The following is a 57,671-nucleotide window of genomic DNA, read 5'->3' as shown; positions in this document are numbered from 1 at the left end:
GTCAGGCAGGGGTTACATGTGACCATTAATAAACAATAAAACTAAACACATGAAAAAATTGCTTTTTCTGTTATTACTGTCTGCCCCCTTTGTCCGTGCTTCCGGCCAGGACGTTGTAAAACCCTATCGGGAAATAATTGTGTCAAAGGGCGGAACTTCGGAGTTTAAAACCATTCAGGAAGCGATAAATGCTACCAGGGACCTCGGGCCCGGTTTTGTTCTGATTACAATTAAAAAAGGAGTCTATAATGAAAAATTAGTTGTTCCGAGCTGGAAGACCAGAATTATCCTGAAAGGCGAGGACAGGGACGAAACCATCATTGTAAACAATGACTTTTCGGGTAAAATCAATCCCGCTACCGGGGCTGAATTTTCCACCTTTAATTCCTATACGTTGCTGGTTGCGGGTAACGATTTTATTGCAGAGAACCTGACCATTAAAAACGCATCCTGCGGAGAAGGGCAGGCCGTGGCATTGCATGTGGAAGGGGACAGGGCTGTTTTCAGGAATTGTAATATACTCGGTTGCCAGGATACCATTTACGCAGCTACGGAAGGAAGCAAACAATATTATGACGGATGTTACATAGAAGGGACCACCGATTTTATCTTCGGAGAGGCCACAGCGGTTTTCAATAACTGCACCATAAAAAGCATACGCGATTCGTATATTACCGCAGCGGCGACACCCGAAAACCGGGATTTCGGATTTGTATTTATAAAATGCCATCTCATTGCCGGTAAAGATGTAACCAAAGTCTTCCTGGGAAGGCCCTGGCGCCCATACGCACAAACAGTATTTATTTCCTGCAACCTGGGCCCGCACATAGTTGCCGAAGGGTGGAACCCCTGGAAAGGAGACAAAATGTTCCCGGAAAAGGAAAAAACGACCTTTTATGCGGAATATGAAAATACAGGTGAAGGAGCAGAAGTATCCGGCAGGGTTTCATGGAGCCATCAGCTAAGCAAACAGGACGTCAAAAGATACACGTTGCAAAATATGCTGAAAAGCAACGGGAAAGAACAGCTATGGTATAACAGAGGCCTGAACTGATTTTTTTCGTAAGTAGTTTTTAGTACAATACCGTTTTGCATAAATATAACGGCAGGAATTAATTTCATTATTTACACATATTCTGTTAGAAATGAAAAAGGATATCCGACATTTTTCCGGAATGAACTATATTGACCGCATGAAAAAGATATGGATTGCGGCACTGCTTATTGCCGGTTTACAAAACGGAAATTCTCAACAGACCGGTAATCTCCCCGGAATAGAAATATTGGAACAAGACTTTATTTACGAAGAAGCACCTTTTCCGCAATGCCATTCCTCTACATTGGTATCATTGGACAATGGTGATATAATGGCCGCGTGGTTTGGAGGTACGCACGAACGCCATCCAGATGTTTGTATCTATTCGGCGGTATATGATGGTAAGACCTGGTCGGTACCCGAAAGAATCGCAGACGGGATTATCCGTGACTCTGTGCGGTATCCTGCGTGGAATCCGGTATTATTTAAAAACAAAGGCGGGACCCTGTTTTTATATTATAAAGCCGGACCTTCCCCGAGTGAATGGTGGGGAATGTACAAAACATCGGAAGATAACGGCAAAACCTGGTCGGACGGGAAACAATTTCCGGAGACCATATTAGGTCCCATAAAAAACAAACCCCTTATGCTGGCCGACGGAAAAATAATCAGTCCCTCCAGCACCGAAGACGGGGATATATGGAAGGTACACATGGAACTTTCCGAAGACGGGGGATATACCTGGAAAAAAGTAGCGGTTGATCCGGATTCGGATTATAAAGCCATCCAACCGACCCTTATCAGGCTTGCGGACGGAACGATTAAAGCGTTGATCCGTAGTGATCAGAATGTTATCCTGGCGAGTGAAAGTTTGGACGGGGGAAAAACCTGGACTTCGTTAAAAAAGACCGGTGTGGCCAATCCCAATTCCGGAATAGACGCCGTAACCCTGGATAACGGGAATCATCTTTTGGTATATAACCCTATGGTAAGCGGTAAAGATTGGTGGGAAGGGAGAAACAGATTGAACCTGGCATTTTCTGCCGACGGCGAAAACTGGAAAGACATCTATACCCTGGAAAATCAGGATAAAGGTGAATACAGCTATCCCGCTATCATACAATCTGCCGACGGTACGGTCTATGTTAGCTATACATACAACAGGGAAAAGATAAGGTTTGTGAAATTGCGATTTACAGGATCCTGAATTTTTACAGATTCCGGAACATATTTTCAATTTGGTTGTTCTGTGATCATGCTTTGCCTTGTGGCCATGGTTTTAGCAAAATGTAATTTATTATGTTTTGGCAGTGATCCTTTGTAAAAACATAGCGGAATTTGATTTAAACCTATTTTCTTTTTTATGCTTATAGTCGTTGTAACTATTAATATCTTTACGAAAAGACAGTTCCATAGATAAAGAATTATACAAAGAAACATTTATTGATATGAAATATTCGGAAGAAGAGATAACCAAGACACAGATAAGAACCTGGGGCATTTGTATGCTTGTGGTCCTTGTCTTTTTACAGGTCTGTAATTTATATGCGCAGGAGGGAGAGCACGTTTTATGGTACGATGAACCCGCGGCAAACTGGAACGAAGCATTGCCCATAGGTAATGGTCGGATCGGAGGAATGATCTTTGGAACGACGGACGATAAAATACAACTTAACGAAGAAACCGTATGGGCGGGAGAACCGGGAAATAATATACCGATGGATGTATATCCCCGGGTAGAGGATATCCGGAAATTGCTTTTTTCCGGAAAGTATAAAGAGGCCCAGGAGCTCGCCAATCAAGTATTTCCCAGACATGCGCCAGGAAACAGCAATTACGGAATGCCTTATCAAACCGTAGGAGATCTTCGGATTGATTTCGGTCATGATAACGTACAGGAGTATAAGAGAACTTTGGATATTGAAGAAGGCGTGGCCACAACAAGTTATACCCTGGACGGCGTGACCTACGAACGCGAGTATTTTGTTTCCTATCCGGACCAGGTAATGGTTGTTCACCTGAAGGCTGACAAGCCGGAAAAAATTTCCTGTAAACTTCATTTCGGGAGTGTACAGAAAAAGCATGAAGTTTCGGTAGAAGACGGTATGCTGGTCCTGAGAGGAACAAGTGGTGACGAAGCCAATAAAAAAGGAAGGGTAGATTTTGAAGCATATGCCCTTCCACAGGTAAAATCGGGGAAAGTTATAATTAGGGGAAAGGAACTCGAAATTGAAAATGCGGATGAAGTGACCGTCATTCTCAGTATAGGTACCAATTTTAAAAGTTATAAGGAACTGGCGGATAATGCCGGACAAAAGGCTATAGACCATCTGGAGGCGGTTAAAACAAAGTCGTTGTTGCAGATAAAGTCTGCACACATAAAAGATTATCAGGAATTATATCACCGGGTGTCATTGAATTTCGGGCAACAGGATACCGGCATTTCCGGATTGCCTACGGACGAACGTCTGGAAAAATTTACGGGAGATCAGGACCTTTCTCTGGTAGCCCTGTACTTTCAGTACGGACGTTACCTGTTGATCTCAAGCTCACGCCCCGGAGGACAGCCCGCTAATTTACAGGGTATATGGAATCCCCTTCTTTCTCCTCCCTGGGATAGTAAGTACACTGTAAATATCAATACCGAAATGAATTACTGGCCGGCTGAAGTTACCAATCTGTCCGAATTGCACCAGCCACTTTTTAAAATGCTGGAAGAACTTTCGGAAACCGGAAAGGAAAGTGCACGTGAGATGTACCACGCCGGGGGATGGAATATGCACCATAATACGGACATCTGGAGAGTGACCGGGGTAATTGACGGCGGATATTACGGAGTATGGCCCATGGGAGGGGCCTGGCTTACCCAGCATCTGTGGCAGCATTACCTGTTTACGGGAGATGAAGAGTTTTTAAAAAAATATTACCCGGTATTGAGGTCCGCGGCCAGGTTCTATTCGGATATATTACAGGAAGAACCGGAAAACAAATGGCTCGTCGTATCCCCTTCCATGTCTCCGGAAAATTCCTATCAAAACGGGGTAAGTTTAACCTATGGTACCACGATGGACAATCAATTGGTATTTGATGTGTTTACCAATGCCATCAGGGCTTCGGAAATCCTGGATACGGACAAAGCCTTGCGAAAAGAACTAAAAAAGAAAAGAGGACTTTTGCCCCCTATGCAGATAGGTCAATACTCCCAGTTACAGGAATGGATAAAGGATTGGGACCGAAAGGATGATAAACACCGGCACATTTCACATTTATACGGGCTGCATCCTTCGGCACAGATATCCCCTTTCAGACACCCGGAATTATTCCGGGCGGCACAAAACACGCTTACTTACCGGGGGGATAAATCCACCGGCTGGTCCATGGGATGGAAAGTGAATTTCTGGGCACGCCTGCTCAACGGAAACCGGGCCTATGATCTTATAAAAACCCAGCTTACCCTGGTAAAGGACGGTACGGAAGAAGGAGGAACTTATCCTAACCTTTTCGATGCCCACCCGCCATTCCAGATCGATGGAAATTTCGGGTGCACTGCCGGGATCTCGGAGATGCTGTTACAGTCCCATGATGAGGCCCTGCATGTATTGCCCGCCTTGCCGGATGCCTGGAAGAAAGGAGAAATAAAAGGCCTGAAAGCCAGGGGAGGTTTCGAAGTATCCCTCCGATGGGACAATAATCAACTGCAGACGGTAAAGGTGTTTTCAGGCTTGGGGGGTGTTTGCAGGATCAGGAGCGAGGTCCCTTTATTTGATGGGGATGGAAAAGAACCGGAAAAAGCTACAGGGGAAAACCCCAACAGGTTTTATCCGAATCCGGAAATTAAAACGCCGCTGGTATCCGCAAAAGCGGAGTTGACAGAACTCAATCTTCCCGGGTATTATGTGTATGATCTGGAAACGGATGCGGGAAAGACATATACGCTGGCCGCCAGGCCATAGCATATTTTAACACCTGAAGAAAGATCATCCGGGCAGAACAGCGATGTCCCTGTTCTGCCCGGATTGTTTTAACTATCTTTCTTGCGGTTTGTCCTATTCCTTATACAGGATCATTCCGGCATGATATAAAATACCGTCTTCAAATTCACCATCAGCAGTAAAACCGGTATCGTCTTTATAGTCGATGTGATTTCCCGTTACCTCATAACTTCCCCGGTACGCACTTTTCCGGTTTCCGCGTGCCTCATCATAGCGATTACCCGGTAGCAGTTCGTGACGGATGTATCCATCACCGGTAACCCACATACCGATATATTCTTTAGATTCTTCCATAGTTGTTTTCATCTGTTTATTTGTAGTGAAAAGTTGATTTAATGCCTCGTGATCCAGAAAAGCGTCGACTTTTATGATCTTTCCGTTTTCCAATTGTAGTTTCCAGGCGTATTCGTTTTTATAAATTGTCCCTTTTTTGGTCTGTGCCGTGCCTTTCCAGTGTAACCATACGGTTTTTTCTTCCGCAGTGATACCTATCAGTTCCGGGGTTATTTTACTGTCCAATTGTTTATTTATAGGAATTACGGCATTATCCATAAAATCCTGTTTACCCTTATAAGTACCCGAAAACATACCGCTTCCGGTTACGGTCCATGCTGTGTTATCGTCAAGAAGGTCAAAGAAATTTCCCGTTCCTTGCTGCCATTGTTTAAATGCATGGGATATAAGTTCCCTGTTCGTCAAACTTTCCCGGGTATCCTTCTTTTCTGCCGATGAAGCACAGGACAGAAGGAGAATTGCTATAGCGATCAGAGAGATATTTAACCTTTTCATTTTGTTGTTTTTTAAGACAAAACAAAAGTAAAAAAGGGCATAACGGAGGACTAACTATAAAGAAACCAGACCTTACGAAATTCAAACATTGTAAGAGTTCTTTGAGAAAGGAGGGGAGCGGTTTGGCGATTTCCGGATGCCTGTCAGCGGCTCCGGAGTTTGAAAAGTGTTTTCTATCGGAGCAATTCCAATGCCTGTAAAGCTTCTTTTATGTGATTCCCTGCCCGAATAAAATCGCGGAATTTATGCAGTATGATCCCTTGTTTGTCAACCACAAAAGTCTCTCTTCCCGTAAGGAACAGCATATTTTTGATCCCGAACTGTTTCAGAATTTTATTGTCCGGATCACTTAAGAGTGTAAAAGGTAAATGGTGCTTCTGTCCGAACTTTTTATGGCTTTCTACACTCCCGGAATTGATGCCGATAACACGAATGCCGGCGCTTGTAAATTCTTCAAAATGATCCCGGAAAGCACAAGCTTCTTTAGTACAAACCGGACTGTCGTCTTTCGGATAAAAATAGATTACCGCTCCTTTTTCTCCCAGTTCTTGAGGAAGATTTACCGGTTTTCCATCCTGGTCCTTCAGCGTAAATGAGGGGATTACATCCCCCTTTTTAAGAGTCTCTCCCGGTTTTCCGAATAATGTCATAGCCGTACTTATTTTGTGATTCTTTATGCCCCGGTATTATGGGCTTTTTGTAAAGATATGATATTCGTCCGATAAGGATTCTCCTGCCTGGCAAGTCCTGTCATTATGAAAATATTTTTATTGGTCTCAATTCCGGGTCCAAAACCCCAGGTGTGGTGGGTGTATACGTGGCAAAACAGGCTTCCGGACTGCTCTAAACCTATAGGATTAAAGTCCGGGAGTAGTTTAGTGACCGGAAATAAAAACGGTAAATAATCAGATTTTCTTTAATGTTTCCTTTTATCTCTTTAAATTACAGGCAAAGCGGACAGAAAACAATGAAAAACGTCGTGATTATCGGTGGTGGAGCCTGTGGCTCGGCTGCGCTTATAGAACTTGTTATCCAGAGTATTGCTAAAAAACTCGAAAAGCAGATCAGCTTTACACTCATAGAGCGTAGTGATCGGGTTGGATACGGGCTTGCCTTCGGAACCGAACAAAAATCACATTTATTAAATACCCAGGCCGATCTTATGGGAATATATGCCCACGAACCCGGTCATTTTGCAACTTGGCTCCGGGAACACGGAGGGCAGGGCAGAAGCGATGTTAAAGGAGAAAGTGATGAAGAGAATGCATATACCAGCCGTATCCTGTATGGTCATTATGTGTCCGGGGAACTTGAGAAAACAATTCAAAAGGCCCGGGAATGCAGAATCTCCGTAAAGATCATACACAGTGAAGCCATTACAATAGATCGCCTGGAAAATGAGCAACTTTCCATAGCATTGGCAAACGGCTCCGATGTAGTAGCCGATGAGGTACTTCTGGCTCCCGGAACTCCCAAGCCTAATTCTTTTAAGAAATTAAGGGAACACAGGCAATATATAGATTTTCCGTGGCCTGCGGAACAGCTTCTGGAAAGGACCGGGAAAGAAGACCATGTAGGTATACTGGGCACCAGCCTTAGTGCCATAGATACGGTTCTGGCACTGGTAGATAACGGGCATACCGGGAAGATCACCATGTTTTCACCGGATGGCATGCTGCCCAGGGTACAGCCCGATGAGAATAAAGAACTCGACAGAAGTTATCTTACCCTGGAAAACCTGCACAAATTGCAACGACAGAAAGGACACCAGCCCAAAACAAAAGAACTGTTCCGGCTTTTTATAAAAGATGCGGAAGCCGCAGAAGGGAAAAAGCTGGATTGGCGCGCAATGAATCGCTATGCCAAAGATCCCTTGCCACTGTTGGAACAAGATATAGAGATTGCAGAAAAAGAAGGGGATTCTGTTTTGAATATGGCATATGCCCTTCGCTATGACACTTCCGTTATATGGAGCTGGATGGATATGGAACAACAACTGATGTTCAACAAATGGCTCGGAAGATACTGGACGATAAACAGGCATGCCATGCCCTTGTACAATGCCAAACGGGTAGCGGAATTGTTACGGGAAGGAAAACTGGAAGTCATACCCGAAAATGAGAAGGTAGAATTTAATGAGAAAAAAAAGCAATTCCGGGTAAGTACATCAAGAAGCGGAATACACTATGCGGACAGGTTGGTGAACGCCACCGGGAGTGCGGGTAAACTGGAAGAAATGGATAATATTTTACTGGAAAACCTTTTAAATAAAAAATATCTTCAACCGCATCCGCTGGGCGGAGCCGTAATCAATCCGCATACTATGCAGTGCGTTTCGGAAAAAGGCGGGGAACATATTTACGGCGTAGGCCATTTGGTAAACGGAATACTGATCGATGTGAATGCCGTTTGGTTTAATGTAAAAACCATAGCAAGGCTGGCCACGAAGATCATTTTTAAAATTACCGGGGATGGGCGCATTTAAGTCACTTTACTTCAGTTTGCTTCCCTACCTGTGTTTTATCCCTATCGGTTATATTCTGAGTAAAAGGAATATGATACCCAAGGCCTATATCAGCAAGCCCTTGCTTTTTGTATTGTTGCCTGTCCTGGTTATTGATAAAGTTCTTGAAGCCAGCGTGTCTAATATTGCTATTCTTGCTGTTATTTCTTTTTTACTGTCCTCCCTGATGCTGATCCCCGCCATCCTGGTAAAGCGTAAACTGGAATCTTCCCTGAATATTAACATACTGAAAAGCAGTTACGCCTATTTCAATGTCGCCTTCTTCGGGATTCCGGTAGTGACAGCCCTTTTTGGTGAAGAAGGCATAACTGTTCTGATCTGTATTTATATAGGTTCTGCACTATACGGCAATATCTTCGGATATATCCAGGTAGCCAAATCCAGGTACACTACAAGGAAAGCTGTTATGGAAGTGTTCAGAGTGCCCTTTATCTATGCCATTTCCCTGGCCATAATTCTGAAGATTTTTAACGTAGAGTTACCGGAAGTCATGAACCCTGTCAGTAACGTCTTAGGAGTTGTTGTTTCGGTTGCCGGGATGACAATTATAGGTATGAACCTCACCAATATAAAATTCAGAGCGGTTTCCTGGAGCTATTATGGAAGAATATTAGGCATTCGTATCCTTTCTGCTATTCTCATTGTGATACTTTTGTTATCCCTGGAATTCTGGCTGGTAAACGGTTTAAACAGTGAAGAAAGACAGGTGATGGCTCTTATTTCCCTTTTCCCGATAGCCGTTAATCTCGCGGTTTTTGCCTCTTTTCTGAATTCCTGGGAAGAAGAGGCGGCACTGCTCATTTTGTTTTCAACGGGATTGTCGCTTATCCTTGTCCCCACCGGAGCGGCCTTGCTGCAATTCCTCATAGGGCAGGGAATTATCTGATTTTAAAAATCAGAATGCTGTTTTGCGGAAAGAACAGGTTTTCCTGCTGTCCAACGGTTACCTGATCCGGGTAAGGGTTTAAAGGGCGACACGATACGGATTTATCTAAATATTCGATCTGTTGCCTGTAAAGGGTTTTGTATTCACATTCGGGATTGTCATTTACAGGATAATTTAGGAATGCAAGTTTTTTTTACCGGTTTTCGGGTGTTATTTCAGAGAGAAATGAGAAATATTACCAGTACGTCCCCGCCAGAAAAGTCATCCTTATAAAGGTAATAGTACTGTCCTGCGAAAGTTGCAAGAGCTGATCGGTGGCGGTAATTTCCTCATCATCTACAAATACCAGGAAAAGCCCGTCTTTAAAAGCCAGCATAGCATTTTCTATAGCCTTGTCCCTATCTGCCGGTGTCGTATTGTAAATATCCCCGAAACCGACTTTCCCCTCTTCGGATTTTTCCTGGATTTCCGAAGGCGTCAGAAACGAGCTCAATAGCATTTCGGTCCGTTCATCGTTGTAACGTTTTACTTCGCTTATTACGCATTGCGTTATCAGGTCGGAAAGTGTTTCCGGGTATTTTTCCACCGGAAACACTGCCGTTTTTACCTTCTTTTTCCCTAGTCTCTTTAATTGAAGCCGGATATTCTGCATTTTAATTATTTACGGATTTGTGCGAGAATGGTGGGGTCTTTGATCTTGATGTCTTCGGCCAGTAATTTCATTTTCGAAATGATTTCTGCCGATTTCGGATCATCATCTATAAAAGGAAGAAATACCCGTCCGCGGTGCTGGCTGTGAACTGGGATGATGGACAACTGTAAACCGTCCTTAAATACAATACCACTTCCCAGGTGTATACTGTAATTCGCCAGCCCTCCTTTAATGAGTATATGGCGTTCTTTCACCTCCACATTATCCAATTTAAACAAACGGGTCGATTCCGTGGCAAGAACTGCCCGCATTTCCATGGTGCTGTGGCTGGCTTCCGGATCTACTTCTCCTACGTGTGCCACACTGACAACCAGGTCTACATCGCGCATCACCTCGCTGAAAATTACCGGGTTTATTTCTTTTAAGGGTACCTTGTGGTAATCTTTCAGATAGTGAAAACACACTTCTTCAAGTGTAGGAGATTCTGTCTCGGCCGGTGAATACCAGTCTGCCATGGCATAAAGCGTAGCCATTATACCATGCTGATGGAATACTTTCTGAAGACCTTCTTCGTAATTTACCGTCCAGCCCCTGGATCGTAATAGTGCGATCGTTTTCCCGGGCTGAACCTGGTGCCCCTGGTATCTCTCGGAACGATTGCTTAATTCCATTTCATTTTTAGTAGGCAGGTATAATTCCCGGAATACCTGTTTGAAAGGTTGTACAAGAGCGTGATCGAAAAGATATTTCTGGTACAGGTCCCACTGTACGGCATGATAGAGATGTACGGGGTGGGCAATAACCAGTTTATCCTCTTTGTCCGGCATAACGGAATTCCCGGCATGGTCTGTTAAATTACCGTTATTCCAAAAACCGGAAAGTTGTTTTTCCTTGTTAAAGAGTACGAGTTTGCCGAGCATTGCTTTTACTACCGGGTGTTCCATAATACCGGTTATTTCCTCCGCAGAAAAACTATCTTCCCGTATCATGGCATTTTCCAGGGATTCCCGGGTACGCGTATATTGCTTTTTAAGATATTCTTTATGCTCTTTGAGCTGTAGTATATCCTTATCCTTTTTGTATTTGGCGGGTATGGATTTTTGGGGTTTTCCGTTTTTGGTGACCAGTATATCGGCTTTTCCTTCTGTGGTGACTATCAGTTCTATTTCGGCATCATCTTTAACCACTCTCGAATTTTCCATGATCTTTTGCGCGGCTTTGGCCTCCATCGCCCAACTGAACCGGATCCGGTCTTCATACCCTGCATTTCGGGCAAGGTTGTCCAGTCCTATCTCCACCGCATTGGCTTCACTGGCCTGGCGCTGAGCGCCGAACTGTTTACTTTCCTTAAGGAAAATTTGTAATAAGTCATAACGCTTGAGAAGATCATTTTCCGGATTCACTTTGCTGACAGGGATCAACCCGAGAGCCATGACATAATCCTTGTCCCTTTTTTCGGTTATTTTTTTGAGAGTTTCGCGTATTTTGGTCTCTCCAAGTAGTACGGAAGAATAAATTTTAACCCTTCTGTACCCCATGCCGTCCGAGAGGTATTTGGCAGATTCATGCAGTAATTTCCAATTGGTTTTTCCAAGGCTTTCGTATACCTTTTTAAACCAGTTAATATCAATGGCGCCCCTGCTGAAATCATTCTTTGGTATACCGGAATATCTTGAAATGACAGTTTCTTTTTCGGCGGTCATATAATCGGTCGTATGTGCCAGGAACCACCATACCGCTTCTTCCAGGTTTTCTATTTTCAAATAATCGCCCAGCCAGTTTGCCCATTGTGTGGCGAAACATGCAATTTCTATGTTCCGTTTTTTGGGGAGTTTTAAGGAATCCATCATTCGGGAGAAATCGAAGAATGATTCGTCTTCCGACGGAACAGTGCGTTTCAGCAGATGACTGAAATTCCTCGACCTGGTATTTGTGTCGTAATAACCACCGCCCCGGTCAAACTTCTCGTTTTTCATACGTTGCATAATGCTGTGAAAATAACGTGTGCCTTCCACTGCATTAAAGCTTTTTACGTATGGAGATACTTCGGTTTCCAGGTCACCCCGTTCCAGTTCCACGGCCAGCATGTTGTGCTTTATGGCTTCCATGACCAGGGGGCGTTCCATATCCTTAAAACGGTTTCTCAAATAGTTGTTACCACCATCCAGGTAATAGAAAAAGGCGGTATTGGTAAGTGCGAGTAATTGTACGTCCTCTTTCGTAATATATTGGTGTTTGTAAAGGTCCAGCGTGAGTTTTAATGAGGTCTTTTCATAGTTTCTGTACCTGTTGTTCGCATTCAGTTTAGGTATGGCCGGAATTACTTCTTTGATGTCGGTTACCTTTGCCGGGTAATTCAATTCATGGGCCATAAGGTATTGTTGCATTTTCCAGAACCGCAATTGCTGTTCCGGTGCCAGTGACATTACTTCGTATTCCTGGATATTAAAGGCCAGTTCGGGAATAACATTATACCAGAACCTGCGATTATAGCTATCGCCTTCTGTCATCGAAACCTCCTTTAGTTGATGTGGCAGGCCAGCCAGCATATCCTCCATAACATCCAGTTTGAATGTAATGATTGTTGAGACATCTGCAAAAGTCTCTGTTAAAAGGGAGAGCATAACACACATTTTGCTTAGTACCGGATCTGCCTGGTAGGCATGAGGCTGTGGTTTAAGGCGCAAACCTTCAATTTCCGGGATATAGATATCCCTGAATTCCCTGGCTTCCGGAGTGAGCCTGGCTTGCCGGTATGGGTATTCCAGTTGTCTGCACCAATACAGGCATACCATTAGTTCCAGGTCGTTTAAGGTACTTTCCTCATACCATCTTTCCCATATTTCTGCCAGCGGCAGGTGCCGGAAACGTTGATTTTCGGGAAGGTTTCGGACATTTTCTTCGGAGTATACGTAGTTCAGCCTTTGAGAGAGTAAGGTAGTCACCATTTCGTCCTGGTATCCCCTGGTGCGGTACTCGTAATCTTTGTGTTCTTCAAAGAGCGAAATAAGCCGGTTTAATTGAGAAACAATTTTACCGGTATCTATAAAATTCTTAAAGAGGAAACTGTTTTTCTTTTTCAGGAAGGAGATCCCGTTTTTACGTTCGAATTTTTGTTCGGGATTAAACAAGGGGCTCAGGTTGTCATAATCGATGACACCGAATCCGTTTTCAAACGAATACTCACTGGTACGGTCCTGTAGTTTATCTATAAAAACCGACTCGTTTTTACTGAGGGTCCTGTTTTTGTATTGTGTTGCCTGCTCTTTTACAAAAGCGGGATATTGTTGTTTGTCATATAAGATCGTAAGTATTTCCAGTCCCGCCAGGCGTTGCGGTAGTTTGGCGGAGGAGAGGAGGTTATGGACGCGTTGTTTTAAGGGCTCTTCGGGTTGCTTCAGCAATACGTCTATACTCCCGGAACGGATGTGTTTGCTTTTTCGCGCCAGTAATTGTTCCAGAACATCCAGTTCCTCCGGAAACAGTTCCATCTTGCGGAACAGGTTCATCCCCGTAGCAGAAACCGATTCGTTTCTGTCCTGTATGGCCTGAAGCACTACGGTACGCTGCCACGAACCCCTGGGAGGATTAAATGCAGCCTCTGTCTTATTGTTGTTGTACCGGGCAGAATAGGTATAGAACCCGGGGAAAACGATACGCATGTAATACTCACGTGTTTCGGAAGGCAATGCAGCCAGGTCGGAGCCTAATATTTCCAGTTGTTTTTCCGAGGCTTTATGGATGAGAAACCTGTAAAAATAATCCGGGGTGATTTTGTAGTTCTTCCAGGAGAACCCGCTTCCGGAAAATGTTTTTCCGTCTTTAGGCAGGTTTTCTGCACGTTGTCTTATTTTTGCGAAAAAGGGATCGCTGAGGTTAAATTCGGGCATGTTCAGGAGCATCCAGTAATCATATTCTTCGTTTTCTCCGAAATGATTTTCGGCATAACTAACCAATTCGTTACGTGTACGCTGTGTTTCATGAACAAAAAACAGGGCCACCAGCTTTTCATTTTTACCGGCAGTATCACTGAAAACCGTATCGAATGCCATTTTATTGGCTTCATCGACATTGGTCAGTCCTTTGACACAAAATGCTATGTAGGCCTCCAGATGGTCCTGGCTTCTGGCGGTTTCGGAAACAGAGCCCGGGTTCTCCAGTAATTTCAATACGATGGTTAATATACGTTGTATTGTAGCTTTTTTAGGAGCTTCCCAGCCAAAACCGAACCAGGAATCTACTGCCCGGACAACACTGCTGAAACGACACAGATCTTCACTTAGAATAAGCTTTATCATATATTCCAATGCTCCTAAAGAGGTGAAATCCAACACTTCCAGAATGGTTTGACGCAGTCCTTCCTGCCGTTGTGCCGCCAAAAGGAGGTTACCTACGGGTTTCCAGTGTTCCGGGTTTTCGGAAAGCAGTAGCGCTTTGATGATTTCCGCGCTTACCGAGCCTGTTTCGTCTTCACCGTTAATGATACCTTCGAAAACCGGAAAATAGGTTTCCGGAGCTGTTTTCAATAACAGCGAAAACAACATAGCATGGCTTTCGTACTGGTTATGGAACAGGCTGCCATATCGTATCTGCTCTTCAAAAGGGATGAAAGCAAAACCTGCAATTCCGGAAGAATACAGGGATTGCAGTTGTTTTAATTGCACCTGGTTGTATGTAACAGAAGGCTCATTGCGAAAAGGTCTTCTGTTATATCCTGTCTGGTAGGGTAAAGAGAGAACCAAATCCCATATAGCTTCTATATAAGGAGCCCTGATATTGCCAAAAAGCAGTTCGGCCAGGCGTCTGCCCTCGGCTGATTTCCACGGATTAAAGGCAGGATCTTTACTTACATGATTTACATATATTACAATATAAGCAACATTGCCGAAGGTCTTTCGGGTCTGATTCATAATAATTTTCCCGAGTACTTCATAGGGTTCGGAAAAAGTAGCCAGATCTTTTTCGGTTACCTGTATCTTTCGTTGTGTGCCCATATATTTACGGGCCTGTTCCTGGGTAATCATTTGTATATGTGTTTATATAGAGGACAAACTTAGCGGTTTACCTTAAAAAATGGTATACCAGAAATCCGTGATTTCATTTCGTTGACCATCATTTGATACAGACCGGATTAAAGAGACTTTCATTTTAGCGGATAATATAACAATCGTGATCTTTCTCCAAATTACTTCCCGAACCCGGCTGAAATTCCAGATTCTTTCCTAATTCCGGTTTTTACTTTGCTGTATCATCTAATAAAAATGACTATGAGACTATTGCTGAGTATGCTGTTCCTCGGGGTATTATATATACCCGTATCTGCCCAGATAACACCTCCCGGCCTGGGAGAAGTAAACAGTTCCGGGTGGTTTGCGGTAGGGGTAAAGGAAGACCTGAATGCAGAAAAGCATCTTACATCCACCACTTTTATAGGGATAGGGAGTACTAATAGTCCGGAAAATGACAATCCTTTTGAAAGGGGAACTATTTACGTGATCAACCAGGAGATCGAACACCGGTTTGCCAAACACTGGAAGTATTCCGGGGCATTGAGTTATCGGTGGCAAAACCAGTTTGACGAAGAACCTTCTTATGACGGCCGGCAGGAAATACGGATTTACGGTCGTTATTCTTATCTGCACCCGGCTGAGTTCGTCAGCTTTTCGTTTACCTTCCGCCCGGAATTGAGGTTGTTCTATACTTCCGGTTTCGAACCCTATGCGAAAAAGGCGCAGTTTCGTACCAGGTTTAGCGGCAAAATGACTATAAATCTCAATCCGGATAAAACCCAAAAACTGATAACTGCCGCGGAAGTTCTTTACGCTTCCGATAAAAAGGAACACTGGGATACCTGGGAATACGGCGAGAGCAGGTTTTCTGTCTATTATTCTTTGAATATACCAAGGCATAACCTAACTTTAAATTTCGGTTATATGAACAACCTTCTCGGCAACGATTTCTCTAAGGATGCGCATTATGTTGCCTTTGATATCATGTTTAAAAACCTGTTCCATTCGTGAAAAATATAAGAAAATTCTCTTTTAACACATGTTTAGAACAAGTTCTATAATGTGGCCGAACTTGTTCTAACCCGTTTCCTGTAGAAGCTTTCCTTCCTGGTTTAGTTTAGCGGCATAATCAACTAAATCTGTTTCATATAATGAAAAAACGAATTACGATTTTAGTCGTGTTACTTGTTATGATACTGACAAGCCGTTTACGGGCACAGGATGGGTTTGAGAGTATTATTGCCGCCGGAGAGAAAGATGCTGCTACCCTCATGGGAGCCTATATTGCTCCCGCCATGGAAGGATTGGTTTATGCTTCCAACGGAGGGTGGGCCAATACAGCCAAAACTCATAAGCCTCTCGGGTTTGATATAACCATAGGGCTTAATGCGGCTATGGTACCTTCGGGTAAGGAAGTCTTCCGTATTTCCGATCTGCGATTTGAAAATGAAATAAGCAGTACACCCGGTATAACTCCTACGGTGGCAGGGGATACGGAACCTGCACAGGTAAGTGTAAGACTGAGAGACACGGGAGAATCCGCAACATTTACCATGCCGGAAGGGATAGGTAATGATGTTCCGCTTAATGCCATGCCCGCACCTGCGGTACAACTGGGAGTTGGACTTGTAAAAAATACGGACCTGGTGGTGCGTTTTGTGCCCAAGGTAGGATCTGATGATGTAAAGGGAAATTTGTTCGGTTTAGGTATAAAGCACGACCTGATGCAATATTTTGGTCCGCTGGACAAACTTCCTTTGAACGTTTCCATACTGGCTGCCTTTTCCAATATGAGTGTAGATTATAATATTGAAGAGGGGGATACCTATGCCGGAATGGACCAAAAGGCAGAATTCAAATTGGGGACATATACCATTCAGGGGCTTGCTTCGCTCGACTTTCCTTTCCTGTCCCTTTACGGAAGCCTGGGGTATTCGGGAGGGACGTCCAAACTGAATGTCCTGGGAAGCTATGATGTGGATTACGAAGTGGCAGGAGGAGTATATACGCATACCCAAACCTTTACGGATCCTATTGCCTTAAAGTACAGTGTGGGAAGTATGCGGGCAGGCCTCGGGGCCAGGATCAATCTGGCTTTTTTCAAGATTTTTGCGGAGTACACCCTACAGGAATATAATATGTTGACCGGTGGGATTTCCTTTAGTTTCCGATAAGAATACTATCTTTAACAGGGAAAAGAAAGAGAAGAAAACTCCTTTAAAAATTTTGCAGTTAAAAGCCTTTTGAGCCCCTGGTTAAATTTTTAAAGACAGCATTTTTTACACGGTATTCTTTTCCACCCAGTGGAGGAACTGCTTTTTATAGTGCCGCCCCACGGGGATATATTTGTTGTCGATCTGGATACCCGCGGGGGTGAATTTCGAAATGTGTTCAAGGGAAACGATGAAGGAACGGTGTATCCGCATAAAATGTCCCCCGGGCAGTTTTTCCTCGGCCTGGGAAAGGCTCATAAGCGTAAAATAATTACCGCATAGGGTAACCAGTTTAACGTGGTTCTTGATGCTTTCTATGTAGAGTATGTTTTTCAGATAGATTTTGACAAATTCCCTGTCCGATTTGATATAAATGAACGGCTCTGAAAAAAGGACACGGTCATCGCCAGGGGTTTCCCGGGGTATATTCAGCGGTTTTTGATGCTGTTTGTACACCTTGGCGATGGCTTTGGTAAACCTTCCGAACGAAATGGGTTTTAACAGGTAGTCCGTAATTTCCAGTTCATACCCGTCAAGTGCAAATTCCCGATGGGCAGTGGTGAGGATTACAGCCGGATGGTCGTGCAGCGAATGCAGGAACTGGATACCCGATATTTTTGGCAATTGTATGTCCAGGAACAAAATATCCACCGGGCTTTTCTGTAGACTGGTAAAGGCGTCCATAGCATTATTGTGAACATCCGTGATCTCCAGGTCACTGAAATGCCCGATATAGCTTTCCAGCACTTTTACCGCCGGCTGTTCGTCTTCTACGATCATACACTTCATAAGCTTATCTTTAAGTTTATCAAAAAAGTTTCGGTTTTGGTTACGTTGAGATGGTGTTTTTCCGGGTAAAGCAATTCCAGTCGTTTTTTTACATTGTTCAGTCCTATACCGCTCTTCACTCCGGGATTACCATTGTTGTTTTCGGGCAGGCTGTTTTCCACAATAAAAGTCAGCCCTTTTTCATCCGTCTGTAAATGGATCCGTATCCACGAGTGTTTTTCGTTTTTAAAAACGCCGTGCTTAAAGGCATTTTCCACAAAAGGAACCAGTATCAACGGGGCAATGGTCTTTCCATGGATATCACCGTCTACCTCAAAAGAGAGGTCCACCCTGTCGCCGTACCGTATTTTTTCCAGCTCAATGTAATTTTGGATAAGCGCCACTTCCTTGTCCAACCCTACCAGGTCCACATTGCATTCATATAACATATAGCTCAGCATGTCTGACAGTTTTAAAATAGCCCCAGCCCCGTTTTTGTCGCCCGACAGAACAATGCTGTAGATATTATTCAGGGTGTTGAAGAGAAAATGGGGTTGTAACTGGTTTTTCAGGATTTGGAGTTCGGCGTCCATTTTATCTTCCTTTAACTGTGCATTCATCCGTTCCTGCCGGAGATACCGCTGTATCATCTTTATAACCACAACCAGGGAGGCTACGTATACCAGGTCAATAGCTCTGAAAAAGGTTTTGACCGACCAGAATTCGGTAGGTTGACCCCAGGCAATCTGAGGGAAATTGGAGAGGAGGATCACGAGGAAGCCCACCCCCAGAAAAGCGAAGAACAGCATCAGGAAAAAAAGGGTGCCGTATTTTTTTTGAGAGAGAAATTTTGGAAACAGGTAATAAGCCACGAAATAGGCGTAGGGCACTTTTACGGTCATGAAGATCAGTTCCAGCAGAAACCATTGCAGGTAGTCCGTCTCGTAGTAGGAAGCGTTGATCACACAATAGAAAGTCAGCCAGCAACTCCAGTAAATGATGTGCCTGGCAATCCGCTCCGGTGGCCAGCCTTTATATTCTTTTTCGAAAGAGAGCATATGTTCTTTGCTTATACAAGATTACAAATTAAGCTTCAGGATCAGAATAAAATAAGTACGAAGGCTTATAAACGATATACAGACAACCGCTTTCATGGTATAAAATACCATTTTTGTACAGTATGTCTATACCTGGTTTTTCCCGATACCCGTATGCAAAATAGTGATAATTACAGGAATGGATGGAAGGAAAAGGTCAAATTTATAATTCGGACCTTACCGTACGCAATCGTGATAAGGTGTAAATCTCCCGTACAGTGATCTTATGGTTTCTCTATAAACCGGAGATATGGATATTCCCGTGGGGTAGTATTATTTACTTACCAGGTTCTTGTAGACCACGGTATTTAAAAATTCATCTTTTCTCTGCCGGGAAACAGGAAGCGCCGTATGGTTAATGTAAACGCGGTTTCCTTTTATCAGGTCAATATGTGAAAGGTGTACCAAATAGGATTTATGTATTCTGAAAAAAGAATCTTTGGGGAGAATATTTTCCATGAAAGTCATGGTTTGGTGTATGATGAGGACTTTATCCCTGAAGTGCAGCTTCAGGTAATTTTGCATGCTTTCCACATAGAGTATGTCCATCCATACGATCTTCATAAAAGAATCTCCCTGGCGGATATACATCGGGGAATCGGGATCTTCACCCTTATTCCGAAGACTGAATGTTTCCCGGGCCTTTATAGCTGCCTGGAAAAAACGCTTGAATGTAATGGGCTTCAACAGGTAATCCACCACCTGCAACCTGTAACCTTCCAGGGCATATTCCGAATGTGCTGTGGTTAAAACTGTCAGAGGAGGAGTGTCCAGGGATTCGAGGAATTCCAGTCCCGAAAGATGTGGCATTTGAATGTCGAGGAATATCAGGTCTATGGTGTTTTTTTTAAGATATTCGGCAGCTTCCAGTGCAGAAGAACACACCCCGGAAACTTCCAGGAAATCCAGTTTGTCTATATAGGAAATGATCCCTTCCCGGGCTATGGGTTCATCATCCGTTACCAGGCATTTCAATACGGCGTTGTCTGTGGACTTTGCAGGCTGTTCTCCCATGATCTATAATGTGATGTTTAACTGAACGGTATAGCAAAGATCTGTTTCCCGGATACACAATTTATGATTTCCCGGGTAGAGGATATCCAGGCGTTCTTTGATATTCTTCAGCCCCAATCCCGAGGCCGAAGCATTCTTTTTTTGTAACTGCCGTGTTGATTTTGAATTTTCGACTTCGAGATAAAAGGAATTCCTCTTCTGTTCCGCAAATACATTAATATATCCTTTTTCCGACAGGGAGCGGGAAACATGTTTAAAGGCATTTTCTATAAAGGTGATAAATAACAAAGGCTGTATTTCTTTTTCCCCGTCTTTGATCTTCCAGGTACAATGCACCTTTAACGCATCTCCCCACCTTATTTTTTCCACCTCAATGACATCCCGGAGAAACTGTACTTCCTGGTTTAAAGATACGGATTCCTTTTTGCCGTTATAAAGCTGGTAACGGAGTATGTCGGAATATTTAACGAGTAGGGCAGAGGCCAGTTCCACATCTTTCTGCATCAGAATATGAATGTGGTTCAACACATTGAACATAAAATGCGGGTTGATCTGTTCCTGCAGAATTTGGAGCTGGCTCCTTAAATGTACTTCTTCCAGCTTAGTGTATTCGTAATAAAACCGCAGTCCGCAAAAACCGAGATTAACGATGAGAGGAGTTGGTAATTCACCTATAAATTCCAATAGCAGGGAATCTTTATATATCCACTGTGAAGAGGTGAAAAAACCTTTTTCTTCCAATAGCATAAACCCCTGGAAAGTCAGTGCGTTTATAAAGGAAAGAAATATGGACAACCCTATGAACCAACCGATAAAAACATTCATTTTTTTTTGGTACATCGCCTTTTGTAAGGGGCGGTTGCTCAAAAAGTAGGAAATCAGGATGGTCGGTATAAAAATACATGCGATCAATGAAAGGGCCGGGAGAGGCGGGTAATGATCCTTGAATTGTAACCAGACCAGGAAAACAATGATCGCCCAGATGAGGATAATGACCCGGTTATAGCTTCTGAAAAAATGATTTTTCATCTATCTGAAAATATCAAGTTATTGATTTATAGTTGTGTATGTCGTGCCGGTAATTACCGGGAGATGTTGGCCTTTGCCTGTTAAATCCCTGGTAAGGATTTTACTGTTGCAAAATTAGCAGATAATACTATTGTACCATTACTATTCGTCAAAGGAGTATTACCATTCGTCAAATGTTTTTTAACAGGAGGGTGTTGCAGCTAATATTTGCAGGGTCAAATCCATATGGAGATGATTCTAACTGTTAAAAACAATGACTATGATAACAATTATGAGACTGTTTTGCATAATATTATTAACCTTGTTGTCTGCCGGATTAAATGCCCAGGTAGAGTTGAAAACAGAATACATGGGTTCTTCCGGTTTTAGGGATGCGGATAACAACAAAACAGGTGGCAAGGGGGACGCGAAAATATTTTCGGTGAATGCCAGAATCCCCTTTTCTGTAAAAACGGATGAAAACAACAAACCTACGGTATGGGGTATAGGTATAGGAGGAAGCTATACGTCTTTTACCAATCGGAATATGGACAGGGCCTTTGGTCCGGATAAAATAGCGAACGCGCAGGTATCTCTTTTTCATTTAAGACCAATCGCCGAAAGATGGTCTATACTCGCCATGTTGGGAGCAGGGATTTATACCGGCCATACCGATGTATCGAAGGTGAATCTGAGTAACGTTTTGGGTAACGGCGGGGTCATATTCATATGGCATTTAAGGGATAACCTGGATGTGGGGTTAGGACCTGTTATCAACACTTTACTAGGATATCCTATGGTCTTTCCCGGAATTTATGTCAATTGGGAATTAAAGGGGAATTATGAACTTAAGGTCTCCATGCTCAATGGACTTATGGTTTCGGCAGGAAAACAGTTACACGAGAATTTCAGGTTAAAACTAATAGCAGAACTCAACGGGGCACTGGCATTGGAAAAAATTAACGACAAAAAGATGATGTTTACACATCAGTACTTTGTAGCAGGTCTTCAACCCGAGTTAATTCTTGGTAAATCATTTTCTATCCCTGTTACCGCAGGTATTTCCGCCGGAAGGGAAGCGTATTACCAGGAAAGAAATTTAAAATCCATTTTTAAAAGTGATGATGATGAAAGAAACCCCCGTTTTTCTGCCGCCCCCTATTTTTCGATAGCCTTGAAGTACAAATTCTGATACGTTTCTTTTTTTTATTATCTTCCGTGGGAAAAATAAAATACGGCTATCGGTCTATAGCTGTTTTAACCTTAAATTTTATACTATGGACTTTAAGCGGTTGTTCCGGTTTCTAAGGGACCTGAACAAAAACAACCACAAAGAATGGATGGATGCTAACCGGAAAGAATACCATGCCGTCAGGGATGCTTACAAAAAATGGCTGGAAGCCCTTGATGCCGAACTTGCAACAATAGATACGGATTATGAACATACCCCGCCGGGAAAAGCATTAAACAGGATAAACAACAACCTGTTGTACCATCCGAACAGGCCCGTATATAAGGACAATTTCGGAGCGGTCCTGGACAAATCGCCGTATAAGAGCGAATTTTATATTCATCTCGGTATTTCGGAAAGTTTTATCGCGGGAGGTTTTTACCGTCCGGACAAAGGAATACTTACCAGTATCCGGGATGCTATAGATTATGACGGGGAAGAGTTGCAGGAAATCCTGGGCAAACCCTCCTTCCGGAAACTATTTCCGGACGGGTTATACGATGATCGTCTGAAAACTACTCCCAAGGGATATGACAAGGAACATCCGCATATAGACCTTTTGCGGAATAAGAGTTATGTTGTGACGCATGGCTTTAAGGAAACAGAGATCACTTCTCCCGGTTTTAAGGAAGAAGTGATCTCCATTTACAGGGAATTACTCCCGTTCCGTAATTATCTGAGCAGGGCCATTACGGTATAATGGTGTTATTCAGCCGGAAAGCCGGGATCTTTTTTTACTTCTTCTATTTGTAGTGTATGCCTGGCACTATGTGCCGCGATGAACAGGGTAAACTGATAGGCATCGATAGCGCCGAAGGGAGAATCGGTAACGTGGTTACGCATATCTTCCACCGAGGTGCTCTTGATGTATTTTTTGATCTTTGCCCTTTGTTTCTCTAAATCCTGGAGGGCCTGTCTGGCATTGGTGTATTTGTCGGAAGGTTGTATTTCTTCAGGAGCCTGGGCTTTCTGGCTGCGGTCGGTCATCCCTTTGATGAGGTCTTCATCGGTTATTTTTATTTCCTCTCTTCGTTCCGGATTGGCAGGCTCCTTCATCAGTGTGTTCACCATATCGAAAATATACCCTTCCGTGAGTATAATGTGTTCCAGGCACTGGGCTATTGACCATTTATCCGAGGTGGCCTTGAACTTCAATTGTTCGCTGCTTAGCCCTTTTACGTTCTGCAACAGGTTTTTGTTAGTCTCTTTGAAATAGTCCAGCAGAACTTGTTTGTCATCTTTGGCAATTACCGCGGTTTTTGCCCGATTATTCGTGCGGATGGTGTCCTTTGTACTGAAAGCGGTCAGTATGGCAAAGGCCGCAATAAGGATACTTACTTTTTTCATGGTTCCTGATTTTAGTTTTTTGGTATGAATAAAATAAAGCAATGGAATCTTAAATTCCGGGAATTAATGGTCTTGCTGGTTTTAGATCCGGTTTGCACCTGTAATATCCTTTTTCCGGAAAGGGATGAGGGTACGTAGACGTTCGTCGCAAAGATATACGCCAAGCCATACCAGTATGCCGAAAATGACAGCGAAATAAACCGGTTGCTCCACACGAAAATGTGTTGCCGTCGCCCCGCCCAGATAAGCTGTAAGTAAAATGGCCCCTAGTACGGAAGTTCGGGGAACGATGTAGAGTATAGTACAGATCAGTAAAACAATTCCCATGGGCACTACCGAATTTTCCGGATAACCCAATGCTATGGTCCCTTCTACAGAAGGTGTGGCTCTGACTATCTTCATAATAGCGTCCAGCAGCAGGAACAAGGTTAGTAAAGCACTGATGATCTTCCCTGCCCAGAACATTTTTTTTGATAATTTCTTAGGTCTTTCCATTTGTCTTTGTTTTAATTTTTTCCAGTTGATATTGTGGCTGTCCTCTTCCCATTGTCCGATTAGCCTTTTAAAAAGGACGTTCTTCGATTCTGGTATTTTCCATACCAAAGGTTTTTATTCGGAACGATTGTTTATCCGGATCACATATGAAGTGATCTCTTTAATCTTAGGGTTTTTAAATCCACTGAACATATACACATCACAAAAGGCGTGAGAAGGACCGTTTTCGGACTGTATTATCCCGTTTACGGCGGCAGTCCTGCCATGTGTGATAATATGTTCGATCTCCACTTTGGTTTTTTCTTGGTGTTTCATTTCCTTAATGGTTGCGATGAAGGCTTCTTTGCCCCGTACATAACGATCGCCGGGAATATTCCAGATTATGTTTTCGGTAATATTATCCACGAGGTAACCGGTGTCGCTTTCGACAAAGGCCTGGTTGAACTTTCGGAGGAATTTTTCTTTTTCGGTCACGGATTCTGTTTTTCGGATTAAACGTTCGGAAATATTTCCTGTCATTTCTAGACCTGTACGGTTTTCCAACGCCCTTTTTTAAAGAGCCATAAGGTATACAGCCCCACCCCGGTCTCAGAGACAAACACTGCCCAGAACACCCCGGAGTGTTCCCAGCCGAGGGTAATGGCCAGTAAATAGGACAAGGGTATCTGGATAAGCCAGAAAAACACGAGGTTTATCCTGGTCGGGGTCCTGGTGTCCCCGGCCCCGTTAAAGGCTTGTACAGACACCATCCACCATCCGTATACAAAATAGGAATAGGACAGGATGCGGAGCCACTCGCCTCCTATAGCGATGACCCGGGGATCATCTGTAAACAAACTCATCAGCGGTTGGTTAAAGAAGAAGTAAACAACAGAAACACAGACGAGAAAGATCATATTGTAAAAACCTATCTTCCATACGGCAGATTCCGCGCGTTCCGGGTTTCCGGCACCCAGGTTTTGCCCTACAAGTGTAGCTGCGGCATTAGAAAGCCCCCAGGCCGGCATCAGGGTGAACATCATGATGCGGAGCGCTATGGTAGAGCCCGCTACGGCCTGGCTGCCCACATCGGCAAGAATACGCATGAGGAAGATCCAGGAGGTCATGGCTACGATCATCTGCCCGATACCTCCGAGTGAAGTACGTAATATATTTCGTATCATTCCGGCATCCCAGTGGAGTTGGGAAAGTTTGACACGGATATGTTTTCCGCCCTTAAAAAGTAACCATAATTGACTGATTACACCTACACCCCGCCCTATATTGGTGGCGATCGCCGCTCCTTCTATGCCCATTGCAGGAACAGGGCCCCAACCGAAGATCAGCAAAGGATCCAGCACTATATTGATCCCGTTAGATATCCATAGGATACGCATGGCAATAGCTGCATCACCTGCACCGCGGAAAATGGCATTTATGACAAATAATAGCATGATTACGGCATTGCCGCCAAGCATCCATTGTGTGTACCTGTACCCGTGTTCCAGGCTCCAAGAGTCAGCCCCCATGAGTGTGAGGAGTTCCCTTGAAAAGAATATACCACCCGCAGCGAACGGAAGGGAAGCCAGCAGGCCGATAAAAATAGCCTGTATTGCAGAAGCCCCTGCGTCTTCCTTCTTCTTTTCGCCGATCCTCCTCGCAATAATGGCCGTTACGGCCATAGAAAGTCCCATAGCTATGGAGTAGAGCAGGAACAAGTAAGTTTCCGTAAGGCCTACGGTAGCGACAGCAGAAGGCCCGAGTTTGCCGACAAAATAAATATCTACTACGGCAAAGGTGGATTCCATAACCAGCTCCAGTATCATGGGAACTGCCAGGAGGAAGATGGCTTTTTTAAGGCTTACCTTCGTATAATCGGCTTCGGTGCCTACAATGGCACTTTTGAGTGCTTTGAAGACCGAAGATCGGGGACGGCCTTCTTCGGAGTGATTGTTTTGTTCCTCTATGGGATTCATTGCTTTTTACATTTAAATTTTTTGAGGAATTTTTATCTACGTCAGTCTTCCATGTTCTTTGGCATCTCGGTTTATTTTTCTTCGGCCAGTTCTTTTACCTTACCGAGTGCCTTGGGCCACAGGCTTGCGAACATGCTCTTGTGTTGCTCGTCAATATTCATTTCTACAACCAGTTCGGTTTTTCCGTCGATGGTTTTTAGGGTGTAGTTCTCTTCTCCGCTCCATTCCTTTGCTTTCGCGCTTTCCGTATCTTCCACGCCGTTTTTATAGATACCGATATGGCGGAATGACATAAATTCTCCGGGGATGTTTTTTGCTATCGTTGAAACCATACCTTCACCCGAATTCCCGTCTATAAAAAGTACTTTACTGCCTTCTTCCCACTGATCTGTTTTTACCTGCGAACTTTCACTGAAAGGAGCAGTCCACACCGGGTAGGTGTCTTCATCCCAAAGGACATCCCATACTTTTTCACGGGATGCATCGATGGTGATCTGAAATTTTTCCATGATTAAAAACCTTTATAAGTTAGTAATTAATTTGAACATGTAAGTTGAGGTTGCTGCTCAACCCGGAGACAGGCAAACAGGAAACCAAGTTACAGGTTACAGATTGAAAGTCAAATCAGTAACCTGTAACTCAACCCAGTTACTGCATCTTGTTTCCGGTGTAATTCAATTGCCAGTGTACACCGAACTTATCGATACAGGTCCCGAATTTTTCTGCCCAGAACGTTTCTGCTAACGGCATTACAGTCTGGCCACCCTCGGATAATTTACCGAAAAAGGTTTCTGTTTCTTTAATGCTATCGGTTTCCAGGGTAAGAAGCACATTGTTTCCCATCACTGTTTTATGGCCATTGCACAGGGATTCCACAACATCCGTCCCCATGAGTATGGAGTGTTCGCCCAATGGGAGGGAAACGTGCCCTACCATATTTTTCTCTGCTTCGGAAAGGGGTGGGAATTCTTCCGATGGCGGAAAATCCTTATATCGCATGATCCCGCCCATAAATTCGCCGCCGAATACGGATTTGTAAAAATTAAAGGCCGCTTCTGTCTTGCCTTCAAAGTTCAGATAAATGTTTACTGCTTTCATGATTAAAAATTTTTATAGATAAATTATTTGTTTTCAGTGTTGTAAACCTTCGGTTCGTCATAGCGCATGGCACTTTTCCCCAAACCCCTTCGCAGAATACCTATCTGACCGATATGGTACGCCTGATGATGGTTAAAAAAGGCCCATAACCCGGCTATGGTATTTTCAAAAATTGTACTTAGCGTAGTATCACCGATAATCCCATTCATAGGAGGCGGGGGAAGATGGTGGAGAATATCGTTAGGTACTTGTTCCAGTCCTCTCCGGATGTCTTTATACAGACGGTTCCATTCATAAACGATCTCACTGATGTCCGGATAGGTCATATTATCCATGGCCCTGGACCCACTTGTCGGAGAAAAAAGCGCGTTCCATTTTTCTTCCGGGTGCAGCCCTGCCAGGTAAGCAAAACCGTATTGGGCACTCATCAGGTGACCGGCGATGTACTTAATATGGTTCATTTTGGTATTGCCGTTTATCCTTGTGTTGGTCTCCTCGTCCGTAAGGTCTTCCAGGACATTGTTAAAAAGCCTGTGATGAAGATCAAACTGCATTAATAATTCGGTTTTCATGGCGATGCGCTTTAGTGATAATACAAATCTCGGAAAGAAAACGTCCACTTGTAAAGTGCATAATTGCCATATTGAGGGGGTGTTTGTGACAAAATATGTTTATTTTTGATTAAGTCCGGGCCTAAGTGCCGGAATTTTAGCGTTTTCCGGAAATGGGGATGAGTGTATGGTGGTGTTTACTGCGTATGATAACGGTGATGAGTAGCGTGAAATAAATCGTATTAAAAAATGATCTTATGAAAAAAATATCTCTTCTCGTATATGAAGACGCCGTGTTATCTGCAGTTTCCGGAGCCGTAGACATCTTTATAGGAACAAACAGGTTCGTGGAGAGTATGGGGAATACAACGCCTTTCGAACTGGAACTGGTGAGTGAAAAGGCCGGGGACATCCGCCTGTTCGCCCCGGCGAGTTTCATTTGCCGGAAAACCCTGGTTGAGGCAGAGAATACCAATCTTATCATTGTTCCTGCGTTTAATGGAGATGCCGCGGAAGTACTGGAAAAGAACAAGGCACTGGTGGAGTGGATAAGACAGATGAGTGAAAAAGGATCGGAAGTTGCCAGTCTTTGTTTTGGCAGTTACTTTCTTGCGGAAGCCGGATTGTTGTCCGGAAAACCGTGCACATCGCACTGGCTTGCCATTCCGGGTATGAAAATGCGTTACCAGGATATTGACCTGATGCCCGATATGGTGATTACGGACCGGGAAGGGATCTACACCAGTGGAGGAGCGTTTTCATCTTTAAACCTGATACTTTACCTGGTAGAGAAATTTTGCGGCAGGGAAGTAGGTATACAGATCAGCAAGATGTTCTCTATAGATATGGACAGGGTGAACCAGGCCCATTTCAGCGTTTTTCAGGGACAGCATCAGCACGAGGACAAGGAGATCCTGAGGATTCAGAAATACATAGAAGAAAATTATAATGGCCAGGTATCCGTAGAGGATATTGCGGAAAAGGCTAATATGAGCAAGAGGAATTTTGTCCGCAGGTTTAAAAATGCCACCCAAAATACTCCCCTGGAATACCTGCAGCGTGTAAAAATAGAAGCCGCCAAAAAAGCACTGGAACGAAGCGCCGAAAGTATTCATTCTGTAGTATACGATGTCGGGTATAACGACCTGAAGACCTTCCGGAAAATTTTTAAACGGGTTACCGGGCTTACGCCACAGGATTACCGCAGAAAGTATAGCAGGGCATAATTTTCTTCTCTACCCATGGTAAGATTTTAAGGGATGTTCAGGTATTTATGTGTTTGCAGGGAGACTTTCCACCGGGGATTTTTCATGACGAAATCCACGATTTCGGGGATCATCTTTTCCCGGCGGCTCCATTCCGGTTGCAGGTAGAGGATACAGTCTTTATTCACTTTTGCCGCCTGTTCTTTGGCAAATGCAAAATCGTGGTTGTTGTATATGATAACCTTCAGTTCGTCAGCCCTTTCGTAAATATCACCCACCGGGAGTTTTATTTTCTTTGGCGAAAGACAAATCCAGTCCCAGGTTCCGGTAAGGGGATAAGCACCTGAAGTTTCTATATGGATTGTAAGTCCCTTTGCCTTTAATCCGGATGTCAGGGGCTCCATGTTCCACGTAAGGGGTTCTCCTCCGGTAATCACTATAGTGTCCGAATACTTCGCCGCGTTTTCCACGATATGTTCTATCGCCGTTGGGGGATGGGTTTCCGCATTCCAACTCTCCTTTACATCACACCAGTGGCATCCTACATCACATCCGCCTACCCGTATAAAGTATGCGGCAGTACCCTTGTGATAGCCTTCTCCCTGTATGGTGTAGAATTCTTCCATCAAAGGAAGCATTTCTCCTTTCGCCACCAATCCTGAAACATCTTCTTTTATCATGGGGGCAAAGATACGATACAAAATTAGAAGTACGAAGTCAGAAGTACGGAGAGCAAACGTATCATATGTAAAAAGTTTAGGTCAGATGAAATTTGAAGTTCCTTTTTTTATTTTCCCTACCAACTCCAAAACTCTGAACTCCAAAACAAAAAACAACTAATAATCCGTAATACTAAGAAACTGTTTGAGTTTTAAAATGCGGCTACCTGTCAGAAGCCGGAAGCAGGAAGTAAAACACTTTGTCTCCCGTATTTCTAAAAATTGGTTTATTTTTATAAAAATTTATATCGTATGAGCAGGAAAGAAACCTTTTTCAAACATATAGAGGACGGGTATGCCACCAAAGGAGATGCCATTATTCTGGGGGCGGCCATGCTGGACGGCGAACCCGTAACCAATGCCTATGTAAAAGTTCCGTTGAAAACTTTTAATCGTCACGGACTTATTACCGGGGCTACGGGAACCGGAAAGACCAAAACCTTACAGATTCTGTCCGAGCACCTTTCCCAACAGGGGATCCCGGTATTACAGATGGATATTAAGGGAGATCTGAGCGGGATTGCCAGGCCCGGAGAAGAAGCGGATTTTATACGGGAGAGACACGAAAAAATAGGCCTGCCTTATGAAGCACAGGGTTCCCCGGTAGAGCTAATGACCATTTCCGACCAGGATGGTATTCGGCTCCGGGCCACGGTTTCCGAATTCGGCCCGGTTCTGCTGTCCCGGATTCTGGATATTAACGATACACAAGCTGGTGTGATGTCGGTTGTATTCAAATATTGCGATGACAATAAGCTGCCTTTGCTCGATCTTAAGGATCTGAGAAAAGCATTGCAATATATTACGGATGAAGGCAAAAAAGAGATTGAACAGGAATACGGAAGGATATCCACGGCTTCTACCGGTGCGATTCTCCGGAAGCTGGTAGAACTGGAGCAACAGGGAGCTGAATTGTTCTTCGGAGAACGTTCGTTTGAGATCAAAGACCTGATGCGGATAGATGACAAGGGTCGGGGCTATATAAATATCATTCGCCTGACGGATATACAGGACAGGCCAAAACTGTTTTCCACTTTTATGCTCAGTCTGCTGGCGGAAATGTATAACACTATGCCCGAACAGGGCGATACCGGAAGACCGGAACTGGTAGTCTTTATCGATGAGGCACATTTGATATTCGACGAAGCCAGCAAAGCGCTACTGGACCAGATAGAAAGCATTGTAAAACTAATACGTTCCAAAGGTGTCGGGCTGTATTTCTGTACACAGCTTCCCACCGATGTTCCGGATGCAGTTCTGTCACAACTGGGATTAAAGATTCAGCACGCGCTCCGCGCATTTACCGCTAAGGACAGGAGGGCTATAAAGCTAACGGCTGAGAACTATCCCATAAGTGAGTATTACGATACAGCTACCGCATTAACTTCTCTGGGCACGGGGGAAGCCCTTATAACAGTACTGAATGAAAAAGGGCGGCCAACCCCTCTGGCGGCAACAATGCTCCGTGCACCCATGAGCAGGATGGATATACTTACGGATGCGGAAATTAAGGAAATTATAAATGGCTCCCGGCTGATTGAAAAATATAATGAATCCATCGACCGGGAAAGCGCTTACGAAATACTGAACAGGAAAATAGAACATGCCGAGACCGAAGAAGCACAGGAACAGGCGAAGAAAGAACGTAAACAAGTAGAAAAAACAAGCTCAAAACGTACAAGTACCCGGATGAACCCACTGATAAAAGTGCTTACCAGTGCAACTTTTATACGCGGGGTCTTCGGGGTTTTGAATAAATTATCCAGGTGATGAACTTTTGCGGATCAGAATTATTTTTTCGACAAACGTTTTAAATACTTGTTATTTAGATAGTTGTGTTTTGATTCGTTATTTTGGCATAATAGTTGGTTTTGGTCTGTTACGATTTAAAAAAACTGGAACAGATGAAAACAAAAGGAATCTTATTATTCGCAATCGCTGTGGTGTCGTTTACAGGGGTGATGGCACAATCTTATGGGAAACAATATCATAAAGATATGGAAAAGTACCACAAAGAAATACGAAAAGAACGGGAAGAGCACTACCGTGAACAGAGAAAACGGGAAAAAGAAGCCTATAAGGATTATCTGAAGAGAGAAAAGAAAATGCAGAAGCATTATGCCAAACGGATGAAAAAAAGAAAAGGTTACCCGGCGTACTACAGGAACACATATTATGTGGAATCACCATACCGAAGAAGTTCCGGAATTGCCATAGACGGTGAAGTTGTTTTCAGGAACGGGAGTATCCGGGTCGGATATTACGATTAATAATTGAAATGTACATTTACATTATAAATAAGAAGCCGGGAGTTCGATCCCGGCTTTCTTTTATAGTTCATCTTCTTCAAGCGGTTTGTTCAGTATTTTACTCCGCACTTCGTTAAAATAGCTTCTCCCTATCGTATATCTTTGACCGCCTATTTCAATACTATTCCCTTCCAGGGCCTCAATTTTATCAAGAGAAACCGTATAAGAGCGGTGTATGCGGATGAATTTGTCCGCAGGGAGTTCGTCCGTAAAACTGCTCAGGGTCTGGTGTACAATGTATTTGCCGGAGTAGGTGTTTATTTTTATGTAATCTTTCAGGCTTTCGACAACCGTAATTTCGTCCAGGAATATCTTCTTCATTTTCTTTTTATCGATCTTGATGAAGATAAACTTTCTTTCTCCCGGGTCTCCGAAATCATTTTTTTGCCGGATGGAATGCATCCGGAAGGCCTTATTGACAGCCATGATAAATCTGTGGAATGGTATGGGTTTGATGAGGTAATCGAGTACTTCCAGTTCATAACTTTCCACGGCATGTTCTTCATATGCCGTAGTAATGACAACCATGGGTTTGATGTTTACACTTTTCAGAAAATTAAGACCGTCAAGAACCGGCATGTTAATATCCAGAAATATGAGGTCCACTTCGTTTTCACGCATAAAATCTATACTGTCCAAAGCATTGCTGAAAGTACTGATCAGTTCCAGTCCCTTGGTTTGGCCAATATAATTTTTTAATACATTGATAGCTAGAGGTTCGTCGTCGATCACAATACATCGTATAACCATGTTGCGTTACTTTTTTGTTTTAGGTTGGTTGTTTTTTCTCATACCCGGAACAACATTAACCGACCTTAATTTTTAATTCTACTATAAATCTGTTGTCTTTTTCATAGATATTCAGGTCATATTCGTGTTCTTTGTAGCCCAGGGCCAGCCTTTTCTTTACGTTTTTAATACCTATTCCGCCGGGTTGTTTTCCGGGCAGTCCTCTTTGGATTTCTGTAGGCATGGTATTGGCGACTTTAAAGTAAAGGAAATCTCCCTCCACATCAAAATCTATATCTATCCGCACTTCGTCAATATTTTTATTGGCCCCGTGTTTAAAACAATTTTCAATAAAGGACAACAATAGCATGGGAGGGATCTTCTTTCCTTCTATATCGCCGGAAATATTCATTTTTATTTTCAAGAAATCCCCGTAGCGTATGCGTTCCAGGTCCAGGTAGTTCTGAAGACATAATATTTCTTTAGAAAGATTTTGCTTTCGCTGTTTGGTCTCGTATAACAGGTATCGCATCAGTTCCGAGAGTTTTAGTATGGTTTCCGGGGTCTTTTTCGATTGCTCTATGGACAGGGAATAAATATTGTTCAGGGTATTGAAAAAGAAATGCGGCGAGACCTGGGTACGGAGGAACCGCAGTTCGGTTTCCAGTTGTACTTTTTCCAAATCTGCCGCCCTTTTGTGTTCCCGGAGCCAGTCGGCCGTGATTTTAATAGCAGTAACGAAAGACACGACGTAGAGCTCTCCAAGCATCATTTGTATGACGTAATTAAAAGACAGCGTGGTAGTCTCTTCGGGGCCCTCCGGCCATACATTGGTACTTATTAGGAAATAGGTCAGATAAAACTTGATCAGGACCATCACATAGATGGCAAGGATGATACAAACCGTATACCATATAAATTTTTTCCTGTAGATGAGCTTGGGCATCAGGTAGTAGATATTGAAATAACACAAAGTCATATGAATAGGGAATCCTAACATATTGGCTTTTAGTGAATACCAGTAGTCATGGTAATAGCTCCCCCATCTTATGGTGTTAAATAGGAAATAAACCGACCAGAAAATAATGTGGTGTTTAATTTCAATCCGGTAATTGGCAGAGGGATCGAAATTAAAAAAATTACCTGTTTGTTTGTTTTGCCTCATAATCTTTCACATCCCTTCCGAACATATTTTTTAATCATCTCCGAAGCTTGTTTTTACCTGGTCTTGCCAACGGCATTCCTGCTTACACCCATATGCCTTATATTCTGAGCGACTTTTATGACGTTTGGCTCTTAAAAAATGTTGTTGGTCTAAATTTATTCTTCAAGTTCTCAAAAATATAAATATTTGGTAACATCCCCGAGGGTTTAATTTACAAAGGATTAATCTTGAAACCAGTAGAATAAAGAGGTATCGGGTTAATGGTAAGTAGATTAGAGGGATGCAATTAACGAATAAAGACGGACTTGACAAACTGTTGTATGAAAAAAAAATGTACTTCCTACGCATTGCTCGGAATGTTGTGTGCCCTGGCCTCCTGTGGCGGGGTTGAGAAAAAGGAAAAGAGCGGACCAGAAGAGAAAAATCCTGTACTGACACAATATGCCGATCCCTTTATCGGGACAGGCGATCACGGGCACACCTACCCGGGTGCTACGGTGCCTTTTGGTATGATCCAGCTGAGCCCGGATAACGGAACCAACGGCTGGGACTGGTGTTCGGGATATCACTATACCGACTCCATAGCTGTCGGATTCAGTCACCTGCACCTTAGCGGTACGGGGATCGGGGACCTGGCAGACCTGCTTTTTATGCCGGTGAATAAGACGGTAGACCTGTCTGTTCCTATTTCTTCAAGAGAAGACTATCCGTATAAATCGAAATATTCGCACGAAAACGAAACGGCAACTCCCGGCTACTACCAGGTATACCTCGAAGACCATGATGTCAATGCCGAGCTTACCACATCAAAGCGCACGGGGTTCCACCGCTATACTTTTAAGGAAAATGATCCGCAATCCGTAGTGATCGATCTCGGGTTTGCTATCAACTGGGACAAGGCGCTGGATACCAGGATAAGTGTAGAAGACGAAACCACCATAAGCGGATACAGGCACAGTACAGGCTGGGCTAAGAACCAGAAATTGTTTTTTGTCGCTAAGTTTTCCAAACCGATAACAGCACATAACCTTTACGCAGATGCAAAAGGAGCAGAAGAGGCGGAAGAGGTTTCCGGGACCAAAACATCAGCACAGTTGTTCTTTGATGAAAAGAGCGGAAAAACCCTTGAAGTAAAACTCAGTCTTTCTTCCGTAAGCATAGACAATGCCAGGGAAAATATGAAAGAACGTGATGGGTTTGACTTTGATGGCGTAAGGGAAGATGCGGACGGGATATGGAACAATACCCTCGATAAAATAGAAGTGGAAACGCCGGTAGATTCGCTGAAAACCATTTTTTATACCGCCTTGTATCATACCAGGCTGGCTCCCGTTACTTTCAGTGATGCCAATGGTCAGTTCCGCCTGCAGAACGACAGCATTGTTACGGCCGGAGATTATACGGCATATTCTAGCATGTCTCTCTGGGATACATTCCGTGCCGCACAACCGTTAATGACCCTGCTGGATACGGACAAAGTTTCCGATATTATCAACTCCATGCTGGTCTACTACGCCGAAAACAAGACCCTTCCCGTATGGACGTTATATGGCAATGAAACCTATACCATGACCGGAAACCATGCCATTCCGGTAATCACGGAGGCTATCCTGAAAGGGATCAAGGGTTTTGATGTTAATGAAGCCTACGAGGCGATGAAAGTGACCATGATGAAAGATGAGGAAAGTCGTGGGGTAAAGTTTTATAAGGAATATGGTTATGTGCCTTACAACCTGCTGGATGAGTCGGTGACCATTACCCTGGAATTCGCCTATAACGATTGGTGTGTTGCACAGATTGCCAAAAAACTGGGTAAAGAAGAAGATTATAAATATTTCTCGGACCGGGCCAGTGCCTTTAAACACCTGTATGATCCGGAGAGCGGGTTTATGCGTGGAAAATCGGATAAGGGACAGTGGCATGAGCCGTTCGATCCTAAACTCTCCATTCACAGAAAAGGAACTGACTATACCGAAGGGAATGCATGGCAACACAGCTGGTTTGTTCTTCACGATGTAGACGGACTGATCGCATTGCACGGAGGGAAAGAACCCTTTACCGATATGCTGGAACAACTGTTTACGGAAAGTTCCGAAATTACGGGAGGAGACGCTTCCCCGGATATTTCAGGACTGATAGGTCAATATGCACATGGTAACGAACCGAGCCATCACATTGCCTACATGTTCAATTTTGCAGGAGAACCGTGGCGGACGCAGTATTGGGTAAGGGAGATTCTGAATACCCAGTACGACACCACCCCGGCCGGGCTTAGCGGTAATGAAGACTGTGGCCAGATGTCTGCCTGGTATGTGTTCAGTGCTATGGGGATCTACCCGTACAATCCTTCATCCGGTACCTACCAGATAGGTAGCCCGATTTTCGAAAAATCGGTAATCAAAGTATCGGAAAACAAGTCGTTTACCATTAAAGCAAATAACGTATCAGATAAGAATATATACATACAGTCTGCTACGCTCAACGGAAAGGAATTCAACCGGACATATATCACCCATAAAGAAATAACCACCGGAGGTGAACTGCAATTCGAAATGGGACCTGAGCCGAATAAGAACTGGGGTGTGAGCACCGAAAAACAGGTGAATGAATAGTATAGATATTCTTATTATTGCCCTGTATATCATCTTAACCCTCTCTATCGGGGTCTGGGTGTCCAGAAAAGCCTCCAAAGGGCTGGACGGTTATTTTCTCGGAGGAAACAGTATTAAATGGTATTACCTGGGGCTGAGCAACGGTTCCGGAATGTTTGACGTTTCCGGGACGGCCTGGATGGTCGGTATATTGTTCCTCTACGGAGTAAAGAGTTTTATGTTCATGTGGATGTGGCCCATATGGAACCAGATATTTGTCATGGTATTCCTCGCCGCTTGGATACGCAGGTCCAATATTATGACCGGATCCGAGTGGATACTCACCCGTTTCGGAGATGACCGTGCCGGAAGGGCCTCGCACCTTATTGTAGCTGTTTTCGCCGTAGTGGCTGCCGTAGGTTTCATCGCCTATTTTTTTGAAGGTGTAGGTAAGTTTATGACCATCATACTGCCGTGGGATTTGTCGTGGACCGCTGGAAATACACTTTTGCTGACTTCTGAACAGACCTATGCTCTCATTATTATATTACTGACTACCATTTATACCATCAAAGGCGGAATGTATTCCGTAGTGGCCACAGAAGTGCTGCAATACCTCATTATGGTGCTTGCCGGGATACTGATTGCAGTGTATGCCTTCATTACTGTCAGTGATGCGGAAATAGCGGCCCTGATCCCTCCCGAATGGAAAAATATCTTCTTCGGCAATGAACTGGAGGGTTTCTGGGATGGTAAACTCGCTACGTTTAATGAACTTATCGATACCCAGGGCTACAAGATGTTCGGGGCATTTGTAGGAATGACTTTGCTGAAAGGCTTCTTCGCCAGCGTGGCAGGGCCGACCCCGAGCTATGACATGCAGCGCATATTGTCTACAAGAACGGTAAAAGATGCCGCGTATATGAGCGGGTTTACCAATCTGGTGTTGTTTATACCACGTTATCTGCTTATTGCCGGTATTGTGGTTGTAGGCCTGGTATACCTGGCGCCATCCATGGCAGCGACCGGATCGGTGACATCCAACGACCTGGAAATGATCCTTCCCAAAGTCATCAATAATCACGTTCCCGTAGGTATTAAAGGATTACTCCTAGCCGGACTTCTTGCGGCGTTTATGTCAACCTTTTCGGCTTTTGTAAACTCAGGCCCCGCTTATATTGTAAATGATATTTATAAAAAATACTTTAAGCCCAGGGCATCGGACAGGCACTATATAAAAGCCAGTCACATCGCATCTTTCTTTGTGGTGATACTCGGAGTGATCATGGGCTTTTTTGCCGAATCCATCAATTCCATAACCCTTTGGATTACCAGTGCTCTCTACGGGGGGTATGTGGCGGCAAATTTTTTGAAATGGGTGTGGTGGCGTTTTAACGGATGGGGATATTTTTGGGGAATGCTCGCCGGGCTGATAGTAGCTACCTTACAGTTTTTGCTCGATCATAATAAACACAATTTTACCGAAGGATCGTTTCTGTATGAAATAGCCAATATCCCGGCAATTTACCTGTTCCCGGTGATATTTATCTTCTCCCTCCTGGGATGTTTCCTGGGGACGCTTTTGACCCCGGCAACCAATAATGAAACATTAAAGAAATTTTATGCCAATGTAAGACCCTGGGGTTGGTGGAAACCCGTATACCGGCAGTTGAAGGAAGAAGGAAGTCACGTGCAGGAAAACAAGGGTTTCGGGATGGACATGCTGAATTGCGCTATAGGTATCGTATGGCAGTCCAGTATGATCCTCTTACCCGTATTTTTCATGGTCCGCGACTACCCCCTGGCCCTGTTATGGTTTACCATATTTGCCGTAACTTCGGCAATACTCAAATTTACCTGGCTTGATAAAGTAAGAAAATATAAAGATTAAAAAAGTCTAAATATCTAAAGTCTAAAATCTAATATCTATGAACACTATACCCTGGCAGGACCGACCGGAAGATTGTAAAGACGTCATGTGGCGTTACAGCGCAAACCCGATCATAGACAGGTATGCCATTCCCACGTCCAACAGTATTTTCAACAGTGCCGTAGTACCTTTTGAAGATGGATTTGCAGGTGTTTTCCGTTGCGATAACAAGGCGGTGCAGATGAATATCTTTGCCGGGTTCAGTAAGGATGGCATAAACTGGGAGATCGAACACGAACCCATATCGTTTATGGCGGGCAATACCGAAATGATCGATTCCGATTACAAATACGATCCCAGGGTAACGTTTATCGAAGATCGTTACTGGATCACCTGGTGTAACGGCTATCATGGCCCTACCATCGGTATCGGCTATACCTTCGATTTCAAAGAATTTTACCAGTGTGAGAACGCTTTCCTGCCTTTTAACCGTAACGGCGTGTTGTTCCCGGAGAAGATCGACGGTAAATATGCTATGCTGAGCAGGCCGAGCGATAATGGCCATACGCCATTCGGGGATATTTATATCAGCTATAGTCCCGATATGAAATACTGGGGAGAGCATCGCTGTGTTATGAAGGTAACCCCTTTTGTGGACAGTGCATGGCAATGTACCAAAATAGGAGCCGGACCTATTCCGATCCTTACCGATGAAGGTTGGTTGCTGTTCTATCACGGGGTTATTAATACCTGTAATGGTTTCCGCTATTCCGTAGGCGCCGCCCTGCTGGATAAGAACGAGCCGGACAAAGTAAAATACAGAACACAACCCTATCTCCTGGGGCCGGCCGAAACCTATGAAATGGTAGGCGATGTCCCTAATGTAGTGTTTCCGTGTGCAGCATTACATTCGCACGAAGAAGACAAGCTGGCCCTGTATTATGGCGCAGCTGACACCGTAACGGCAATGGCATTCGGACGTATAAGCGAAATTGTCCGTTTTATAAAGGAAAACAGCCTGTAACCCGACCTAAACGAAAACCAATGGCAAAAATACACCAGACCATTTCCACAAAACCCTGCTCCCGTACAGACACACGGTCGTGTGTCTCCACCTGCTGTAACGATCTGAGAAAAATGATCACTCCGTTGGCAATGACATTTTTTTTATGTCTGAACACATTTGCCCAGGAAGAAATCACACCACCAAGGAAATATGTAGCCCATAAAACCTCCGAAACCATTACGGTAGACGGAAAGGGAGAGGAAGAATCCTGGAAAAAAATAGCATGGAGTGAGGATTTTATAGATATCGAAGGAGACAAAACCCCTGCCTATAAAACCAATGTGAAGATGCTGTGGGATGAAAAATACCTGTATTTCTATGCCGAAATGGAAGAGCCCCATGTATGGGCAACCCTGAAACAACGCGATACCGTAATTTTCTACAATAACGATTTCGAGATTTTTATAGACCCGGACGGGGATACGCACAACTATATGGAATTTGAGATGAATGCTCTGAATACCATATGGGATTTATATCTTGTAAAGCCGTACAGAGAAAGTGCGCCGGTCATAGATAGCTGGGATATACAGGGGATAAAAACTGCGGTTCATGTAGACGGAACATTAAATGATGCGGGCGATACCGATAAGGGTTGGAGCGTAGAAATAGCCATGCCCTGGCAAGTGCTAGTTGAGGCGCACGGCAGTGCGTCTCCAAATACCCCCGAAAACGAGTTCTGGAGGATAAATTTTTCCAGGGTCAACTGGGATTTTGACCTGGTGGATGGTAAATATCAACGCAAGAAAGACGAAAACGGAAAACACCTGCCGGAGTACAACTGGGTTTGGTCGCCCCAATGGGTGATAAACATGCACGAACCGGAATGGTGGGGCTATGTTTATTTTTCCGGTAAAAAACCGGGAGAGACCGAAGAGTTCCGTATTCCGGAAGACGAAAAGATAAAATGGAAACTCTATGCCTTGTACCGTAAACAGAAACAGTATTTTCAGGAAAAAGGTACATGGATAACTTCCATACGGCAATTGGTAGACAAGCCCGTTGTCGTTGACGGAAAACCGGTAAAAATAGCTCTCGAAGTGCACAGCGAAGGCTGGAGTATAACAGCGATAAGCCCTTTTACCGATAACCTTCTTGTTTTGAAGGAAGATGGAAAATTCACCACTAAAACGACTAACAAATAATCCTATGAAAATCTTAAAGCTCACTGTATTTTTTGCCCTCATATGCCTTGTTTCCTGTGGAAAACAGGAAAAATCTGCAGGGGAAAAAGAAGAAAAAAACATCTCCGGTAACACTGCGGAAAAGGCTTTCAAATACTGGACGTGGATCACTGCTGATGCTAAAAGGACAGATGATTCATACCGGGAAGAATTTACCAAATACAAGAGTAATGGCCTGGATGCAGTACTTATCAATACCAACACGGATCCCGAACTGTTGGGAAGATTAACTCCCCTTGCCGATGAAGCCGGCCTGGAAGTACATGCCTGGATTATGGCCATGAACCGCCCCGGAGATTCCGTAGCCCTGCAACATCCCGATTGGTATGCCGTGAGCCGCGAAGGAAAATCCTGTTTCGATCACAGGCCTTATGTAGACTACTACCAGTGGCTTTGCCCCACCAGGGAAGAATCCCGGAATCATGTGCTGGGATTGGTGGAAGGCCTGGCCAAAGTAAAAGGAGTGGCCAGTGTACACCTCGATTATATCCGTTTTTCCGATATTTTCCTTCCTATAGGGTTGTTACCGAAATATGATCTGGAACAAAAAGAAGAACTCCCGGAATTCGATTTTTGTTATTGCGACGCCTGTGTGGCCGAATTCGAAAAAATACACCATAAGAACCCCAGGGAATTCAAAGATCCCGCCCTGGATATGGAATGGAAGCAATTCCGACTGAACAAAATAAGGGCAGTAGTCAATGATGCTTACGAAATTGCCCATGAGAATGGTAAAATACTCACAGCCGCAGTATTTCCCTATCCGGAAATGGCAGACCATATGGTGCGCCAACGTTGGGATAAATGGAATATTGACGTAGTGCTGCCCATGATCTATCACAATTTCTATAATGAAGAGACCGACTGGATAGGTTTTGCAACAAAACAGGGTGTACAGGACCTGAAAGACAAAAAAACCGAACTCCACACCGGGGTCTATGTTCCCGAAATGTCTCCCGAAGAAATAAAAGAAGCCGTAAAACTCGCAAAAGAGAATGGGGCTAAAGGCGTTTCATTCTTTGACGGCCCCGCGCTTACCGATGGTATGCTGAAAGCGATCAAAGAAACCAAAGAAGGGCGATAGTGCCGGTTTTTGAATGTATTAATAGTTGCCCGTGACATCGACGGAGATATAACAGAAAATATACCTGCTATGATAGACAGACGTAAATTTATCACAAAAACTGCCCTTGGGACGGTAGCGGTAGGAACACTCTACAGCTGCGTGGACAATGGTATAAAACCCCACGACCCTCAGAAAAAATCCGGAGTAGCTTCCGGAGACGATAAACCAGTTAAGAAACCTGTATTGATATCTACTTGGAATCACGGGTTACCGGCCAATGAAGAAGCCTGGAAAACACTTAAAAACGGCGGGTCCGGTCTGGATGCCGTGGAAGCCGGGGTAATGACCGCCGAAGCCGATCCGAAGGTTTCCAGTGTGGGCTATGGCGGATGGCCTGACAGGGAGGGAAAAGTTACCCTGGATGCCTGTATCATGGATCACCAGAGCAATTGCGGTTCCGTAGCTTTTTTACAGGATATAAAACACCCGATATCCGTAGCGAGAAAAGTGATGGAAAAAACCCCGCATATCATGCTTGTAGGGGAAGGAGCAAAGCAATTTGCACTGGAAGAAGGCTTTAAAGAAGAAAACCTGCTTACCGAAGATGCCGAGAAAGCATACAGGGAATGGCTGGAAAAATCCGAATACAAACCGGTTATCAACATAGAGAACCACGATACCATAAGTATGCTTGCCATAGATGAGAACGGCGACCTTTACGGAGCCTGTACCACCAGTGGAGCAGCCTGGAAAGTACACGGTCGGGTAGGGGATTCTCCCATTATCGGGGCCGGACTGTTCCTGGACAACGAAGTGGGAAGTGCTGCCGCCACAGGGCTTGGAGAAGCTGTAATGCGGACCTCTGGAAGCGCTATGGTAGTGGAACTCATGCGCCAGGGAAAAAGTCCCATGGAGGCGTGTAAGGAAATCGTGGAACGTATTTATAAAATATATAAAAACCGTCCCGATCTGGAATATTTGCAAATAGGCTTTATCGCGCTGAACAAACAAGGCGAATACGGGGCATATTGCCTGCGTCCCGGATTTAATTATGCCGTTTATGATGAAAAGGACGGAAATCGCCTTATAGACGGCGAATATAAGATTTCATAATCCCCTATGATTTTCCTGTGGGGCCTTTACCGGCCCTGCGGGAATTTTTTAATAACCCGGATTTTTCACATGTTCCGTACTTCAGTGTATTTCTTCAAATCTCTATAATCCGGACCTAATTCAGGAAAAATGAAAGTAAACCCGATATATCCTTATATTCTGGCTTTGGCCTTACTGTTCTCCGGATGTGACCGTCCGGAAAAAATAACTTTTAAGGAAAGTGACATTTCCATAATCCCCCGACCGAAAGAACTGAAGTTCCGGGAAGGAGCTTTTGTGTTTGACAGGGAAACCGTTTTTGTAACCGGAGAAGAATACCGGAAGATCGCAGAGATACTGACCGGAAAATTCCGCAAAGCAGCCGGATGGGAGCCGGAAATAGTGAATTCCGCACCTTCCGGGAATTATGTAGCGTTCCGAAAAGATGAAAACCTGGAAGATGAAGCCTATGCACTTCATATTAACGAAAATGCGGTAACCATATCCGCTGCTGGGTATTCCGGTTTGCTGTATGGCCTGGAAAGTTTGCGGCAGTTGCTGCCAGTGGAAATAGAAAGCGCAGCTTTACAGGATAATATGACCTGGGCTGTTCCCACAGTGGACATTCAGGATAGCCCGAGATTTCCGTGGCGTGGCCTTATGCTCGACGTTTCCAGGCACTTTTTCCCGAAAGAATATGTGTTGAAAGTCATAGACGGACTGGCACTCCACAAAATGAATGTGCTGCATTTCCACCTCGTGGACGACCAGGGATGGCGGATAGAAATAAAAAAATACCCGAAGCTTACCGAAGTCGGGGCCTATCGTGTAGATAAAGAAGACATGCACTGGAATGCCCGTCCCACACCCGATTCTTCTGAAAAAGCTACTTACGGCGGGTTCTATACCAGGGAGGACATAAAGGAAATTGTGGCTTATGCCAGAGAAAAAGGAATAGAAGTCGTGCCGGAGATAGAAATGCCGGCCCACGTCATGAGCGCCATAGCCGCTTATCCGGAATTGTCCTGCAAAGGCGAACCGATCATGGTACCTCCCGGTGGCGTGTGGCCTATTACCGATATCTACTGCGCGGGAAAAGACTCGACTTTCGACTTCCTCGAAAATGTTCTGACGGAAGTGATGGAGCTATTTCCTTCCAAATATATTCATGTAGGTGGAGACGAAGCAACCAAAACCAATTGGAAAACCTGTCCGCATTGTCAGAAACGGATAAAAGAAGAAGGGCTTGCAGGTGTGGAAGAACTGCAAAGCTATTTTATGAAGCGCATCGAGAAATTTGTCAGTTCCAAAGGTAGGGTGATGCTCGGTTGGGATGAAATACTCGAAGGCGGACTCGCACCCGGGGCTACCGTGATGAGCTGGAGAGGTATACAAGGCGGATGGGAAGCATCCGAACAGGGACACGATGTGGTGATGACCCCGGTGTCTCACTGCTATTTCGATTATTACCAGGGCCCACAGGATTCCGAACCCCTGGCATTCAACGCGTACACTCCCCTGAGTAAAGTATATGAATTCGACCCTGTGGTAGATTCCATGAGTGTAGACCAGGCCAGGCACGTACTGGGTGGCCAGGCCAATCTGTGGTCCGAATATATTCCTTCAACTTCACATTCCGAATATATGATCTATCCGAGGCTGACCGCCCTTGCGGAGACCGTGTGGAGCCCGAAAGAAGACCGGAGCTGGAAAGACTTTACATCCAGGCTGGAACATATGTTTAAGAGATATGACGAACTCGGGATCAATTATGCCAGAAGTGCATATACCATAATGGTAGATGCCAGAGTGGACGAAGACCAGAAAGTGACGATAGCCCTGAAAACCGAATTTCCGGAGACGGATATCCGTTACGTGCTTAATGAAGAAAATCTCACTTCCGCCGGAAAATATACCACCCCCATAGAAATTACCGGAACAACAACGGTAAGGGCTTCCCGGTTTGAAAATGATAAACCGGTGGGTAAGGTTTTTGAAAAAACATTTACCTGGCATAAGGCAGTCGGTAAAAAAGTGACCTATGCGAACGAATGGAACAAAAACTATCCCGGATCGGGGACATACAATATGGTCAACGTGTTGCGCGGTGGTAAGGATTTTCACGATGGGCAATGGCAGGCCTGGATAGGTAATGATATGGAAGTGGTCATAGACCTGGAAGAAGCTGCAGAACTTACAAAAGTTACCGTCGGATCTATGGAAAACCAGGGAGCGGGAATATACTATCCGATCCGGGTAGAGGTATTGCTCTCTGACGACGGAAAAAAATTTAAAAAAGCAAATGAAATACAACGGGATTATGCCAAAAACGGTAACGCTGATCTAAAGGATTTTCCGGTGACCTTTCCTCCACAATCTGCGCGTTACATAAAAGTAAAGGCAACCAACCTGGGAAAAACCCCGAACGGTGGGAACACCTGGCTTTTTGTCGATGAGATTGTAGTGGAGTGACACCCCAAAAACAAACGCAATTACAACACCATGAAAACACTGAAAATATTATCCGTAAGCCTTTTAATGTCCCTTTACACCGGGACTGCCCAGGAGAAACCTGTGGATTACGTGAATCCTTTTATAGGCACCTCCAATTTCGGGGCAACCAATCCGGGGGCCATTGCTCCCAGGGGAATGGCCAGTGTATCACCCTTTAACGTGGCCGGAAAGCAGAATGTACTGGAAAAAGACAGCAGATGGCTTTCCAACCCCTATGTGCATGAAAATAGTTTTCTCACGGGGTTTACCCATGTCAATCTAAGTGGTGTAGGATGCCCGGACCTGGGAGTCATCATCACTATGCCTACCACGGGAGATCTGGAAACCGATCACCTGAAATATGGAACAACCTACACCGATGAGGTGGCCAAAGCGGGATATTACAGTGTGAATTTGTCTGAATATAATGTTCGTGCGGAAGCCACGGCCAGTACAAGGACTGGAGTAACCCGCTATTCATTTCCCGCGGGAAAGTCCAATATACTACTCAATCTTGGCCTGGGGTTGACCAATGAGCAGGGAGCAATGGTAAAAGTGGTTTCTCCTACTGAAATAGAAGGAATGCGAACCGTGGGGTCTTTTTGTTATAATAGTCCCGAACATGCTTATCCGGTATATTTTGTGGCGAAGTTTTCCATCCCTGCCGAAGAATTTGGTATCTGGAAAAAGCCGGCTACTTACGAAGGTGTGGAAGCCGAATGGATGACCTACAACGGTAAAACCCGTATGATGAAAGGCTTTACCCGTGAGGTGGTGGGAGACAGTATAGGCGCCTATTTCCGGTACGATTTTAAAAAACCGACCCAGGTAGAAGTTCAGATAGGGGTATCTTACGTGAGCATAGACAATGCCAGGGAAAATCTGGAAAAAGAAGCAGGCGGACTCTCATTTGACGTGGTTTACGAAAAAACGAAGAATGCCTGGAACGAACAGCTTTCCAGGATAGAAGTAGAAGGCGGGACCGAAGACGATAAAACTATTTTTTACACGGCCTTGTACCATACGCTCATCCATCCGAACATATTTAATGACAGCAACGGGGAATACCCGGAGATCGCTACGGGAAAGATCGGGAAGACTGACAAACGCCGTTTTACGGTGTTCTCTCTCTGGGATACCTATCGCAATTATCACCAGTTTATGAGCCTTATTTATCCCGACCAACAGTTGGAAATGGTAAAAAGCATGCTCGATATGTATGACGAAAACGGCTGGCTGCCCAAATGGGAGCTCAACTCCACGGAGACCTTTACGATGGTAGGCGATCCGGCTTCTGTAGTTCTTGCAGATACCTATCTGCGGGGACTTACCGGTTTTAATGTGGAAAAAGCCTATGAAGCGATGAAAAAGGGAGCAACCACTACGGAAAATAATCCACTGCGCCCTGGTCTGGACGACTATATCCGCGATGGCTATGTAAATACCGAAAGCCCGGTAGACGGGTCCGTTTCTACCACACAGGAATACAATATTTCTGATTACGCCCTGGCACAACTGGCCAAAGCGTTGGGTAAAAAAGAAGATTATAAATTGTTTCATGAACGGTCCTTGTCTTACCGCAAGCTATTCGACAAAAAGATGAAAGTCCTTCGTCCCCGGACAGCGGACGGAAGCTGGTACGAACCTTTTGACCCACTGCAAGGGGCAAACTTTGAAAAGAATATAGGTTTTATAGAAGGCAATGCCTGGCAATATGTATTTATGGCTCCACATGATATAAAGGGACTGATAAAACTGACAGGAGGAAATAAGAACTTTGTAAATCAGCTCGACTATATTTTTGATGAAGGGCACTACGATATGGCCAATGAACCCGACATTGCATATCCTTTTCTTTACAACTATGTAAAGGGAAGCGAATGGAAGGCGCAGAAACGGGTACACGAGTTGTTGGATACGTATTATAAAAATGCCCCCGACGGTCTTCCCGGTAATGATGATACGGGGACCATGTCGGCCTGGGCCATTTATGCCATGATGGGAATATACCCGGTAACGCCGGCCAACCCGGTATATACCTTTGTTACTCCCAGGTTTAGCAAAGTAACCATTCACCTGGATACCGATTACTATCCGAAGGACAAATTGATCATTACCAGCGACAATCCCGGGGAAGGAAGATATATCGATAAAATAATGGTTAACGGAAAAGAGCACAAGGGATATTTTATTTCCGATGGGGAACTGCTCGGTGCGGGAGAGGTCTCCTTTCAGCTACAGGGGGACAATTAAAAAGGAAAAGAAAGATAAGAAAAGACTGCTTTTTTATCATATGAAGTCACCTTTGTAAAGAAAATCGAATTTTCTTATCATATGAATGGTTTCGATCTAAAAAAATTACCTATTGACAGGAACGTTGAAATTTTAAGGATTTAAAAAAAAATTAGTTTCCGCACATAGTGATATATGACGGACCATTAGATATTATTGCCCGGGTAAAGAAGCGTTACAAAGCCTCGCCAGGTAATCATAATGTTCCCCCTGCAATACGAGTTCACAGTTTAACCCGTTGGAAACGGCAGCATTTTGCAGCGTATTATAATCGGCATAAAGCCAGGGGAATCCGGGGCTTTGCATACCTTTATATTTCATGCGGAATTCAACTTCACCGTAATATTCCGGGGAAGAGGGTATCCAGTGTCCGCCGTCTTCATCCTCGTCGAACATATAAATAATGTCGGAGGAATCCAGCAATATCTGCCCGCCCTCGTTCAGCAGGTTTTTGAGGTGCGATAGAAAGTTATCGATGTATGCCAGTTTTCCGCATATACCCAACCCGTTCATCAGTAAGAGTACAGTATCGAATTTTGCTCCGTTATACTGCATGATATCCTGAACAAAAACATGATTAAGCCCTCTTGACTTACAGACTTCTGCTGCTCCCGGAGAGGTGTCTATGGCCGTGACATCAAGCTTTTTCTCTTTTTCGAGATATAAAGCATGACTTCCCGCACCACATCCTATGTCCAGGACTTTTCCGTATGCCAGTTGAAGGGCCTTCTGTTCTGTTTTTGGCATTTCCTCATAATTACGGAACAGGTAGGGAAGCGGTAATTCGTCTTCTTCCGAAATGGAAGTCTCGGTGATAATATCTTCCGTGTAATTTCCCTGCTGGTAATCCCGTAAGGCCGTTCCGATAATATCCGGGCCTTCTGCTTTATGTTTTTCCTCCTTCATAAGATGTTAAACAATCTATGTTTATTAAATCACTGGTGCTCGTTTGCAACGAGTGCCCCTTACTTCGTAATTGCAATTCCCAAAAAAAATCATTTGCATTCCAAAACCCGATATGAAACATTAATTTTGCATCATGGACGATTTTCTGAAACGGCTGCCACAACTCGCCAAAGATAAACATAAGGAGAACAAGAAATACTTCGCCAGGCTCAAAAAGAAACCGCCGAAGGACCTGGACTATGTAATGCAGGAACTGCACAATGCCGAGTTTGAACGGACCGATTGCCTGAAATGCGCGAACTGCTGTAAAACCACCGGCCCGCTGTTTACCAATGCCGATATAGAACGCATAGCGAAACATTTGAAAATGAAACCACAGCAGTTTACGGACACTTATCTTCGTATCGATGAAGACAACGATTACGTATTACAAAGCGTTCCCTGCACTTTTCTCGGTCATGATAATTATTGTTCTATTTATGATGTACGTCCCAAAGCATGCCGTGAGTACCCGCATACCGACCGGAAAAAATTCCACCAGATCACCAATCTCACTTTAAAGAACACGTCTATTTGCCCCGCAGCCTACAATATTGTTGAGGAAATGAAAAAACGGGGGATTTGAAATAGTGTTTTAGTCCTTTAGTTGATTAGTTGTTTGTTTTGGAGCTGAGTTGCCCCCTTACCGGTGCTCGTTTCAGCGTAGTAGAAACGAGTACTTATCCAAGCACTTCCGCAACCCTTTCATTCACAAATTCCAGGAATCGTTCATCTTCTTCCGTAAACGGATCGGCCGTATGCGAATCGATATCGATCTGCCCGATATTTTCACCGTTGACAAACAGCGGAATTACGATCTCGGCCTTTACATAAATGCTGCACGCGATGTAATTATCCTGAGCCTTTACATCAGCGACTACAAAATTCTGGTTAGAAACCGCTACCTGGCCGCATATCCCCTTTCCGAAAGGAATAATAACATGATCTGTAGGCTCTCCGGCAAAAGCGCGGAGTTTTAACTCATCTTTGTCGCCATTCTTAAAATAAAAACCCACCCAGTCATAATAGGGGATATTTTGCTTTAAGAGTTCACATATCCCGGAAAGGCGGGCATCTATAGTGGTGTCCTGTTGTAAAATGATCTCTACCTGTGATCTTAGCTCATCAAAAGTCATGGAAATACGATTTTGCCGCAAAGTTACTTCATATTTGAAGATTTTCTGCCTAACCTTTAAAGACATTTATACGGGAACTTCCTCAAAAAATATCGCTTTTAGGTGAAATGAAGATGTGTTAGGATAAAATAAGGATGTTTTTAGCTGAAAAATAGAAATTTTTGGAAGAAATAATAAAAGTTTTAGCCCTCACATCCGAAAATTTAGATCCCAAAGCTAAATTTTTAGGTTTTCCGGTTAAAATTTCAACCCTTTTCGCTAAAAACATCTTTGTTTTGTTCCAAAGGGACATTATTTTATCCAAACAGGATATTAACCGACCTGAATATTTAATATTAATACTCAGAATTTTAGGTCCCAAACTTAAATTTTTGGGTCTGAAACCTAAAAAACAGTTAGCACGGGCGTCCCGCCCGAAACGAGACAAGCATGTTAACAATTTCAAAAATAAATTGTTAAAACAAAATATTTTCTACCTTTGTGTTCCTGATGAAAAAGTTTTTTCTGAAAATAACATCTTTTTTGCTCGCCTTCCTGGTGTTGCTTTCCACAGTCTCCTTTACCGTGGAAAAGCACTTTTGTGGCAGTTTCCTGGTGGACACAGCGCTTTTTTCCAGTGCCGACAGCTGTGGAATGGAAGTGAAGCAGGATGATGGATATCTGTGTACTGTTACCAAAACTTCCTGTTGTTCTGACGAGACAATATTGATCCAGGGACAGGACACTCTTCAGAAAGTTGTGGACAAGGAATTACACCAGCAGGTGGTATTCCTGAAAACCTTTGTCTATACTTACCTCAATCTTTTCGAAGGGTTGGAAGAAAATGTAGTTCCTTTCCGGGACTATTCTCCGCCACTCGTCTCACGGGATATACAGGTCCTGAACGATACTTTCCTTATTTAGTTTTTAGCGATGTAATACGTATTGGCGAAATCCTCGCATGGAAGCGGTATGCTTAGTCCGCTCCATGATCCTGGTTTTGCCCCGATTATTTTATATCACTAAAAGCAAGATCCGATGTTAAATAATATTATTCGTTATTTTTTGCATAACCGGTTGGTAACGGTTCTTTTACTGCTTCTCTTTACGGGCTGGGGGCTCGTAACCGCGCCTTTCGATTGGAACACCGGGTTTTTACCCAAAGACCCCGTTCCGGTAGATGCCATTCCGGATATAGGAGAGAACCAGCAGATTGTTTTTACCAACTGGCAGGGCAGGTCCCCACAGGATGTGGAAGACCAGATCACCTACCCGCTTACTACTTCTTTGCTGGGAGTTCCGGGAGTTAAATCGGTACGGAGTACTTCCATGTTCGGTTTTTCCAGTATATACATCATCTTTGATGAAGATGTGGAATTTTACTGGTCGCGTTCCAGGATACTGGAAAAATTGAATTCCCTGCCGGCCAATCTCCTTCCGGAAGATGTACAGCCAACTCTTGGCCCCGATGCTACGGGACTGGGACAGGTATTCTGGTACACCCTGGAAGGACGTGATCCGGACGGCAATGTTACCGGGGGATGGGATCTTCATGAACTGCGAACCATACAGGATTTCTACGTAAAATACGGACTGAACGCTGTCTCCGGGGTTTCCGAGGTAGCTTCTATCGGTGGCTATGTGCAGGAATACCAGGTAGATGTCAATCCCGATGCCCTCAAGGCCTATAATATCGGGATAGACCAGGTCATGATGGCCGTGAAGAATTCCAACCGCGATACAGGGGCCAAGACGATAGAAGTCAACCAGGTGGAATACCTTATCCGCGGCCTGGGATATATCAAATCCGTAGAGGACCTGGAAGAGACCGTGGTTGCTGTCAATGCCAACAAACCTATACTTATTAAGGACATAGGAAAAGTCACCCTGGGCCCTGCCACGCGGAGAGGCCTGCTGGATAAAGAAGGGGCCGAAGTGGTGGGAGGCGTTGTCGTGGCCCGTTATGGTTCCAATCCGCTGGAAGTTATTGATAATGTAAAAGACAGGATTAGCGAAATCGCTCCCGGTCTGCCTAAAAAGACACTGGCCGACGGCACCGAAAGCCAACTGACTATTGTACCTTTTTACGATCGTACACAGCTTATTCACGAGACTATCGGCACCCTGGAAAGAGCACTTTCCCATGAAATACTTATCAGTATTATCGTAGTTATCGTACTGGTGCTGAACCTGAGGGCTTCGGTACTTATTTCAAGCCTGCTTCCGATAGCGGTACTGATGACTTTTGTGGTGATGCGCTATGCAGGGGTTGATGCCAATGTAGTTGCCCTTTCCGGTATTGCCATAGCTATAGGTGTTATGGTGGATGTGGGGATCGTTTTTGTGGAGAACATGATCCGGCACCTGGAATTTAAAGAGAACAAAGGAGCGAGAGGAAAGGCGCTTTTGGAGGTCATTTATAAAGCAACTATAGAGGTAGCCCCGGCCATAACTACGGCATTGGCCACAACTGTAGTGAGTTTCCTCCCGGTATTTTTTATGGAACATGCCGAAGGTAAACTGTTCCGGCCGCTGGCTTTTACCAAAACCTTCGCCCTGGCAGCTTCCTTTGTCCTGGGAATTATCGTGCTGCCAACCCTGTCGTATTTTGTGTTCTCACCCGGATCGGGGAAAAAGAAAATGACAACGATATGGAATATTTCCCTGGTAACGGGAGGAATATTGCTCGCGCTTATCTTTAAGATGTGGCTTCCGCTTGCACTGGTAGTTATCGGAATTATAAAACTGCTGGAACATCGCAGTCCCGGCTTTTTAGGTAAGTATTCTTCGGAGATCACACTTTTCATAGTACTGGCAGTGACCCTGTTTTTCCTTGCGGAAGAATGGGTACCCCTGGGACACCAGAACAGTCTTGTCACCAACTATCTTTTTGTTATCGTACTGCTGGCATTAATTCTGACTGTATTACTGGCAGTGGTACGTTATTACGAGCCTGTTTTAAAATGGTGCCTGGTACACAAAGGTAAATTCCTGTTGGTTCCTTTATTCACCATATTTTTAGGGTTGATGATATGGATAGGCTTTCCGAAGATGTTCGGTTTTGTGGCCCGCGGGCTGGATAACATCGGGTGGAATGTCCGTACTACAACGGTGTGGAGCGGACTGGCCCACACCTTTCCGGGAACGGGGAAAGAGTTTATGCCGTCACTGGACGAAGGTAGCTTTCTGCTGATGCCCACTTCCATGCCCCATGCGGGAATAGAAGAGAACAGGCGTGTGGTACAACAACTGGATATGGCCGTTGCCCGGATACCGGAAGTGGATATGGCCGTAGGAAAACTGGGTAGGGCAGAGAGCGCCCTGGACCCTGCGCCAATTTCCATGTATGAAAATATAATTAATTACAAACCGGAGTACAGTACAAACGAAAAAGGAAGGCAACAGGCCTATAAAACGGATAGCGAAGGGAGGTTTATCTTAAAGTCGGGAGATACCCTTACCAACGATGAGGTGCTGGAAAGAGGTTTTTCGGATAAAGACCTGGTAAAAGACAGTGACGGATCATTTTTCCGGAACTGGAGAAGCTCGGTCAGATCTCCGGATGATATCTGGAATGAGATCGTTAAGGTTACCAGGATTCCCGGTGTTACTTCCGCGCCTAAACTACAACCTATAGAAACCCGCCTGGTGATGTTGCAAACCGGTATGCGGGCCCCTATGGGGATCAAGGTATACGGCCCGGACCTGGAAATTATTCAGGATTTCGGTATACAACTGGAAAACCTTCTTAAACAGGTACCTTCTGTAAAACAGGAAGCCGTTTTTGCCGATCGTATCGTTGGGAAACCCTATTTGCAATTGCACATAGACCGCAACGCCATAGCACGGTACGGACTTAGTGTAGAACAATTGCAGCAGGTCATAGAGACTGCCATAGGAGGCATGCAGGTTACCACCACGGTAGAAGGAAGGGAACGCTTCCCGGTAAGGGTAAGGTATCCGAGAGAGCTTCGCGACACACCGGAAAAGATAAAAAAGATACTGGTACCGACTCCTTCCGGGGCTCAAATTCCCCTGGGAGAACTGACGAAGCTGGAATACCTCCGTGGCCCCCAGATGATAAAAAGTGAAGAAACTTTCCTTACCGGTTATGTGCTTTTTGATAAGAAAGAGAACTATGCGGAGGTGGATGTAGTGAACGATGCCCGACGGTTTATTGAAGAAAAAATAGCGGCGGGGGAATTACAGGTTCCCAAAGGCGTTAGTTATAAGTTTTCCGGGAATTACGAAAACCAGGTACGTGCCGTAAAGAGATTAGCTATCGTAATCCCCCTGAGCCTTGTGCTCATTTTTCTACTGTTGTACTTTCAATTCCGTACCGTCATTGCTTCTACCATTCACTTTTCAGGGGTCTTTGTGGCCTTTGCGGGAGGTTTTATCATGCTCTGGCTCTACGGACAGGGTTGGTTTATGGATTTTGCCATAGCCGGGGTGAATATGCGCGACCTGTTCCAGATGCACACCATAAACCTCAGTGTAGCGGTCTGGGTAGGTTTTATAGCCTTGTTCGGGATCGCTACCGATGACGGGGTGATTATGGGGACCTACATTCACCAGGTCTTTGAAGAAAAACAACCGAAAACTGTCCCGGAAGTAAGAGCAGCTGTGCTCGAAGCCGGACTGAAACGGGTGCGTCCCGCCATGATGACCACGGCGGTGACCATTATTGCCTTGTTACCAGTACTGACCTCTACAGGGAAAGGGGCGGATATTATGGTGCCTATGGCTATACCTACCGTAGGGGGAATGTTCATTCAGATAATGACCATGTTCGTCGTTCCCGTATTACAGGCATACTGGAGGGAAACCGTGGTGAAAAAAGAAACACCGGAAACGAACATTAAAAATTTATAGAGATGGGAAAGATGATCTTGATATTATGCTGTGTATTGCTGTCCGTAAAAGTGACAGCACAGTCCCTTGAAGATTACCTGCAAACGGCTGCGGAAAATAATCCGAAGATCAAGGCTTCCTATGCCGAATTTGAAGCGGTCATGCAGAAGGCCCCGCAGGTGAGTAGTCTGCCGGACCCTACACTGACGATGAGCGCTTTCGGAAAAATGATAGAGACCCGCCTGGGCAGGCAGGAAGCCAAATTTTCATTGATGCAGATGTTCCCGTGGTTCGGAACGTTGAAAGCACAGGAAGATGCGGCAACCCTGATGGCGGAAGCGGGCTTTCAGCAATACCTGGATGTCAGGGAAGAACTTTTCCTGGAAGTGAAAACGGTATATGCCGAAATGTATGAACTTGAAAAAACTATCCGGTTCCAGGAAGAAAATATGGAAGTGCTGAACACTTTCAGGGAACTGGCATTGTCTAAATTCAGGAATGGTAAGGCAGCAATGGTAGACGTGGTCCGTGTGGATATGAAACGAAACGAAACAGAAACAGAAATATCCCTGCTAAAGGATAAAAAGGAAGCCATAAAATACCGTTTTAACGCCCTGCTGAATGTCGGTTACGATAATGAAGTGGTATTTCCGGAAGCACTTCCTTCCGGCGAAGATGATATGCAGGAAGAATATGCGGAAGCAGACAGCCTGTTTTCCGCACATCCGAAAATGCTGCAACTGGACAAACGTACCGCTTCGTTCGGGGCGCAGAAAAGGGCTGCTGTAAAACAGGGATTGCCCATGCTGGGCCTCGGGATAGATTATTCCATAATCAGCAAACAGACGGAAATGAACCCGCAGAACAACGGGCAGGATGTCATTATGCCCATGCTTTCCGTGAGTTTGCCTATCTTCAGAAAGAAGTATAAAGCAAAGGTAAAGGAAGCGGAATTCCTGGCCGAATCTGCAAAATATCAGAAAGTTGCGGTGAAAAATCAGCTACGTGCAGGGTATGAAATGGCAAAATACGATTTGAAAAAGGCGGAGCAACGTATGACATTGTACGATAAACAACTGGAAAGTACCGGGCAGGTCATAAAACTACTGTTATCGGCTTACAGTAATTCAGGTAGTGATTTTGAAGAGATACTCCGGGTGCAGCAGGAAAAATTGTTATATCAGACTGCAAAGACCACAGCTGAAAAAGACCATTTTGTAGCACAGGCAAAAAAAGATTATTTATTAATAAGATAACCTGTAATGCCGCACGGTCGTGCGGCTCAAACGGGAGGATATGACCCTCCCAGAAATAAATAAACAGATGAAAACAAAAAATAAAAATATCTGGATCATGGCAGGAATCCTTCTTTTCGGCTTCCTGCTGGGCTGGCTGGTGTTTGGCGGAAGCGGGGAAACGAAGGATAATCATGTGCACGGAAAAGAAAGTAGCGTTGCCGAAACATGGACTTGTTCGATGCACCCCCAGATCAGGCAGAACGAACCCGGGAAATGTCCGATATGCGGCATGGACCTGGTGCCATTGGAAGACAATGCTTCCGGCGGGGACCCCACAGTCGTGGAAATGAGCGAAAACGCGGTGAAGCTGGCCAATATCCGTACGATGACCGTAGGAAGACAGGCCACGGAAAAGGTAATCCGCCTGAACGGAAAAGTAGTGCCGGACGAGCGTAAAGTATATGCACAAACCACACATATACCCGGAAGGATAGAACAGCTTACCATAAACTTTACCGGGGAAAGTGTAAGAAGAGGGCAGTCCCTGGCCGTTGTATATTCGCCTGACCTGGTAACCGCCCAGGAGGAATTGCTGCAGGCTTACACTATCCGGAATGCCCAGCCCGAACTGTTTGAAGCCGCAAAACAGAAACTGCGCAACTGGAAGATAGGGGAGGCACAGATAGACAGGGTACTGAGTAACCAAAGCCCGATACAGCGCTTTCCCATAGGGGCTGATGTAAACGGTATTGTTACGGAAAAGAAAGTAGAACTCGGAGACTATGTGGAGCGGGGAACACCTCTTTATGAAATAGCCGACCTTTCTGCGGTATGGATGCTTTTCGATGTTTATGAAAGCGAAATGGTGTGGATAAAGGAAGGAAGTAAAGTGAAGTATACCGTAGCCTCTCTACCCGGAGAGACATTTGAAGGAGTTATTTCTTTTATAGACCCGTTGATCAATGCACAGACCAGGGTAGCTACTGCCCGGGTGGAGGTGTCCAATAAGGACGGGAGACTGAAACCCGAAATGTTTGCTTCCGGGGAAATACGGGTAATGCCCGGTTCGGCATCTGGGGAAGAGATCACCATACCGAAGACCGCGGTTTTGTGGACCGGGGAGCGTTCCGTTGTTTACACCAGGGAAGGAGCCGGGAACAAGCCCGGGTTTAAACTGCGTGAAGTCACCCTGGGACCGTCCCTCGGAAATGCCTATACCGTAAAATCGGGATTGCAGGAAGGCGATGAAATCGTGGTTAACGGTACTTTTACCGTAGACGCGGCAGCACAACTGGCCGGAAAACCGAGCATGATGAATCCGGAAGGAGGAAATAACAGTGCCGGACATCATCACGGAAATTCCGAAATAGCTGTCCCAGGCACTACGGAATCCCGGAACGTCCCGGTAAAAACGGAGATTTCCGAAGAAGCCAAAGCCGCTTTGGAAAAAGTAACAGAAGCATACCTGGTGCTTAAAGACGTGCTGGTCGGTGGAGACCGGGTAGCGACAAAACAGGCCCTGGAATCCGTACGGTCCTCGATTGCCTCCGTGGATATGTCACTTTTTAAGGGAACATCGCACGAACATTGGATGGACGTTCAGAAGGAAATGAACGGATATGTGGAACGTATGATCGGAGCGGCGGATATAGAAGGAATGCGGACGTATTTTAAACCGCTATCCGACAACATTATCCGGATGGCTAATATGTTCGGGCCGTTTTCCGTAACTTTATACGTACAACACTGCCCTATGGCAGATTCGGATAAAGGAGCGGATTGGTTAAGTCTGTCGAAAGAAATACGCAATCCGTATTTCGGGGATAAAATGCTGAAATGCGGGGAAGTAACAAGTGAGATCAAATAAAAACAAAATAACGTTAAATTACATACCAATGAAAAACAGATTAGTAATAGCAATGCTGGCCCTTGCTACCGTAACAGGGATGTATTCCTGCAAACAGGAAAAAAAGGAAACCGTAAAGACCGTAGAGGAAAAACACGAAGATCATTCGGGGCATGAAGAGAATATGCACCATAAGGAAATGGCTGGCAATCTTACTTTTAAGAATG

47 protein-coding genes (1 of these 47 cut by a window edge) are annotated in these 57,671 nt (G+C 44.5%); 27 read left to right on the top strand and 20 right to left on the bottom strand.

Annotated features, from left to right (window positions below):
* Positions 1-49: 49 nt before the first annotated feature.
* The 3 genes from ACVBDU_RS18405 (at position 50) to ACVBDU_RS18395 (ending at position 4,989) form a co-directional block, all read left to right on the top strand.
* On the top strand, positions 50-1,054 hold the full coding sequence (locus tag ACVBDU_RS18405; RefSeq protein ID WP_447181195.1) for a pectinesterase family protein: 1,005 nt from the start codon (positions 50-52) through the stop codon (positions 1,052-1,054).
* 91 nt (positions 1,055-1,145) lie between these two features.
* Positions 1,146-2,243, top strand: coding sequence for a sialidase family protein (locus ACVBDU_RS18400; protein WP_447181194.1), 1,098 nt, complete (start codon positions 1,146-1,148; stop codon positions 2,241-2,243).
* A gap of 241 nt (positions 2,244-2,484) precedes the next feature.
* Positions 2,485-4,989 (top strand): glycoside hydrolase family 95 protein, encoded by a 2,505-nt coding sequence (locus tag ACVBDU_RS18395; RefSeq protein WP_447181193.1) that lies wholly within the window; start codon positions 2,485-2,487, stop codon positions 4,987-4,989.
* 93 nt (positions 4,990-5,082) lie between these two features.
* Here ACVBDU_RS18395 and ACVBDU_RS18390 read toward each other — a convergent pair whose 3' ends face one another.
* Positions 5,083-5,817 carry an Atu4866 domain-containing protein gene (locus ACVBDU_RS18390; protein WP_447181192.1) on the bottom strand — a complete coding sequence of 245 codons (735 nt, stop codon included), beginning with the start codon at positions 5,815-5,817 and terminating at the stop codon, positions 5,083-5,085.
* Between the two features lie 173 nt (positions 5,818-5,990).
* Positions 5,991-6,467, bottom strand: coding sequence for a peroxiredoxin (locus tag ACVBDU_RS18385; protein WP_447181191.1), 477 nt, complete (start codon positions 6,465-6,467; stop codon positions 5,991-5,993).
* 317 nt (positions 6,468-6,784) lie between these two features.
* Here ACVBDU_RS18385 and ACVBDU_RS18380 point away from each other — a divergent pair, with 317 nt between their 5' ends.
* Complete coding sequence (locus ACVBDU_RS18380) at positions 6,785-8,302, top strand: FAD/NAD(P)-binding protein (RefSeq protein WP_447181190.1); 1,518 nt, start codon at positions 6,785-6,787, stop codon at positions 8,300-8,302.
* Entirely contained in the window at positions 8,289-9,227 is a 939-nt protein-coding gene (locus tag ACVBDU_RS18375; protein WP_447181189.1) for an AEC family transporter, read from the top strand. Before ACVBDU_RS18380 ends, ACVBDU_RS18375 begins: the two co-directional genes overlap by 14 nt.
* Positions 9,228-9,462: 235 nt before the next feature.
* On the opposite strand, the gene ACVBDU_RS18370 is transcribed toward ACVBDU_RS18375, so the two are convergent.
* Positions 9,463-9,879, bottom strand: coding sequence for a hypothetical protein (locus ACVBDU_RS18370; protein ID WP_447181188.1), 417 nt, complete (start codon positions 9,877-9,879; stop codon positions 9,463-9,465).
* 5 nt (positions 9,880-9,884) lie between these two features.
* The gene (locus tag ACVBDU_RS18365) at positions 9,885-14,903 is read right to left on the bottom strand and encodes a DUF4132 domain-containing protein (protein ID WP_447181187.1); all 5,019 of its coding nucleotides are present in this window, start codon (positions 14,901-14,903) and stop codon (positions 9,885-9,887) included.
* A gap of 243 nt (positions 14,904-15,146) precedes the next feature.
* Between ACVBDU_RS18365 and ACVBDU_RS18360 the strand changes: the two genes are divergently transcribed.
* Together ACVBDU_RS18360 and ACVBDU_RS18355 are read left to right on the top strand one after the other, a co-directional pair.
* Entirely contained in the window at positions 15,147-15,899 is a 753-nt protein-coding gene (locus tag ACVBDU_RS18360) for a DUF2490 domain-containing protein (protein WP_447181186.1), read from the top strand.
* Positions 15,900-16,039: 140 nt separating this feature from the next.
* On the top strand, positions 16,040-17,062 hold the full coding sequence (locus ACVBDU_RS18355; protein WP_447181185.1) for a DUF6588 family protein: 1,023 nt from the start codon (positions 16,040-16,042) through the stop codon (positions 17,060-17,062).
* Between the two features lie 105 nt (positions 17,063-17,167).
* Here ACVBDU_RS18355 and ACVBDU_RS18350 read toward each other — a convergent pair whose 3' ends face one another.
* The 4 genes from ACVBDU_RS18350 to ACVBDU_RS18335 all read right to left on the bottom strand — a co-directional run bounded on the left by ACVBDU_RS18350 (position 17,168) and on the right by ACVBDU_RS18335 (position 21,009).
* The gene (locus ACVBDU_RS18350; RefSeq protein WP_447181184.1) at positions 17,168-17,890 is read right to left on the bottom strand and encodes a LytR/AlgR family response regulator transcription factor; all 723 of its coding nucleotides are present in this window, start codon (positions 17,888-17,890) and stop codon (positions 17,168-17,170) included.
* Complete coding sequence (locus ACVBDU_RS18345; RefSeq protein WP_447181183.1) at positions 17,887-18,927, bottom strand: sensor histidine kinase; 1,041 nt, start codon at positions 18,925-18,927, stop codon at positions 17,887-17,889. Before ACVBDU_RS18345 ends, ACVBDU_RS18350 begins: the two co-directional genes overlap by 4 nt.
* Positions 18,928-19,239: 312 nt before the next feature.
* Positions 19,240-19,980: a LytR/AlgR family response regulator transcription factor gene (locus tag ACVBDU_RS18340; RefSeq protein WP_447181182.1), complete on the bottom strand. Its 741-nt coding sequence runs from the start codon at positions 19,978-19,980 to the stop codon at positions 19,240-19,242.
* Positions 19,981-19,983: 3 nt separating this feature from the next.
* Positions 19,984-21,009: a sensor histidine kinase gene (locus tag ACVBDU_RS18335; RefSeq protein WP_447181181.1), complete on the bottom strand. Its 1,026-nt coding sequence runs from the start codon at positions 21,007-21,009 to the stop codon at positions 19,984-19,986.
* Positions 21,010-21,268: 259 nt separating this feature from the next.
* Between ACVBDU_RS18335 and ACVBDU_RS18330 the strand changes: the two genes are divergently transcribed.
* Together ACVBDU_RS18330 and ACVBDU_RS18325 are read left to right on the top strand one after the other, a co-directional pair.
* Positions 21,269-22,180: a DUF6268 family outer membrane beta-barrel protein gene (locus tag ACVBDU_RS18330; RefSeq protein ID WP_447181180.1), complete on the top strand. Its 912-nt coding sequence runs from the start codon at positions 21,269-21,271 to the stop codon at positions 22,178-22,180.
* Positions 22,181-22,265: 85 nt separating this feature from the next.
* A complete protein-coding gene (locus tag ACVBDU_RS18325) occupies positions 22,266-22,919 on the top strand; it encodes a DUF2461 domain-containing protein (protein WP_447181179.1) in 654 nt (217 codons plus the stop codon).
* A 5-nt stretch (positions 22,920-22,924) separates the two neighbouring features.
* On the opposite strand, the gene ACVBDU_RS18320 is transcribed toward ACVBDU_RS18325, so the two are convergent.
* From ACVBDU_RS18320 to ACVBDU_RS18290, 7 genes are all read right to left on the bottom strand, one after another.
* Positions 22,925-23,566 (bottom strand): DinB family protein, encoded by a 642-nt coding sequence (locus ACVBDU_RS18320; protein ID WP_447181178.1) that lies wholly within the window; start codon positions 23,564-23,566, stop codon positions 22,925-22,927.
* A gap of 81 nt (positions 23,567-23,647) precedes the next feature.
* Complete coding sequence (locus ACVBDU_RS18315) at positions 23,648-24,061, bottom strand: DoxX family protein (protein WP_447181177.1); 414 nt, start codon at positions 24,059-24,061, stop codon at positions 23,648-23,650.
* 114 nt (positions 24,062-24,175) lie between these two features.
* Positions 24,176-24,580: a nuclear transport factor 2 family protein gene (locus tag ACVBDU_RS18310; RefSeq protein WP_447181176.1), complete on the bottom strand. Its 405-nt coding sequence runs from the start codon at positions 24,578-24,580 to the stop codon at positions 24,176-24,178.
* Positions 24,581-24,582: 2 nt separating this feature from the next.
* Positions 24,583-26,016 (bottom strand): MATE family efflux transporter, encoded by a 1,434-nt coding sequence (locus tag ACVBDU_RS18305; RefSeq protein WP_447181175.1) that lies wholly within the window; start codon positions 26,014-26,016, stop codon positions 24,583-24,585.
* Positions 26,017-26,087: 71 nt separating this feature from the next.
* A complete protein-coding gene (locus tag ACVBDU_RS18300) occupies positions 26,088-26,525 on the bottom strand; it encodes an SRPBCC family protein (RefSeq protein WP_447181174.1) in 438 nt (145 codons plus the stop codon).
* A 139-nt stretch (positions 26,526-26,664) separates the two neighbouring features.
* Entirely contained in the window at positions 26,665-27,114 is a 450-nt protein-coding gene (locus tag ACVBDU_RS18295; RefSeq protein ID WP_447181173.1) for a VOC family protein, read from the bottom strand.
* Positions 27,115-27,137: 23 nt separating this feature from the next.
* Positions 27,138-27,686 carry a DinB family protein gene (locus ACVBDU_RS18290; RefSeq protein ID WP_447181172.1) on the bottom strand — a complete coding sequence of 183 codons (549 nt, stop codon included), beginning with the start codon at positions 27,684-27,686 and terminating at the stop codon, positions 27,138-27,140.
* Positions 27,687-27,922: 236 nt separating this feature from the next.
* Here ACVBDU_RS18290 and ACVBDU_RS18285 point away from each other — a divergent pair, with 236 nt between their 5' ends.
* Positions 27,923-28,891, top strand: a complete 969-nt coding sequence (locus tag ACVBDU_RS18285) for a GlxA family transcriptional regulator (protein WP_447181171.1) — start codon at positions 27,923-27,925, stop codon at positions 28,889-28,891.
* A 26-nt stretch (positions 28,892-28,917) separates the two neighbouring features.
* Here the strand turns inward: ACVBDU_RS18285 and ACVBDU_RS18280 are convergent, their stop codons facing one another.
* The gene (locus tag ACVBDU_RS18280; protein ID WP_447181170.1) at positions 28,918-29,550 is read right to left on the bottom strand and encodes a 7-carboxy-7-deazaguanine synthase QueE; all 633 of its coding nucleotides are present in this window, start codon (positions 29,548-29,550) and stop codon (positions 28,918-28,920) included.
* Between the two features lie 291 nt (positions 29,551-29,841).
* On the opposite strand from ACVBDU_RS18280, the gene ACVBDU_RS18275 reads away from it, so the two are divergent.
* Together ACVBDU_RS18275 and ACVBDU_RS18270 are read left to right on the top strand one after the other, a co-directional pair.
* The gene (locus tag ACVBDU_RS18275) at positions 29,842-31,359 is read left to right on the top strand and encodes a helicase HerA-like domain-containing protein (RefSeq protein WP_447181169.1); all 1,518 of its coding nucleotides are present in this window, start codon (positions 29,842-29,844) and stop codon (positions 31,357-31,359) included.
* Between the two features lie 134 nt (positions 31,360-31,493).
* Positions 31,494-31,859: a hypothetical protein gene (locus ACVBDU_RS18270; RefSeq protein ID WP_447181168.1), complete on the top strand. Its 366-nt coding sequence runs from the start codon at positions 31,494-31,496 to the stop codon at positions 31,857-31,859.
* Positions 31,860-31,919: 60 nt separating this feature from the next.
* Here ACVBDU_RS18270 and ACVBDU_RS18265 read toward each other — a convergent pair whose 3' ends face one another.
* Positions 31,920-32,648 carry a LytR/AlgR family response regulator transcription factor gene (locus ACVBDU_RS18265; protein WP_447181167.1) on the bottom strand — a complete coding sequence of 243 codons (729 nt, stop codon included), beginning with the start codon at positions 32,646-32,648 and terminating at the stop codon, positions 31,920-31,922.
* 55 nt (positions 32,649-32,703) lie between these two features.
* Positions 32,704-33,792, bottom strand: coding sequence for a sensor histidine kinase (locus tag ACVBDU_RS18260; protein ID WP_447181166.1), 1,089 nt, complete (start codon positions 33,790-33,792; stop codon positions 32,704-32,706).
* Positions 33,793-34,112: 320 nt separating this feature from the next.
* On the opposite strand from ACVBDU_RS18260, the gene ACVBDU_RS18255 reads away from it, so the two are divergent.
* From ACVBDU_RS18255 to ACVBDU_RS18220, 8 genes are all read left to right on the top strand, one after another.
* Positions 34,113-36,404 (top strand): GH92 family glycosyl hydrolase, encoded by a 2,292-nt coding sequence (locus ACVBDU_RS18255; RefSeq protein WP_447181165.1) that lies wholly within the window; start codon positions 34,113-34,115, stop codon positions 36,402-36,404.
* Positions 36,397-38,274, top strand: a complete 1,878-nt coding sequence (locus tag ACVBDU_RS18250) for a sodium:solute symporter family protein (protein WP_447181164.1) — start codon at positions 36,397-36,399, stop codon at positions 38,272-38,274. Before ACVBDU_RS18255 ends, ACVBDU_RS18250 begins: the two co-directional genes overlap by 8 nt.
* 37 nt (positions 38,275-38,311) lie before the next feature.
* A complete protein-coding gene (locus ACVBDU_RS18245) occupies positions 38,312-39,277 on the top strand; it encodes a glycoside hydrolase family 130 protein (RefSeq protein WP_447181163.1) in 966 nt (321 codons plus the stop codon).
* Positions 39,278-39,297: 20 nt separating this feature from the next.
* The gene (locus ACVBDU_RS18240; protein ID WP_447181162.1) at positions 39,298-40,464 is read left to right on the top strand and encodes a carbohydrate-binding family 9-like protein; all 1,167 of its coding nucleotides are present in this window, start codon (positions 39,298-39,300) and stop codon (positions 40,462-40,464) included.
* A 4-nt stretch (positions 40,465-40,468) separates the two neighbouring features.
* Positions 40,469-41,587, top strand: coding sequence for a putative glycoside hydrolase (locus tag ACVBDU_RS18235; protein WP_447181161.1), 1,119 nt, complete (start codon positions 40,469-40,471; stop codon positions 41,585-41,587).
* Positions 41,588-41,656: 69 nt separating this feature from the next.
* A complete protein-coding gene (locus ACVBDU_RS18230) occupies positions 41,657-42,682 on the top strand; it encodes a glycosylasparaginase (RefSeq protein ID WP_447181160.1) in 1,026 nt (341 codons plus the stop codon).
* Between the two features lie 129 nt (positions 42,683-42,811).
* Positions 42,812-45,133: a glycoside hydrolase family 20 protein gene (locus ACVBDU_RS18225; protein WP_447181159.1), complete on the top strand. Its 2,322-nt coding sequence runs from the start codon at positions 42,812-42,814 to the stop codon at positions 45,131-45,133.
* 30 nt (positions 45,134-45,163) lie between these two features.
* The gene (locus ACVBDU_RS18220; protein ID WP_447181158.1) at positions 45,164-47,407 is read left to right on the top strand and encodes a GH92 family glycosyl hydrolase; all 2,244 of its coding nucleotides are present in this window, start codon (positions 45,164-45,166) and stop codon (positions 47,405-47,407) included.
* Positions 47,408-47,599: 192 nt separating this feature from the next.
* Here ACVBDU_RS18220 and ACVBDU_RS18215 read toward each other — a convergent pair whose 3' ends face one another.
* Complete coding sequence (locus ACVBDU_RS18215) at positions 47,600-48,352, bottom strand: class I SAM-dependent methyltransferase (protein ID WP_447181157.1); 753 nt, start codon at positions 48,350-48,352, stop codon at positions 47,600-47,602.
* A 133-nt stretch (positions 48,353-48,485) separates the two neighbouring features.
* Here ACVBDU_RS18215 and ACVBDU_RS18210 point away from each other — a divergent pair, with 133 nt between their 5' ends.
* Positions 48,486-48,977, top strand: coding sequence for a YkgJ family cysteine cluster protein (locus ACVBDU_RS18210; protein WP_447181156.1), 492 nt, complete (start codon positions 48,486-48,488; stop codon positions 48,975-48,977).
* Positions 48,978-49,071: 94 nt separating this feature from the next.
* On the opposite strand, the gene ACVBDU_RS18205 is transcribed toward ACVBDU_RS18210, so the two are convergent.
* Positions 49,072-49,527 carry an XrtF-associated fRMsr-like GAF protein gene (locus tag ACVBDU_RS18205; RefSeq protein ID WP_447181155.1) on the bottom strand — a complete coding sequence of 152 codons (456 nt, stop codon included), beginning with the start codon at positions 49,525-49,527 and terminating at the stop codon, positions 49,072-49,074.
* Positions 49,528-49,688: 161 nt separating this feature from the next.
* Between ACVBDU_RS18205 and ACVBDU_RS18200 the strand changes: the two genes are divergently transcribed.
* The 6 genes from ACVBDU_RS18200 to ACVBDU_RS18175 all read left to right on the top strand — a co-directional run.
* Positions 49,689-50,180: a hypothetical protein gene (locus ACVBDU_RS18200; RefSeq protein ID WP_447181209.1), complete on the top strand. Its 492-nt coding sequence runs from the start codon at positions 49,689-49,691 to the stop codon at positions 50,178-50,180.
* Positions 50,065-50,430 (top strand): HYC_CC_PP family protein, encoded by a 366-nt coding sequence (locus ACVBDU_RS18195; protein WP_447181208.1) that lies wholly within the window; start codon positions 50,065-50,067, stop codon positions 50,428-50,430. Before ACVBDU_RS18200 ends, ACVBDU_RS18195 begins: the two co-directional genes overlap by 116 nt.
* 114 nt (positions 50,431-50,544) lie before the next feature.
* On the top strand, positions 50,545-54,381 hold the full coding sequence (locus ACVBDU_RS18190; protein ID WP_447181154.1) for an efflux RND transporter permease subunit: 3,837 nt from the start codon (positions 50,545-50,547) through the stop codon (positions 54,379-54,381).
* 2 nt (positions 54,382-54,383) lie between these two features.
* Positions 54,384-55,616: a TolC family protein gene (locus tag ACVBDU_RS18185; RefSeq protein WP_447181153.1), complete on the top strand. Its 1,233-nt coding sequence runs from the start codon at positions 54,384-54,386 to the stop codon at positions 55,614-55,616.
* 67 nt (positions 55,617-55,683) lie between these two features.
* Entirely contained in the window at positions 55,684-57,465 is a 1,782-nt protein-coding gene (locus ACVBDU_RS18180) for an efflux RND transporter periplasmic adaptor subunit (RefSeq protein ID WP_447181152.1), read from the top strand.
* 28 nt (positions 57,466-57,493) lie between these two features.
* A protein-coding gene (locus ACVBDU_RS18175) for a DUF3347 domain-containing protein (RefSeq protein ID WP_447181151.1) crosses the window boundary here: on the top strand, positions 57,494-57,671 show its beginning. Its footprint extends 386 nt past the window's final position; only the first 178 of its 564 coding nucleotides appear in the window; the start codon lies at positions 57,494-57,496; its stop codon lies beyond the right edge, outside the window.

It is taken from the genome of Sinomicrobium endophyticum (genome assembly GCF_052983315.1).
Note: the sequence above shows the minus strand (reverse complement) of the source record. Positions and strands in the feature narration are given on the sequence as shown.

Coding starts and splice junctions, on each gene's coding strand:
- ACVBDU_RS18305 (WP_447181175.1), bottom strand. CDS start 26,016: ATGAATCCCATAGAGGAACAAAACAATCACTCCGAAGAAGGCCGTCCC.
- ACVBDU_RS18220 (WP_447181158.1), top strand. CDS start 45,164: ATGAAAACACTGAAAATATTATCCGTAAGCCTTTTAATGTCCCTTTAC.
- ACVBDU_RS18350 (WP_447181184.1), bottom strand. CDS start 17,890: ATGAAGTGTATGATCGTAGAAGACGAACAGCCGGCGGTAAAAGTGCTG.
- ACVBDU_RS18275 (WP_447181169.1), top strand. CDS start 29,842: ATGAGCAGGAAAGAAACCTTTTTCAAACATATAGAGGACGGGTATGCC.
- ACVBDU_RS18330 (WP_447181180.1), top strand. CDS start 21,269: ATGATAACAATTATGAGACTGTTTTGCATAATATTATTAACCTTGTTG.
- ACVBDU_RS18360 (WP_447181186.1), top strand. CDS start 15,147: ATGAGACTATTGCTGAGTATGCTGTTCCTCGGGGTATTATATATACCC.
- ACVBDU_RS18345 (WP_447181183.1), bottom strand. CDS start 18,927: ATGCTCTCTTTCGAAAAAGAATATAAAGGCTGGCCACCGGAGCGGATT.
- ACVBDU_RS18240 (WP_447181162.1), top strand. CDS start 39,298: ATGGCAAAAATACACCAGACCATTTCCACAAAACCCTGCTCCCGTACA.
- ACVBDU_RS18315 (WP_447181177.1), bottom strand. CDS start 24,061: ATGGAAAGACCTAAGAAATTATCAAAAAAAATGTTCTGGGCAGGGAAG.
- ACVBDU_RS18365 (WP_447181187.1), bottom strand. CDS start 14,903: ATGATTACCCAGGAACAGGCCCGTAAATATATGGGCACACAACGAAAG.
- ACVBDU_RS18395 (WP_447181193.1), top strand. CDS start 2,485: ATGAAATATTCGGAAGAAGAGATAACCAAGACACAGATAAGAACCTGG.
- ACVBDU_RS18320 (WP_447181178.1), bottom strand. CDS start 23,566: ATGAAAAAAGTAAGTATCCTTATTGCGGCCTTTGCCATACTGACCGCT.
- ACVBDU_RS18375 (WP_447181189.1), top strand. CDS start 8,289: ATGGGCGCATTTAAGTCACTTTACTTCAGTTTGCTTCCCTACCTGTGT.
- ACVBDU_RS18225 (WP_447181159.1), top strand. CDS start 42,812: ATGAAAGTAAACCCGATATATCCTTATATTCTGGCTTTGGCCTTACTG.
- ACVBDU_RS18270 (WP_447181168.1), top strand. CDS start 31,494: ATGAAAACAAAAGGAATCTTATTATTCGCAATCGCTGTGGTGTCGTTT.
- ACVBDU_RS18215 (WP_447181157.1), bottom strand. CDS start 48,352: ATGAAGGAGGAAAAACATAAAGCAGAAGGCCCGGATATTATCGGAACG.
- ACVBDU_RS18280 (WP_447181170.1), bottom strand. CDS start 29,550: ATGATAAAAGAAGATGTTTCAGGATTGGTGGCGAAAGGAGAAATGCTT.
- ACVBDU_RS18255 (WP_447181165.1), top strand. CDS start 34,113: ATGAAAAAAAAATGTACTTCCTACGCATTGCTCGGAATGTTGTGTGCC.
- ACVBDU_RS18370 (WP_447181188.1), bottom strand. CDS start 9,879: ATGCAGAATATCCGGCTTCAATTAAAGAGACTAGGGAAAAAGAAGGTA.
- ACVBDU_RS18190 (WP_447181154.1), top strand. CDS start 50,545: ATGTTAAATAATATTATTCGTTATTTTTTGCATAACCGGTTGGTAACG.
- ACVBDU_RS18250 (WP_447181164.1), top strand. CDS start 36,397: ATGAATAGTATAGATATTCTTATTATTGCCCTGTATATCATCTTAACC.
- ACVBDU_RS18335 (WP_447181181.1), bottom strand. CDS start 21,009: ATGAAAAATCATTTTTTCAGAAGCTATAACCGGGTCATTATCCTCATC.
- ACVBDU_RS18310 (WP_447181176.1), bottom strand. CDS start 24,580: ATGACAGGAAATATTTCCGAACGTTTAATCCGAAAAACAGAATCCGTG.
- ACVBDU_RS18180 (WP_447181152.1), top strand. CDS start 55,684: ATGAAAACAAAAAATAAAAATATCTGGATCATGGCAGGAATCCTTCTT.
- ACVBDU_RS18340 (WP_447181182.1), bottom strand. CDS start 19,980: ATGGGAGAACAGCCTGCAAAGTCCACAGACAACGCCGTATTGAAATGC.
- ACVBDU_RS18230 (WP_447181160.1), top strand. CDS start 41,657: ATGATAGACAGACGTAAATTTATCACAAAAACTGCCCTTGGGACGGTA.
- ACVBDU_RS18400 (WP_447181194.1), top strand. CDS start 1,146: ATGAAAAAGGATATCCGACATTTTTCCGGAATGAACTATATTGACCGC.
- ACVBDU_RS18295 (WP_447181173.1), bottom strand. CDS start 27,114: ATGAAAGCAGTAAACATTTATCTGAACTTTGAAGGCAAGACAGAAGCG.
- ACVBDU_RS18235 (WP_447181161.1), top strand. CDS start 40,469: ATGAAAATCTTAAAGCTCACTGTATTTTTTGCCCTCATATGCCTTGTT.
- ACVBDU_RS18380 (WP_447181190.1), top strand. CDS start 6,785: ATGAAAAACGTCGTGATTATCGGTGGTGGAGCCTGTGGCTCGGCTGCG.
- ACVBDU_RS18285 (WP_447181171.1), top strand. CDS start 27,923: ATGAAAAAAATATCTCTTCTCGTATATGAAGACGCCGTGTTATCTGCA.
- ACVBDU_RS18405 (WP_447181195.1), top strand. CDS start 50: ATGAAAAAATTGCTTTTTCTGTTATTACTGTCTGCCCCCTTTGTCCGT.
- ACVBDU_RS18185 (WP_447181153.1), top strand. CDS start 54,384: ATGGGAAAGATGATCTTGATATTATGCTGTGTATTGCTGTCCGTAAAA.
- ACVBDU_RS18390 (WP_447181192.1), bottom strand. CDS start 5,817: ATGAAAAGGTTAAATATCTCTCTGATCGCTATAGCAATTCTCCTTCTG.
- ACVBDU_RS18290 (WP_447181172.1), bottom strand. CDS start 27,686: ATGAAAACCGAATTATTAATGCAGTTTGATCTTCATCACAGGCTTTTT.
- ACVBDU_RS18355 (WP_447181185.1), top strand. CDS start 16,040: ATGAAAAAACGAATTACGATTTTAGTCGTGTTACTTGTTATGATACTG.
- ACVBDU_RS18300 (WP_447181174.1), bottom strand. CDS start 26,525: ATGGAAAAATTTCAGATCACCATCGATGCATCCCGTGAAAAAGTATGG.
- ACVBDU_RS18210 (WP_447181156.1), top strand. CDS start 48,486: ATGGACGATTTTCTGAAACGGCTGCCACAACTCGCCAAAGATAAACAT.
- ACVBDU_RS18260 (WP_447181166.1), bottom strand. CDS start 33,792: ATGAGGCAAAACAAACAAACAGGTAATTTTTTTAATTTCGATCCCTCT.
- ACVBDU_RS18205 (WP_447181155.1), bottom strand. CDS start 49,527: ATGACTTTTGATGAGCTAAGATCACAGGTAGAGATCATTTTACAACAG.
- ACVBDU_RS18265 (WP_447181167.1), bottom strand. CDS start 32,648: ATGGTTATACGATGTATTGTGATCGACGACGAACCTCTAGCTATCAAT.
- ACVBDU_RS18385 (WP_447181191.1), bottom strand. CDS start 6,467: ATGACATTATTCGGAAAACCGGGAGAGACTCTTAAAAAGGGGGATGTA.
- ACVBDU_RS18245 (WP_447181163.1), top strand. CDS start 38,312: ATGAACACTATACCCTGGCAGGACCGACCGGAAGATTGTAAAGACGTC.
- ACVBDU_RS18325 (WP_447181179.1), top strand. CDS start 22,266: ATGGACTTTAAGCGGTTGTTCCGGTTTCTAAGGGACCTGAACAAAAAC.